Origin of the sequence: Psychroflexus maritimus, from assembly GCF_011089875.1 — a bacterium.
Taxonomy (GTDB): Bacteria; Bacteroidota; Bacteroidia; order Flavobacteriales; family Flavobacteriaceae; genus Psychroflexus; species Psychroflexus maritimus.
The window spans coordinates 1-57,671 of sequence record NZ_JAANAS010000002.1; the positions used below are offsets into that span (position 1 = coordinate 1).

The following is a 57,671-nucleotide window of genomic DNA, read 5'->3' on the forward strand; positions in this document are numbered from 1 at the left end:
CGCCTTCTTTTATACAAAACCCTAACTAGTTAATAGTTGGGGTTTTTTTATGTCCAAATTTTAACAAAATATACCCATTAAGGGGTATATTTTTATACCACAAGCCCCCTTAAATTTGTAGAAAGAAAGCAGCGCAATGAAAACCATTAAAATATACAACGACAGTGTGTCTATTTGAATTACACTTTCATCCTATTTTTGGCCAAAAGAAAACTCCGATAACAAATCGGAGTTTTTTTGATTTATAATGAACTTGAAATAGGACAAAATCAATCATTGTTATAAATTTAGACAAGTTTATTTAATTTTAGGTTGTTATAGAGTTGATTATAGAAAAATTTATTTTAGTTTTCAATCTATTCTTATTACAAGTTACTTCACTTGACGTCGTTAATGAAAATTATACAAGACTAGTGCAATCTTATTTGGTAAAATATTGACATCTTCAGATTAAAATTTAATTACATTTGCAAAACAAATTTTTTTGATGGGAGAGTTAGCTTATTTAAATAAGTTTTTTGTAAAATATAAATGGCATTTAATTTTAGGCTTTATTATTACTGTGGGTGCTCGGGTTTTTACTCTAGTTACACCTAAGTTTATAGGCGAATCAACCAATGTGATTGAAGCTTATATTAACGGAGAGGTGACTGACTACCAAGCGGTAAAGGATGAACTACTAATTAATATCTTTATTATTATTGGTGCGGCAACTTTGTCTGCAATCTTAACTTTTCTAATGCGCCAAACTTTTATTGTAGCTTCTAGAAAAATAGAATTCGATTTAAAAAATGAAATTTATCAACAATATCAACGGCTTTCTCTTAACTTTTATAAAAAAAATAGGACAGGTGATTTAATGAATAGAATTAGTGAAGATGTTTCTAAAGTTAGAATGTATGTGGGCCCCGCACTCATGTATGGAGTTATGACACTCACTCTTTTTGTAGTAGCCATATCGTATATGCTTTACATAGCTCCTGTATTAACACTTTATGTTATGCTTCCTTTTCCCATCTTATCTTTTGCTATTTATAAATTAAGCGTTGCTATCAATCAACGAAGTACAGTTGTACAACAAGTACTTTCAAAATTAAATAGTTTTACACAAGAGAGTTTCAGTGGTATTGCTGTTGTGAAGTCATACGGGACTGAGGCTTTAGTTAATGAGGACTTTGTTCATTTGTCTAATGAAAGCAAATCAAAAAATATTGATTTAGTGAGGGTTCAGGCTTTTTTCTTTCCTTTGATGATTTTATTGATAGGATGTAGTAATTTATTAGTTTTATACATAGGAGGAACTCGCTATTTTAATGGTGAAATTGAAAATTTAGGAACTATTGTTGAGTTTTTGCTGTATGTAAATATGCTCACTTGGCCTGTAGCTTCAGTGGGTTGGATTACTTCAATGGTGCAACAAGCTTCAGCTTCACAAAAAAGAATTAATGAGTTTTTAAGTGCGCAACCTGAAATTCAAAATCACTCCAACTTGGTGCAGGAAATTAATGGTGAAATTGAATTTAAAAATGTTAGTTTTACCTACGATGATACGGGTATCCAAGCCTTAAAAGGAGTTTCTTTTAAATTGAAACGAGGAGAAAATTTAGTAATTATAGGCAAAACAGGCTCAGGTAAATCAACTCTATTAGAATTAATATCTCGACTTTATGATGTACAATCTGGAGAAATTTTGATTGATGGTCAGAAAATAGATTCAATTAATTTAAATTTATTAAGAGAAAGTATAGGTTATGTTCCTCAAGACTCATTTCTCTTTTCTGAAAGTATAGCCGATAATATTAAATTTGGTGACGCTGATGCAACTCAAGAAAAGATTGAGGAAGCTGCTAAAAATGCAGCAGTACACGAAAATATTCTTAATTTTAAGGAAGCATATAACACGGTACTTGGCGAACGAGGAATCACTCTTTCTGGAGGACAAAAGCAACGTATTTCAATTGCACGAGCTATTATAAGAAAGCCAAAAATTGTTCTATTTGATGATTGTCTTTCCGCTGTTGACACAGAAACTGAAGAAGCTATTTTTCAAAAACTAGAGGAGATTTCTGCAAATCGTACAGCAGTTATTGTAAGTCATCGAGTGTCTTCTGCTAGAAATGCCGACCAAGTAATTGTGTTGGATGAAGGCATAATTATTCAACAAGGAAAACATGAAGTTCTAATTGAAGCGGATGGCTATTATAAAAAACTTTATCAAGAACAACTTACTGAAAAATAATTTGAACTTTTTTTTGTTATTGTTTATATTTTTTTGATTTTTGGAACTTGTATAAATCTTAATTTTAAATTAAATGAGTGATCAAGGAATGATGACGAAAGAAGATATTTATTCGAAGATAATTCGCGCAGGGAGAAGAACTTACTTTTTTGATGTTCGATCAACAAGAGCAGACGATTATTATTTAACGATTACCGAAAGCAAAAAGTTTACTAATGATGATGGTTCTTTCCACTTCAGAAAACATAAGATTTATTTGTATAAAGAAGATTTTAACAATTTCAAAGAAGCATTAGACGAAGCAACTGATTTTATTATACGCGAGAAAGGGGAGGAAGTGATTAATGATCAGCAAGAAAACAATATAGAACAAAAGGAAAAGTTTACTGATGTAAGCTTTGATGATATATAGGCAAGTTTTTAAATTCTATTAAAAGTTAAAAAAGTTATAAGCCTTTCATTTAAGTAAATTTGCTATAGGTTATAATGTTTTTTTAAGAGACTTTCGTAAGTTTTTTGAGGAAGAAAACGCTTTAAGTAGATAGAAAATTTTTCAAGAAATCCACCCACTAAGTAATGCACTTTAGGTTTTCTACTTTTTATTATTTTTTCTATTTCTAAGGCTACCTTTTGAGCAGACATACCCTCATCTACATGGTTATCCATTAAATTTAATGAAGCCTGATAATTTTTAAAGTAAGGCGACTTTTCTTTGGCTACCGAATGAAACCTTCTAGATGCTATATTGGTAGCAATGTCTCCAGGAGCTAGGCAGCTTACTTGAATACCAAACTGCTCAATCTCCATCCGGTAAGCTTCAGAAACTTGAATTAGTGCTGCTTTTGATGCTGAATAAAAGCCACGATAGGGCAAGCCCATATATCCAGCAATAGAAGTAATGTTTATGATTTTTCCAAATTTGTTTTTCCGCATGTGCGGTATTACTTCATTTATAACTTGGCAAGTTCCAAATAGGTTGGCTTGAAATACATTTTCAACTTCTTTCAATGGGGTTTCTTCTGCGGGGCCAGTAATTCCTAAACCAGCATTATTTATTAATACATCAATTTTTCCTGCCTGCCGAATTACTTCTTCAATTGCCTTAGTGATGCTATCTGGCTGATTTAAATCTAAGGCAATCATTATCCAATTGTTGGTTGAAGATTTTGGTTTTCTGCTTGTTCCAAAAACTTGAAAACCTTGCTTGGATAACAGTTGAGCAGTAGCTTCTCCTATACCCGAAGAAGCTCCTGTAATAAGAACTGTTTTATGGAGCTTATTCTTTTCCATCTACGAAATCTTGTAAGTAGCTATACCTTGGTGTTAATTTTCCGTTTTCTGTCATTTTAGCACGCGCTAAAATTCCTTCTTTATCTTGATTTGCAAATGCAGTTATAACGTGTTTGGCAAACATTTCTCCAAAACCTTCACTGGCATCTTTTGGCAGCTCACAGGGAAGATTATCTACAGCCATTACTGAAATACTATTTGGTGTATTTAAATCTACTTCTTTTTCAGTTTTTGGATGGTAAGCGTAAAAGGGGTTGGCTATTGTTGAGGGTCTTATGGTGGAGGCTACAGGTCCGTCAATGTCACAACTTATATCAGCAACTAAGCGAATTCTAAAATCGGGTTTCTTAGCATCTTCTCTAGTAAATAAATACGGCGCTCCGTCACCATAAAAATGTCCAGCTATAAAATAATCAGTTTCTCTTGCAAACTTCATGAATTTAGAAACATAGGGCGAAGGGTCTTTGAAAAATTCTTTTTTGTTGCCTGGCTGTCCATCTTTTCTTCTATTATAATCCATTACATCAATTTGCGTATAAACAGCTTCGGCAAAAAATTGTTGGGCGTAATTACCTGGAGTAACTTGTTTGATATTAAGAGAATCTAGAATTTCTTTAGCTCCTTGAGCAACTTTTCCAAGACCCGTAAGACAGATTTTCAAATCTTTAGGAAGTTTAACTTTAGTTAATTCTTTTTTCATTGCTTTAAGGTCGGGTAGGCTTTCAGCTTTAGATAGTTGAAACGAATTATTTTTTATACCTAGCAGTCGAAATCCGTTATAGGCTCCTACTAACCCTGCATACCTTCCAAAGCCTATAAGGCGGGCTCCGTTGTTTTTAGTGATAACTTCATGGTCGAACAACTCAATTTTTTTTTCTAAAATGCTTCTTAACAGATTTCTGTTATAAGGTTGTTTTTTGATGGTATGCGAAAAGAAAAAGTATTTTTTTTGGGGAATTAAGTTAGGAATAGGAACTTCTTTAACACCTAATAAAACATCGCAATCTTCCATATTTTTAGTAATTAGGATGTCTTTTTCCTGATAGGAAGCATCATTAAAAATTCGAATATTTGAAGGTTCTACAACAAAGTTGAATTGGGGGTATTTTTTTTGTAATTGGTGTAATTTTTCAGGAGAAAAAACTACCCTTCTATCAGGTGGATTTTTTCGTTCTTTAATGATTCCGAACTTCATAAAAATATATATTATTAATTTTTGTAAAAAACTTCTTCAAATATAAGTGAATTATCTACTTTTGCAAGTCGAATTTGGGTTTCGATTTTAAAATTGATTGAATATATTGATTTGGGATTGTTAGTTTGCGTTAGGGATTGATGCGGCATCCTTTTTGGGCTTTAGTAAGTGGCCCAAAAAGATATAGCGGAAAGCCCGTTAAAACGCCCAAAAGAGTTCATTGAAAATTACTGGGGTCGATTTGGTTTTGACAGCAAGACCAATTGAATAGTAAGCACGTCGAGCGCTGGGATATAGCTCGTAAATCTCATATTTCACACTTTTTTAAACGGCGATAATAACTACGCCATGGCTGCGTAACCCGAAGTTTAGTACGGTATGCTTAGCCGCTACAAGGTAGTGGGCCATGATGTCTCTAGAAAGCCTTGATTTGCGGCGTTCCATACAGAGGCACCGATAAAGTAAATCTAGGAAAAGTAGGGCTTTGATGCTTTTTTGAAATTGATTGAGGCTAAGTTTTGGGTAGGTTGTTTTTAGCCAGCTCAAAATCGAAAATTTAAGTAAAAACTAAACGTGTAGAAGGCTGTTGAATTGCTTGTTTGGACGGGAGTTCGAGTCTCCCCGACTCCACATAAACCCCTTGTAAACTCTTGTTTGCAAGGGATTTTTTATTTTTAGGAGTTAATTTTTAAATAAACCAAAACTATTTTTTATGGAACTTTCTTTAACTACGCCAGCTTTGTTATTTCCTGCTATATCTTTGCTTTTATTAGCTTATACGAATCGATTTTTGACACTAGCTGGATTGATAAGAGATTTATACAAAAATTACCAAGTAAATAAAGATCAAGCTGTAAAAGACCAAATTTCAAATTTACAAAAACGTGTTTATTTAATTAAAAATATGCAACTTTCGGGAATCATTTCATTATTGTTTTGTGTAGGGAGTATGTTTGCTTTGTATGAAAATTGGTACACTCTTGGTAGTGTTGTTTTTGGTCTAGCTTTAGTTTTACTTATGATTTCACTAATTCAGTCAATTATTGAAATTCAAATAAGTGTAAAAGCCTTAAATATCCAACTTAGTGATATGGAAAAACAGTAGTGTTCATACTTAGAAATGAGTTATTTTGTTCATCTAAATTAAACGGTTACTGCATTTTTTGTGTTAGGATTTGAATGACTAAATTCGGTAAGCACCTTAATGGCGTAATCAATTTCTTCTTTCGTATTATTTTTACTGAATGAAAATCGCAATCCGGGTTTTTTTAGTCGTTCTTCATCGTAAATTTCATTAAGAACAAATGAGCCTTGATTGCTTCCACTTTGGCATGCACTCCCCTTAGAGCAGGCTATTCCTTTTAAGTCCAATTGAAATAAGAGTAGTGCAGCTAAGCTTTCATTTACTGGAAGGCTAAAATTTACTAAAGTGTAAGTGCTTCTGTTAAGATTTCCACTTTCACCATTAAAGAGAATTTCAGGGACATTCTTTTTTAATTGTTCTATAAAGTAAGACTTTAGTTCTAAAATGTATTTGCTTTCGGTGGCCAAGTTTTTTAAACTTAGTTCCAAGGCTTTTTCCATACCAAGAATTCCATGAACATTTTCTGTCCCAGCGCGACTTCCTTTTTCTTGACCTCCTCCTAAAATCATTGATTTTAAACCAAGCCCTTTTTTGGCATAAGCAAAGCCAACACCTTTGGGTCCGTGAAATTTATGTGCACTTGCTGCTAAAAAATCAACTTCTAGATCTTTTACATCGATTGCATAATGGCCTATTGATTGAACTGAATCACTATGCACAAGCGCTTGGTGTTGATGAGCTAATTGACAGACTTTTTTCAAATCAAGTAGGTTGCCAATTTCATTATTAATGTGCATTAAGCTAATTAAGGTTTTTTCTGAAGATTGATTTAAAAGTAACTCAAGTTGATGAAGATCTGGATTACCATTTTTGTCAAGGTTTAAAGCAATAAATTCAACTTGTTTTTGCGCTTCTAAAGCTAAAACGGTATTTAATACAGCGTGATGCTCAATTTTTGTTGAAATAATTCTTTTTATTCCGTGTTTTTGTACCGCACTTTTTAAAATAATATTATCTGCTTCGGTACCTCCAGAAGTAAAAATTAGTTCAGAAGCTTCCGCGTTAATGAGTTGAGCGATTGATTTTCTTGATTGTTCTATGGCTGATTTTGCCTTTCTTCCAAAAGTGTGACTAGAAGAAGGATTACCAAAATTTTCTAGCATACTTTCTTGCATGCAAGCTACTACTTCTTTTCGCATTTTGGTTGTTGCTGCATTGTCAAAATAAACAGAGTTCATAGGCTTACTATTAATTTAACAAAAGTAAATATTTTTACTTAAACAAGAACTATGATTACTACCCCCTGTTCATTTATTTCTTTTAAATTTGCCTAAAAAATAAGCTTGAATGTGGGTACATTTTCTGCACTATTTTCTCCATTTTGTTGCTATATTAGGTATAGCATACTGGTATAGGCCTGAAAAATGGAGGGTCAATTACCTTTTGCTTTTGTTAACTATGTTCATTGATTTAGATCACCTTTGGGCAAATCCAATTTTTGACCCTAATCGATGTAGTATTGGTTATCACTTATTCCACGATACTTTTTTTATTACTATCTACATAACTACTCTGCTAGTTTCTAAAAATTATTTCTTGAGATTAATTAGTTTGGGCTTAGTTTTTCATATTTTTACAGACGGTTTAGATTGTTTTCTTAATGAAACTTGGTAAGTATTAAATAAGTTTGAAAGCACACCCATACACTCAAGTTTTTAGTTTATAAATTGCTTATGAAAAAATATATAACACTTTTGTTATTAGTTCTCCTTTCTTGTAATGAAGACAATAAAGTTGAGCAAACTGAACATAGAGTTTGGGAATTAGCTGATATTCCTACTTTGAATTTTGATGAATTTGAGCCGATGCTTATTGAAACATCGAATCGTATTCAAGTAATTAATTTTTGGGCAACTTGGTGTGCTCCTTGTATAGAAGAAATGCCTTACTTTGAAGATTTAGCTGAAAAATATAAGGATAAAATTGATTTGAAATTTGTTAGTCTTGATAGACCAGAAGAAAAAGAATCTAAAGTATTGGTCTTTGCAAATAAAAAGAATATACGAAATGACATTATCTTGTTAGATGACCCACGTTCTCATTATTGGATTCCAAAAGTTTATGAAAACTGGAGTGGTGCTACACCAGCAACATTAATTTTTAACGCTGATACTAGATTGTTTTATGAAAAACCTTTTTCTAAAGAAGAACTAGAGCGGGAGTTAAAAAAGTTTATGTGATTTTAGTAGAGTTATCAGTTTTGTAAAGTTTATAGAATTTTAAACCAATAATGTAATTCTATAAAAAAGACTCTCAATAGCTATATCGCTAAAAAATCACTTTATTTTTTAAAAGCTATCTAATTTTTTTTGAAAAGATAATTTTTACTTATAAAACTTAAAAAGCCCATCAAAAATTAAATGATGGGCTTTTATTTAATTAGACTTTAACTATCTGCTGTAGTTTGGTGCTTCTTTAGTAATTGAAACATTATGCGGGTGACTTTCCATAATTCCAGAAGGGGTGATTTCAACAAATTGAGTTTTAGTTTTCATGTCGTCAATATTTTTGGCACCACAATATCCCATTCCAGCTCTTAGTCCACCAATAAATTGAACCATACTTTCTAATAACTCGCCCTTGTACGGAACTCTTCCTACAATTCCTTCAGGGACTAATTTCTTAATATCGTCTTCAACATCCTGAAAATAACGGTCTTTTGAACCTTTTTTCATGGCTTCTACAGAACCCATTCCTCGGTAAGATTTAAACTTTCTACCTTCGTAGATAATTGTTTCGCCAGGCGACTCTTTAGTTCCTGCCAATAATGAACCTAGCATAACTGCATCTGCACCTGCTGCAATAGCTTTAGGAATATCTCCGGTGTACCTAATTCCTCCGTCGGCAATTACTGGAATGCCGCTTCCTTGAATAGCTTGAGCAACTTCCATTACTGCAGAAAGTTGAGGGTAACCAACCCCTGCAACAATACGCGTGGTACAAATTGAGCCTGGCCCAATACCTACCTTAACTGCATCAGCCCCTGCTTCAACTAAGTATTTTGCAGCGTCTGCAGTAGCAATATTACCAACAATTACATCTAAGTTTTTAAATTTAGCTTTTACGGCTTTTAACACATCAACAACTCCTTTGGTGTGTCCATGTGCTGTATCAATAATAACTGCGTCAACGCCTGCTTTTACTAGAGCTTCAGCTCTTTCAACAGCATCTGCTGTAACCCCTAAAGCTGCTGCAACTCTTAGTCTGCCGTAATTATCCTTGTTGGCATCGGGTTTTTGGGTAAGCTTAGTAATATCTCTAAAAGTTATTAAACCAATTAAAGTGTTGTTGTCTTTCACTACCGGTAATTTCTCTATTTTATTTTCTTGAAGAATAACTTCAGCTTGTTTTAAGGAGGTACCTTCAGCAACCGTAACTAAATTTTTTGAAGTCATTACTTCAGTAATAGGTCGGTTGTTATCTTTTTCAAACCGTAAATCGCGGTTAGTTACAATCCCTAATAATTTTTTGTGTTCATCAACAATTGGGATTCCACCAATGCTGTGTTCTTTCATATTTTTTTTAGCATCACCAATGTTAGCGGAAGCAGGAAGGGTAACAGGGTCTATAATCATGCCACTTTCAGCTCGCTTAACTTTTCTAACCTTTAAGGCTTGCTGTTCAATAGTCATATTTTTATGCAATACGCCAATACCACCTTCACGAGCAATAGCAATAGCCATTCTTGATTCAGTAACTGTATCCATTGCCGCTGAAATTACAGGAACATTTAGACTAATATTTCTTGAAAATTTTGTTTTAATACTAACTTTTCTAGGAAGTACTTCAGAGTAAGCAGGAACTAATAATACGTCATCGTAGGTAAGTCCTCTCTCTTTTATTTTATTTAGGTGAGCCATGGCAATTAGATTTAATTGCGTGCAAATATACATTTTTTGAATTTAATATCAGTTTTTTAACTTATTAAGTTTAACAGCTTAATTGCCTTTAAATAGGTTGATATTTAATTTAAAATTTTTGAAGCTTTAACGTCTAGATAAGTTAAACTTTTTTTCTCAGAGTTAATTTGAAAGTCTTTTTTTTGTTGAATTCAAGTATATTTAATCAACTACTAAAACCATCATAGCTTGAAGAGGTGGTGTTTTGGCTAAATAAAAAGCGCTGAATAAAATAAAAGTTGAACCTACTTTTCAAGGAAATTTTGCATATTTAAAAGAGTAAGTTATTTAAATTCTGTTTGGGAAAAATTAATTTTGAAGTAGATTATTTAATAAGTTCTAAAAAATAATTTTCTAAACTTTGATTAACTTTGTTCAAGCTAACTATTTTAAGCCCTATGTCATGAGCTAAATCAAACACCTTAGGCCGCATATCTATTTCAGTAGAAAAGTAAATTTCATAAACAAAACCTTTCGTATTAATCACATTATCTACATTAGGAAGGATTTCTAGTGCAACTTTTTCCACGCGGTAGTCAAATTCAACCTCAATAATTTGTTGCTTATAAGAATTAAAATTGTTCATCATTTTGTCTGCAATTAATTCTCCTTTATTAATAATCAAAACCCTTTCGCAGAGCGCTTCTACTTCTTGCATAATATGGGTTGAAATCAATACTGTTGTAGATTTACTAATTTCCTTAATTAAATTTCGTATTTCTACTAATTGTTTTGGGTCAAAGCCTGAAGTTGGCTCATCAAGAATCAAAACTTTAGGCTCATGAATGATTGCAGCGGCAAAACCAACTCGTTGTTTATAGCCTTTAGATAACTGTTCTATTTTTTTATGCGCTTCTTTTTCTAAACGTGTAATATCAATGACTTCATCAATTCTTTTGGATGGTAATTGGTGAATATTTCTATGAAACTCTAAATATTCACGAACATACATTTCATCGTACAGTGGATTTTGCTCAGGCAAGTACCCAATAGTTTTTTGCGCGTTAATCTTGTTGTTTGCTAGGGAGATTTGATTAATTTTAGCTTCTCCATTATTAGGTATTAAATACCCTGTAATAATTTTCATTAGAGTTGATTTACCCGCACCATTTGGGCCTAATAAACCAGTAATTTGACCCGCAGGAATTTCAAAATTAATGTTACTTAAAACCCTTTGTTTTCCATAAGACTTAGTAAGGTTAACTACTTTAATAGACATTCAATTTTTTTTTCAAATATAGTTAAATTCAAATGTACCACAAGAAAGCTTAGTTTGAGATTTTAAAGGAATTAGTAAAGAAAATAATTGCTTGTTAAAAATGTTAAAATTCTTGACATGCTTTTTCATTAACTTTCCTATTTATATATTAGCAATCTAAATTTAAAATTTAAGCTATAGGACATAATTACTTTTAATATAACATTTTGAAATAAAATCAATTGTTTAAACAGTTTTATTATGTCACTAGATAAATCGTTACCTGATGCTTACTACATCAAAAATTATTTAGCCGGAAAAGAGTACGCATTAGAAATACTTATCAACCGCCACGAGCAACGTGTTTACAATTTTATTTTTTCAAAAGTGTATGATCGAGATATTGCAAACGATATCTTTCAAGACACTTTTATGAAAGTAATACGGACATTAAAAAGAGGTAAGTACAATGAAGAAGGAAAGTTTTTACCTTGGTTAATGCGGATAGCTCATAATTTGATTATTGATCATTTTAGAAAGCAAAAGCGAATGCCTAAATATAAAAGCAAAGGTGATTTTAATATTTTTTCGGTAATTGATGATGGCGAATTAGACGTGGAAACAAAAATTATAAAGAGCCAAATTGAAGGTGATATAAAAGAACTCATTAAAGAATTACCTGACGATCAGTTGCAGGTTTTAGAAATGCGAATTTTTAAGGAGATGAGTTTTAAGGATATAGCTGATTTAACAGAAGTTAGCATCAATACCGCATTAGGACGGATGCGCTATGCACTTATTAACCTTAGGAAAATTATAGAAGAAAGGAAAATAATTATTCATCAATCATAAAATAAAATCATTTTATTTTCGTTATTTAATCAAATTTAAATAAATTATATGACGAAAGATTACTTAACAAAAAAGACAAAAGATTTGCAATTAAAGCCTAAGGCTAGTGTTAAAAGATTTCTTTTAGACTATTCCAAATCTTTACAAGTTACCCAATGTAGAGGTAAGGAGTTTGAAACTATCTTAAATTGAAAAATTGTTGTTAAAGCACCCTTTAGTTAATTTGCTATAGGGTGTTTTAATTAATAAAAGATGGTTTATTCAATGCTAGAAGTTTTTTCAAAAAAACATTTTATTTATTCACAAGGATTATTTCCTATTATAAAATATAATTTTATATTTGCCGGCTGATAGAAAGTCTATCAAATTACATAATAATCATTGAAATAATATTGGCATGTATTTGACAAAAGAAACAAAAAGTGAGTTATTTGCTAAACACGGCAAAAACGAAAAAGACACCGGTTCTGCAGAAGGACAAATTGCATTATTAACGGCAAGAATTCTTCATATTTCAGAACACATGAAACAAAACAAGAAAGATTTTAATTCAAAAAAATCTCTTGTTAAATTAGTAGGTAAGCGAAGAAATCTACTCAACTATTTAATGAAAAAGGATATTACTAGATATAGAAGTATCATTAAAGAATTAGGATTGAGAAAATAATTTATTTGAGGGGCTTTATTGCCCCTTTTTTTATACCTTTACTTAAAATAATTAAGCCAGCTTTTCTTCAGTTTGATATAAACCCACCACAACACAACAACTCGGGTCAACCGAAAAATCTGAATTTAATTATTTAATAAAACACTATGATTCCAGAAAGTTTTAAAGAGATCATCATCTTAGATGATGGCAGAGAAATTTCCTTAGAAACAGGAAAATTAGCCAAACAAGCCCACGGTTCTGTTGTGGTAAGAATGGGAGACACAATGTTACTGTGTACTGTTGTTTCTTCTCGTACTCCAAGTACCATGGATTTCTTTCCACTAACTGTAGATTACAGAGAAAAATTTGCAGCAGCAGGAAGATACCCTGGTGGCTTCATGAAAAGAGAAGCTAGACCAAGTAATGAAGAAATTTTAATCATGCGTTTAGTAGATCGCGTGCTTCGCCCTCTTTTTCCTAGCGATTACCGCTATGAAACACAGGTAATGATTCAATTAATGTCTCATGACGAAACTGTTGTGCCCGATGCTTTAGCTGGTTTAGCCGCTTCTGCTGCTATTCAGTTGTCTGATATTCCTTTTGAATGTCCTATTTCAGAAGTTCGTGTTGCACGAGTACATGGCGAATTTATTGTAAATCCTTCGCATGACCAACTAGCTGAAGCTGATATGGACGTCATTGTTGGTGCTTCTGAAGACAGCGTATCTATGGTTGAAGGACTTATGGACGAATGTTCTGAAGAAGAAATGGCTGAAGCCATAAAAGTAGGTCATGATGCTATTAAAACACAATGTCAAGCACAGGTTCGCTTAGCTGAAAAAGTGGGTAAAAAAGAAACTCGTGAGTATGAGCCACTTCCAAGCGATGAAGAATTAGAGAAAAAGATTTTTGATGCGGTATATGATAAAGCTTATGCGATTACCGAAAAAGCTTTAGGCAAGGCAGAACGCGGAGAAGCTTTTACTAATTTAAAAGAGTTAGTGAAAGAAATGTTTACCGAGGAAGAACTAGAAGAACATGGTAAAATGATTTCTGGATATTTTAAGGAGGCACAGAAAAAGGCAGTAAGAGATTATACGCTTAAAAATAAAATTCGTTTAGACGGAAGAAAACTAGATGAAATTAGGCCAATTTGGTGCGAGGTTGATTATTTACCCTCTACTCATGGTTCAGCTATTTTTACTCGTGGTGAAACACAAGCTCTAGCAACAGTAACCTTAGGTACTTCGAGAGAAGCGAATATGGTAGATAATCCTACGCTTCAAGATGAAGAAACTTTCTACCTACATTATAACTTCCCTCCATTTTGTACAGGTGAAGCTTACCCAATTAGAGGGACTTCAAGACGTGAAATTGGTCATGGTAATTTAGCGCAACGCGCACTTCAAGGAATGATTCCTGAAGATTGCCCATACACTGTTCGTGTTGTTTCTGAAGTTTTAGAATCTAATGGTTCTTCATCTATGGCAACCGTATGTGCAGGAACAATGTCGTTAATGGACGCCGGTATTCAGCTTAAAAAACCTGTTTCAGGTATTGCGATGGGATTGATTTCTGAAGGTGATGATTACGCTGTACTGTCTGATATACTTGGTGATGAAGATGCTTTAGGTGATATGGACTTTAAAGTTACGGGTACCGAAGACGGAATTACAGCATGTCAGATGGATATTAAAGTAAAAGGACTTTCCTACGAAATCTTAGTTAAAGCACTTAAACAGGCTAGAGAAGGTAGGTTGCATATATTAGGTAAATTAACTGAAACAATTGCACAACCAAATACTTCAGTGAAAGCACATGCTCCAAAAATTATCACCAGAACTATTCCAGGTGATTATATAGGAAGCTTTATTGGTCCTGGTGGCAAGCATATTCAAGAGCTTCAAAAAAACACTGAAACTACCATTGTAATTAACGAAGTTGATGAGCAGGGAGTAGTTGAAATTTTAGGAACAAACCAAGAAGGAATTGACCAAGTACTTCAGAAAATTGAATCCATGTTATTCAAACCTGAAGTAGGAAGTGTTTATGAAGTGAAAGTAATTAAACTGCTTGATTTTGGTGCGGTTGTAGAATACTTAGACGCTCCAGGTAATGAAGTTTTACTTCATATCTCTGAATTGGCTTGGGAACGAACTAACGATGTAAACGATGTGTTAAAACTTGGTGATGTAATTGATGTGAAATACTTTGGTATAGATCCAAGAACTAGAAAAGAAAAAGTTTCTAGAAAGGCATTATTAGCAAAGCCAGAAGGTTATAAAGAACGTCCTAAAGGAAATTCAGATAGAAATAACAGAAACAATAACGATAGAAGAAACAATAGAAACAGAGATTAATTATTGTTTTATTCTTTCAAACAAACTACTACCTCAAGCTCTTCAGCTTGAGGTTGTTTTTTTATAATCAGAAATTATAGCTAAAATTTAGTGAACTTGTTGTTATTCGCTTTTAATTTGTTTTATTTGTTTAATATTTAAAGACATAAAGTTAAACAAATTATAATATGAATTTACAAACAGCAACTTTAGCAAACGGTTGCTTTTGGTGTACAGAAGCGGTTTTTCAACGACTAAATGGTGTAATTAAGGTGCAATCAGGCTTCACCGGCGGAAAAATAAAAAACCCACCATACCGAGAAGTAGTTATGGGAAGAACTGGGCATGCTGAAGCTATTCAGGTTGAATTTGATGAGGAAGTTGTTAGCTATAAAACCATATTGAAGGTGTTTTTTAGCACCCATGACCCTACTACTTTAAATCGTCAAGGATACGATGTAGGAACACAGTATCGAAGTGCTATTTTTTATCATTCTCAAAAACAAAAGCAAACAGCAATGAAATTAATAACTAATCTGAACAAAGATGTTTTTACCAATCAACCTATTGTTACTGAAGTTACCGCAGCCTCAACCTTTTATCAAGCCGAAAAAGACCATCAAAATTTTTATAACAACAATTCAGAATTTAGATATTGCCAACTTATTATTGATCCGAAATTGAATCATATAAAGGAACATTTTGCACATTTACTGAAATAACTAGCCGCTTTTTCACTTCTCTGTTGTTTGTATTTTAATTATGCTGAATGGACCAATTTTTTGTATAAACTTTTCTTATCAGTAAAGTTTATTTTCATAAACTATAACTATAATTAAAATCTATTGTAATATAAAAAATCATAAGTAAAATTTAGCATATTAACTAAGTAAGTGTTTTAATTTTGCAACATAAACTTAAAAATTAGAATTATGTCAATTGTTGGAAAAAAATTCCCAAACTTGAATGTAGATGCCATGAATGATATGGGAGATACTTTTAAAATCAATGTTTTAGAAAAAGCGAAGAAAGAAAACAAAAAAGTATTGTTGTTCTGGTATCCAAAAGATTTCACCTATGTATGCCCCACCGAATTACATGCTTTTCAAGAAGCTTTAGCAGACCTTGAAAAAAGAAATGTAATGGTTATTGGAGCCTCATGTGATACTCCAGAAGTTCATTTTGCGTGGTTAAATACACCTAAAGACGATGGCGGTATAGAAGGAGTGACTTACCCAATTTTAGCCGATTCTAATAGAAATTTGAGTCGTCAATTAGGAATTTTAGATATTACTGGCGAACGCTATGATGAAGAAACCGGAGATTATATTGTTGAAGGAGACAATGTAACTTATCGTGCTACTTACTTAATAGACGAAGAAGGTACCGTTTTTCATGAAGGTGTTAATCACATGCCATTAGGAAGAAATGTTGCCGAATTTATTCGTATGATTGATGCTTATGCACACGTTCAGAAGCATGGTGAAGTTTGCCCAGCTAACTGGGAAGAAGGAAAAGATGCTATGAAAGCTGATCGTAAAAGTACAGCTTCATATTTAGCTTCTAAATAATAAAGTAAAGAAAAAGAAAAACAAAAAGCCCGTCCTTGGGTGGGCTTTTTTAAATTAAACAAATGTTATGTTACAAGAATTAGAGAACGATCAATTAAAAGAAATTGTTGATAACAATGAAAAAGTTGTTGTTCAATATATGGCTTCTTGGTGTGGAAACTGCCGATTAATGAAGCCGAAATTTAAGAAATTAGCAGGAGAAAATGAAACTATCCCTTTCGTTTTTGTGGATGCTGAAAAATATCCTGAATCAAGAAAATTAGCTAATGTTGACAATCTACCAACCTTTGCTACATTTGTAGGAGGTGAGTTTAAAAATCAAGTACAGACTAACAAATTTGAATCTTTAAAAGAACTAGTTGATGAAGTTACCAATAATTAAACACTTACAGAAAAACAATGATGCTGAAAAGCTTCAGCATAGCATGGATGTCTTAGAATCTTTTTGCGAGCATCGATCGGTGAAAGAAAATGAAATGGATGTGGCTGGCGAACTTATCACAAATATAGCAGGAGCTATTGAAATGCATAAGTTAGTTGAAGAAGGTATGAGCGAGAAAGATGCAGCTAATACATTTGCCCAAAGGGTTCTTGGTTCCATTGATCGAAACTAGCTCCTGTATTATAGGATTATAAAACTGCAGTATTACTGCGGTTTTTCTTGTATAAACATGCCTCAATAGTTTCCTCTGACTCCTTTAATCGGCTTAATTGACTTCATAATAATTGCGTCTAAACTAATCTGGTATTCCTAACTCAGGTTATTAGCTTTTATCATCCCTCTGACTTATCTTTTTTCCTTTTAAGTAGCTAAACAAATTGTGTTTTGGGCTTCCAATAATTTGTGAGGTATAAACACTTGTGTGTCCTGAAAAAAAGTAAGCGGTTACACAAGCTAAGGCAATATATAAACCCGCTTCTATTCCAAATAACTCAATTCCCATAATAATGCAAGCTAATGGTGTGTTTGTAGCTCCGGCAAAAACAGCAACAAAACCCATCCCCGCCAACAAACTCATGGGTAAGGGGAGGATTAAAAATAAAGCATTGCCTAAGGTGGCTCCCATAAAAAACAGCGGTGTAACTTCGCCTCCTTTAAATCCTGCACCTAAAGTAAAAGCGGTCAAAACAACTTTGATTAGAAAATCGTAGGAGGTGAGTTGTGTGTGAAAAGCTTCTTCAATAATAGGAATACCTAACCCTATATATTTAGTAGTTCCAGCAAAAAACACAAACCCTGCAATAAAGATTCCTCCAATAAATGGTCTTAGAGGAGCAAATTTAATTTTTGAAAATAAGCTTTTCCAAAAAACTTTTAAGCGAGAAAATAACATGGCGGTTAATCCAAAGCAAATTCCTGCAACAATAGTCCAGCCTAAGTTAGGTAAATTCATTTGAGCAACTTCAGAAATTACATAAACTGTATGTGGTACATTCCAAACTTCAACACAAAAATAATCAGCAATAATAGCAACTATAAGACTAGGAAAAATGGCTTCGTATCTAATTCGTCCTATAATAAGCACCTCTAACGCAAAAACTGAACCTGCTAATGGAGTTCCAAAAACTGCCGCAAACCCAGCACTCATCCCCATAATTAAAAGAATTTTTCGTTCATTATCATGTAATCTGAAAAGCTTAGTGAATTGATCTGCAATAGCTCCGCCTATTTGTACTGCAGTACCTTCTCTTCCTGCAGACCCACCAAAAAGGTGAGTTGCTACCGTACCAAAAAGTACAAGTGGAGCCATTTTAAAAGGAATTCTTTTTTTTGATTGATAGTATTCTTCTAAGAGTAAGTTGTTTCCTTTTTCTACTCCTTTTCCTAGCCAAAAGTAAGTAAAACCAATAATTAATCCTCCAATAGGTAAAAGAGAAATAATAAGCAAGTTAGCTTCTCTATAATTTGTAGCGGCTTTTAATGCTAAAAGAAAAATTGCTGTCGCGCTTCCTACTAAACCACCAACAATTAAACTAATCAGTGTCCATTTGAATAGGTAATGAAACAATTTGAATTGTTCAATAGTATAAATACTTTTTTTTAGGGTACTAAATTTCATCTACATAACATTTATGTTAAATAGACGTCATTAGTCGGTGAAGACGATTCGGGGCAGACATCATTGCCAATTTATATTCTACAAAATTAAATTAAAGAATCCAAACTACCAAATATCATTTAAATAGGCTTTCAATTCATTAGATTAAAACAGAAGGTTATAAATTCCAAAAGTTTTTTTTGTTAGCTATGAATAAAACAAGAATTAAAACATTGTCTTTGAATCCTACTCCCCGTACTAGAGTTTAACTAAAATTTAAAAATCCAAAACAATTGTCGGTTTATATTTGTTGAAAATAAATTTGAATGCAAGACGACTTACCTTATTGTGAAACAGGATTTTTTTCTGAATTAGTTTTGGATTATTTGGAAAAGAATGAAAAATTAGCTGATTTTTATTCAAAATTCCCAACTATTGAAAATTTCAAGCCTCAAATAGAAGCAAAAAAAGCTCATTTTTCAGTTCATCAAAGGAAGGAATTACAGGCTTATTTTAAGCAACAGTATAAGTTAGTAGAACCACATCCTAAGTCGCTTGAGCAAATAAATAAGTTGGTTGAGCCGAATTCTTTTACGGTAACCACAGGACATCAATTAAATTTATTTACTGGACCGCTTTATTTTATATATAAGATTATTTCAGCTATTAACCTTTGTCAGTCTCTTAAACAAGCCTATCCTGAGCACAATTTTGTTCCTATTTATTGGATGGCCACTGAAGACCATGATTTTGATGAAATTTCTTTCTTTCACCATCAAGGAGAAAAAAATATTTGGAAACAAGATGAAGATGGAGCAGTTGGAAGAATTAAAACAGCTAGTTTACATCAATTGGTAGATGATTTTTGTGAAGAATTAGGAGAAAGTAAAGCAGCTCTAAAGTTAAAGGAAGTTTTAATTAAAGCATACAAATATCACACAACATTAGCGGAAGCCACATTTTATTTAGTTCATCAATTGTTTGCTGATGAGGGATTATTAATCATTGATGCTGATCATGTAAAGTTAAAACAGCAAGCTATTCCTATTTTTGAAGCAGATTTAATAAAGCATAAGGCTTTTAATCACGTAACTGCCACTTCTCAGCAATTATACTCTAAAGGCTATAAACTTCAGGTGAATCCTAGAGAGATTAATTTGTTCTATTTAAAAGATGACTTGAGGGAACGAATTATAAGAGACGAAGATAAATTTTTAGTAGTAGATACAAGTATTTCTTTTTCGGAAGAAGAGCTCAAAGCAGAACTCCATAAGCACCCTGAACGGTTTTCACCAAATGTGATTTTGAGGCCACTTTTTCAGGAACTAATTTTGCCAAATTTATGTTATATAGGTGGAGGAGGAGAGCTTGCATATTGGTTTCAGTTGAAGTCGTTTTTTGAAGCTTCAGCGGTAGATTTCCCTATTTTACTTCTAAGGAATTCAGCTTTACTCTATACCAACAAACAACATAAAAAAATAAAGAAGTTGAACTTGACCTTAGCGGATTTGTTTTTGGATGCAGCTAGTTTTGAATCAAAAATAACCCATCAAATTTCAAAAGTAAAAATAGATTTTTCTAAACAACAATTATTTTTAGAAAAGCAATTTGAAGATTTATATCTTTTAGCTGAACAAACAGACGCCTCATTTATAGGAGCTGTTGCAGCACAAGAACAAAAGCAAAAAAATGGTTTAGCACACCTAGAAAAACGTTTGCTTAAAGCACAAAAAAGGAAACACAAAGACTACCTTAAACGTGCCAATCAATTGCGTTTAGAGTTATTTCCTGGTGATTTATTGCAAGAACGTCATGATAATTTTATTCACTATTATATAGAAAGTCAGGGAGAGTTAATTCAACTGCTAAAAAGTCAATTCAAGCCTTTACAGCTCAAATTTAATTTAGTTCAGTACGCTTAGTTAGTTTGAGATTTGTTTTTTATTATTGAGGTAGTACATATAAAATATGCCAAAGAATATTGATCCGTGGTTGGTATGTAAAACATTTTCAAATAAAAAGAAGCATCCAAAAATTAGCATCATAAACTTTGTTTCAATAGGGTATTTTGATTTAAAAATAGGGTATAGTAGGAGAGAAACAAAAAGCAGTAGTGCTACCCATCCACCAAGAAAAGTAAAATTTAAATATGCGTTATGCGTATGAAATTGAGCGCGTAAATAGTATTCTCTTTTTCCCTTTTTTTTAATTTTATTTGCGTAACAATTATTTAATTTGGATTGTAGCTCATTGTTTCCTGAATATCCAAAAAAAGGAATTCCTTCGCTTAAAAAATCTGATGCACAAGACAGGATAACATAGCGTGGCTCATGGTCTAAAGTTCTTTCCAGATCAAATTTATATCCCTCTTCAATTTTAAGTCTTTTCTGCATAATCGGGTTTAACATCACCAAGGCTACTAGTCCTATTGCTGCTAGTAGAAATAAAGTTAATTTTATTTTATGATTTTTATAAAGAGCAAGAAAGTGAATAAACACAGCAATTAATGCAAGCATTGTAGCAAGTCTAGCTGAAATAAGAATTACGAAGATTAATTGGGTAAGAACAAGCCAGTAATAGTTCTTATTCCAAAAACCACGACTTATGTTTTTTAGCTGAATAAAAATACTAGTAACTATGAAAATCCCTAGATAGGGTCTTTTTATATTCAATATTTCACTTACTTCACTTCCTTTGGTTAACACAATTTCCCCATAATTGAACCAGTACGAAGCCATATTGATTAGTGTAATAATGATACTCATACTAACACCATAAACAAAAGCTTTTTCACCTATACCACCACTATTTTTCCATTGATAGCTCAGTGCAAAACAAAGAAGACAAAAAATTACAAAAAGCTTACTATTAAGTTTAAAGTCTTCTACTAATGTTTGGTTATAAATACCTAATGTATAGAGGAATAGTGTAAATAGAATATAAATTTTTATCGGAAAATTAGTTGCAAAATTAATTTTCAGAATTTTTTTTTCTAGGATAAAAAATATAAAACTTAAAACAAGAAAGGGATACATGAATGCATTAGCAAACGGGAAGGTAAAAATCAAAAGACTAAAGAAAACATCAAAATTAAAATGTTTTTTAAAATCAATTTTTCTGAAGTTAGAAATGAAATTCATAAAAAAAGTCTCAAAAATGTATTACAAACATCAAAACTAAAATTTAATCTTGATTATTGCTGCTTTTTAAGACTTTTTTCTTTGGGTATTTTTAATATTAAACGGCTACGTCGTAGGTTCTAAGTGCATCGTTTAATGAAGTTTTTTTGTTTGTACTTTCTTTTCGTTGTCCAATAATTAATGCGCAAGGCACATTAAACTCTCCAGCAGGAAATTTTTTAGTGTAGCTACCTGGGATAACTACCGACCTTGCAGGAACAATTCCTTTCATTTCAACAGCTTGTTCTCCAGTTACATCAATAATTTTTGTAGATGCTGTTAATACAACATTGGCCCCAAGAACGGCTTCTTTTTCAATACGAACTCCTTCTACAACTATACTTCTTGAACCCAAAAAAGCATTATCTTCAATAATTACTGGAGAAGCTTGTAGGGGCTCTAAAACTCCTCCAATACCAACACCTCCAGAAAGGTGAACGTTTTTTCCTATTTGCGCACAGCTTCCAACAGTAGCCCATGTATCTACCATTGTTCCTTCATCTACATAAGCGCCAATATTTACATAACTAGGCATCATAATTACGCCCGCAGAGATGAAAGCACCGTGACGAGCTACGGCATTAGGTACAACCCGAATACCTCGTTCTTTATAACCAGTTTTTAAAGGCATTTTATCGTGATATTCAAAAATACCAGCTTCCATAGTTTCCATTTTCTGAATCGGAAAATATAAGACTACCGCTTTTTTCACCCATTCATTAACTTGCCATCCTTCTTCAGTAGGTTCTGCACATCTTAATTTGCCTTGGTCAATAAGATTAATTACTTTCCTAATGTTCTTAATGGTGTTTATGTCTTGTAGTAAATCTCTATTATCCCAAGCATTTAAAATGCTTTGCTTTAATTCTTGCATATTTTATTTTTTGGCAAATATAAATGAAACTTAATTTCTAAATCTTAATATTATAGTTGAATTCATTAGTTTTTAATTTTATTTCTTTAGGTTAAGGTTGGAGCTTCTTAAAAACCATTTTCAGGATAGATTTTTTCTTTAATCTCGATCGCTTTTCTGTTGTTTGCATTAGTAATACTTATGCTAGGCATGTAATTACCTTTAAATCGTTCAGTATTTATTTTAACAATTACCTTTTTGTTGGGGCCTTGTAATAAAATTGCATAAGGATAATCTTCATCAACAAATCTTTGCGGACTGTACCAGAGTTCGTGTTCATTAAGCAGCACATAATTTTTAGATAGTAAATATTCTCGGCTTGTTTTTAAGTGGTTTACTGTTTTGATGTAGTTAATGCCATTTTTGTTTCCAGCTGGTTTCATTACTACAAGTTTAAGTTGGTTTTCTTCAAATATGCAAAAGTCTTTATCAATCTCCCAAATTACCCCTTTTCCAAAATCAATTTCTCCGTATTTATTTTGGTTTTCGGCTAAGGCTTCATTGAACTCAGATTTACTCATTCCTTCATAAAGCGAACGATATAACTGAGTTTGTGAAGTGCTTAGCAAACATTGGAAAAATATTATTACAGCCAGTATTTTTTTCATTTTGTTATGTTGTTTCTGTAAGACAAATTTAAAATTATTTCAAATTTATAAGTATAAAAATAACCAATTTTAGGCAACAATATCAACTTTAGCCAAATACTTTTAAAACTAAGTAGTTTCTTTCCTTAATTTGTTTTTAAAACAAAATGAGCATCACTTTTATTAATAATTCAACTCAATATTATTTTTTTTTACTAAGCTAGAATTATGATTTATTAAAGACTGTTCTTAAGCATTATTTTATAACTTAGTATTCTAGTTTAATTTTTTTAGATTATGGCAGAATTAATAAAAATATACAACGAAAACCCTTCAGAAAAAGAAATTCAGAAAGTGGTTAAGGTGCTTAAAAAAGGGGGGCTTGTTATTTATCCTACGGATACAGTTTACGGACTAGGATGCGATATCAAAAACACTTCAGCTTTAGAAAAAGTGGCACGAATTAAAGGTGTTAAATTAGAAAAAGCTAATTTCTCTTTTATTTGTGAAGATTTGAGTAATTTGTCTGAGTATGTAGCTCAAATAGATTCTAATACCTTTAAGATTTTAAAACGAAATTTACCAGGTCCATATACATTTATCTTGCCTGGAAACAACAATTTGCCAGCCGTATTTAAGAAAAAGAAAACAGTAGGAATAAGGGTGCCTGATAATGCTATTTCACAAGCTATAGTAAATCATCTAGGAAATCCAATAATATCTACTTCAATTAAAGATGAAGACGAAGTTATAGAATATACAACAGACCCAGAATTAATCAAAGAGAAATGGGATAAGTTAGTAGATGTTGTTATTGATGGTGGATTTGGCGGAAACGTGGCTTCTACAATTATAGACTTAACCTTAGAAGAGCCAGTATTAGTTAGAGAAGGCAAGGGCAGTATTGATATTTAGTACCAATCAAAAAACAAATTAAATTAATGTTATCACTTAGTTTTTAGGTGAATTCAAGTAATCATTATTTTTCTTCTGTTTCAATCTTGATGTAGGGAAATAGAAAATAATTGCAAAACAACTAGAAAAAATAAAGAGGTCACTTAATTTAAGTAGCCTCTTTATTTGTATAAACTTAAGTTTATCTACCTAACATTACTGGCATTACAAGCATGGTAACGCTTTCGCCTTCCTCAAGTCCATCTATAGGAGTTAATATTCCGGCTCTATTTGGCAAGCTCATGGCTAGTTGAACTTCATCGGCATTTAAGTTGTTAAGCATTTCAAGTAGAAATTTTGAATTGAATCCAATCTCCATATCATCACCTTGATAATCACAGACTAAACGTTCTTCAGCTTTATTAGAATAATCAATATCTTCAGCAGAAACTTTGAGTTCTGTTCCTGCAATTTTCATTCTAATTTGGTGGGTAGTTTTGTTTGAGAAAATAGAAACCCTTCGAACGGAGTTTAGAAACTGCATTCTATCGATAACTAAAACATTTGGATTTTCTTTAGGGATTACAGCTTCGTAGTTAGGGTATTTACCATCAATTAAACGACAGATTAAATCAAAGTTTTCAAAGCTAAATCGCGCATTTGATTCGTTGTATTCAATTAAGACTTCGTCTTCCTCACCAGCTAAAATGTTTTTAAGTAAATTAAGTGGCTTTTTAGGCATAATAAACTGTGCATCTTCAGAAGCCGATAAATCATTTCTACCGTACTTTACTAGTTTGTGAGCATCCGTTCCTACAAATTTAATTTCGTTTGTAGAAAATTCAAAAAAGATTCCGTTCATTACGGGCCTCAAATCATCGTTACCCGTAGCAAAGATAGTTTTGTTGATGGCAGTAGCTAAAACATCAGCATTAATGACTGTGCTGCTAGGTTCTTCAACATCAACTGCTTTAGGGAAATCTTCAGCAGAAGAATAGGCTAAAGCATACTTCCCAAAATCAGAACTAATTTCAATAGTTTGGTTATCCATGACTAGAAAGGTAAGCGGTTGCTCTGGAAACTCTTTAAGAATGTTTAAAAGAAGTTTGGCTTGAACGGCAATTTCTCCAGTGTTATCAGATTCTACGGTTATTTTAGCAGACATGTTAGTTTCCAAATCGGATGCAGTAACTTGAAGTTCATTTTTATCTAAATGAAACAAAAAGTGATCTAAAATTGGCATTGTGTTATTGTTGTTAATAACCCCACCAAGAATCTGGAGTTTTTTTAACATTTCTGAGCTTGATACAATAAACTTCATATTTAAGGCTATTAATTTTCTAAATAATTTATCTCGCGAAAGTACATATTAATAATGTTTTTTTTTACTAAATTGCGAAAAAAATATACATATGCAATTTAAAACTAATTTTATACTTCTAGTAAGTTTTTTACTAACTATTTTAGCTTATGGACAAAACAAACCAATCCATAATATTACAACAAACTACAATCAAGATTTAATTAAGCAACAGTCTAAAACTTTCCACAGCTCGTATATTGCCAAAAAGGAAGAAGCTTTAAAATACGCAGCTCAAAATAACATTCCTATTGTTTTAGATAATGAAAATGGAACTAAATCATATCTAGAGGCTATAGAGGAAGATGGTAGCCTTTATTATATAACAGTGTACAATGCTGGAGCCGCATCTACTTCAAACGTTGATGAATTGTATGAAGGTGGAGCATTAGGTCTTAACTTAACGGGTTCAGGTATTGATATTGGCGTTTGGGATGACGGAAGAGCAAGAGCATCGCATGAGGCTTTAGCGGGTAGAGTTGAACATAAAGACAATGCACCTGCAACTCCTTTAGGTCATACTACGCATGTTACAGGTACGGTTATTGCTTCTGGCGAATTTAACCCATCTGCTCAAGGAATGGCATTTGAATCTACGGTAAGTGGGTATGATTTTTTTAATGACATTACTGAAATTCAAAACGAAGCTGGCGATGGAATGATTGTTTCTAATCATTCATACGGCTTGGCACCAACTCAATTAAGTGAATGGCAATTTGGGGCTTATATAAATTTGTCTAGAAGTATGGACTTGATTATGAATTCTGCTCCTTATTATTTACCAGTAATGGCGGCCGGAAATTCTAGAAATAATAACCCTGTTAATAATCCAGAAAAAAACGGATTTGATTTAATTACCGGACGTCAAGCTTCAAAAAACGCTTTAGTTGTAGCTAATGTTTTTGAAGTTGACGAGTATGTTAATAATGCTAGCGTTCAAATTAATAGTAGTAGTAGCTATGGACCAACAGACGATTTAAGAATAAAACCTGATATAGCTGCTAAAGGAACAAATGTTTTATCCACATTTCCAGGTTCAGATAGTGAATACACTTCATTAACAGGAACTTCTATGGCTTCTCCAGTTGTAGCTGGTACTGTTGCATTACTCCAAGAATTGTATTTTAGTTTAGAAAATGATTATATGAAATCTCATCAGGTTAGAGCACTCCTGTGTGGTACAACTCTTCCTGCAGGGCCTTTCGGTGCGCTTCCAGATGTACGCTTTGGTTTTGGACTAATGAATGCAGAAGCCGCTGCCACAGTAATTTTGAATGACGGATTTACAACAATTTTTGACGAGATTACTCTAAATGATAACGATACTTTTACAGAAGATTTTACCGCATTAGGAGGAGATATACCACTTGAAGTAACAATTGCATGGAATGATCCTGCAGCTGAAACTCAACCCAATGGTGTAGTTGATTTTGATGAGCCTAGATTGATTAACGATTTAGATTTAAGGATTTTTAAAGATGGTGAAGAGTTTTTTCCATCATTTATAAGGCCTTATATTTTTCAGCATACTACAGGGGTAGGTGATAACAATGTAGATAATATAGAAAAAATTAGAATTGATGCACCCGAAGGCGAATATACTATTCAAGTGAACCATAAAGGGAATCTTTTAGACGGAAGTCAAGATTTTGCAATTGTTATTACAGGTGTAGGTGAAGAGGAGTTTAATATTTTGGCAACAGAAACAACTCAAGAAGTGTGTCCTAATGATTCAGCAAATTTCTTATTTGAATTACAAGCGATCCCTTCTTTTAATGAAACGGTTGATTTTTCTACAACGGGTTTACCTGATTCAGTTGTAGATTCATTTTCTCCTACTCAAGTTTCAGAGAATGCTGAAATTGAACTTGATCTTACTAACTTACAAGGTCTAGAAACAGGTACTTATAACTTTGATGTAGTTGCAAGTACATCAGAAGAAAGTGTGTCTCAACAGTTTACTTTAACTGTTTTAGAGGATGAGTTATTTAATGATATAATTATTGATTTTCCTCAAAATGAACAAGAGGATATTTTGTTAAATCCTATATTTGGGTGGCAAAATGTTCCAACTGCTCAAGAATATCTTATTCAACTTTCAGAAAACATTTCATTTGATTCTGTACTTTTTTCTGAAACAACTTCAGAATTAACATTAACCTCTCCAGAATTGCTTCCTGGAACTACTTATTTCTGGAGTGTTACACCTATCAATAATTGTTTAGAAGGGGAACAACAAATACAATCCTTTACAACTGAAACTTTAGACTGTAAAGATGAATTATTAGCTACTGATTTACCAATAACAATTGATGACACAGCTACTGGATTGTACGAAACTTCCATAAATGTTGAACAAGATTTTGTAGAACAAATTTCTAAATTACGTGTTTCAGTAGATATAGACCATACTTATGTTGGTGATTTAATTCTAACCTTAGTAAGTCCGTCCGGAACTGAAGTTGTTTTGTTAAACCAAGTTTGTGACCAAGGCCAAAACATTGATGTAGTGTTTGATGATGCCGGAGAAGTATTTAGTTGTAATCCTGGCTCTCCCACTTTATCCGGAACAATTCAGCCTGAAAACTCACTTAGTAGCTTCATAAATGATGATTGGGAAGGAGATTGGACGCTTATTGTAGAAGATACTTTTAATGGTGATGGAGGTACAATTAATAATTTTTCTCTAGAAATTTGTGATGGTACAGGAACTCTATCTGCTGAAGTATTTGATGAAACAAGCTTTGCCATGTACCCTAACCCTGCTAGTCATCAAGTAACTATTGATTTTGACAAGCCTAACGGGGATTCAACGGTTACTATTTTTGATATCAACGGAAGAATAATTAAGCAAGTAAAAGCTTCTTCGTTTGATACCGATGTAAAAATTAATGTTAGTGACTTTTCAACAGGAATCTACATGGTAGAAATTAGTTCGGGTGGAAAGAAGTCAACACAGAAATTAATTGTAAAATAGAATTCGTAAAAATCATAGATTTTAAAACTACTTCATTAATTTGGAGTAGTTTTTTTTTGCTTTATTTCTTAACACCTAGTTATTAGTTCAAACTATTTTTTACTTTATCTGTTACATGAATTGAAAACAAAATCACTTAAGCCTTATTAGCCTGAGTTCGATTATTAGTTTACTAATTTGATACAATTTGCTTTTTACAATGCCTCAAAATCCTTAATTTAGCAACCAAATTATAAATTTAAATTTATGAAAGAAGTAGTTATAGTTAGTGCAGCAAGAACACCAATAGGAAGTTTTTTAGGAAGTTTGTCAACTGTTCCTGCTACTAAGCTTGGTAGCATTGCCATTAAGGGTGCTCTAGATAAAATTAATTTAGACCCAAAACTAGTTAATGAAGTGCTTATGGGCAACGTGGTTCAAGCAAACAATGGGCAAGCACCTGCTCGTCAAGCAGCACTTGGCGCTGGTATTGAAGAAAATGTTCCTTGTACTACTGTAAATAAAGTTTGTGCAAGTGGTATGAAAGCAGTAATGCAAGCCGCTCAAGCAATTGCTTTAGGCGATGCTGAAATTGTAGTTGCTGGAGGAATGGAAAACATGAGCATGATTCCTCATTATCTTCCTTTGAGGAAGGGGCAAAAATTTGGTCCTGCGCAAATGATTGACGGAATGCAAAAAGATGGTTTGGTTGATGCATACTCGCAGGAAGCTATGGGTACTTGTGCCGACTTGTGTGCGAGCGAGCATAAAATTTCTAGGGAAGAGCAAGATGCATTTGCGATAGAATCTTATAAGCGTTCAGCTCAAGCTTGGGAATCAGGTAAATTTGCTAATGAAGTAGTACCGGTAGAGGTTCCGCAACGAAGAGGTGAGCCCTTAGTGATTAAAGAAGATGAAGAATTTAAAAACATTAAATTAGATAAAATTCCTCAATTGAGAGCGGCATTCTCTAACGATGGAAGTGCAACAGCAGCTAACTCTTCAACAATTAACGACGGAGCAGGAGCAATGGTGTTAATGAGTAAAGAAAAAGCGAATGAGCTAGGATTAGAAGTTTTAGCAAGTATTACTGGTTATGCAGATGCTGCGCAAGAACCTAAATGGTTTACAACGGCTCCGGCAAAGGCTTTACCTTTAGCGCTAAAGAAAGCAGGTGTGACGCAAGATGAGGTTGATTATTTTGAATTTAATGAAGCTTTTTCAGTTGTAGGTTTAGCAAATATGAAACTTTTGGGCTTAACTTCAGATAAGGTAAATGTAAATGGTGGGGCTGTTTCTTTAGGTCACCCACTAGGATGTTCAGGTGTAAGAATTTTAATAACTTTACTTAATGTTCTTCATCAAAACGATGCAAAAATTGGTGCAGCCGCTATTTGTAATGGTGGAGGAGGTGCCTCTGCATTAGTTATGAAAAGATAATTTATTTAAATTTTACTCAAAAATAATGCAATACGGTATTTGCAAACTAGGTATTGTTCCTGTTAGAATTTTACCTAATGATGAATCTGAAATGGTTACACAATTAATATATGGTGATCATTTTGAAATAATTACTATCCATAAAAATTGGTTGCAAATTCGTATTGCTTTTGATCATTACGAAGGCTGGATAGATCAAAAACAAGTTCATGTTATTGATGCTTTAGCTTTCAATGAAGTTGATAATCAAGTTTTTGATTGTTCAGCTGATTTAATTGAGTACGTTCAATTAAAAGACCACAGCTTGATGGCAATTCCTTTGGGAAGTTGTTTGGCTGGTCAAAAAATCTTTCAGCACCAATTTGAAGGGCATAAAAATAAATCACTAATCGATCAAAAAAAAAATATTCCAGAAACAGCTGCGATGTATCTCAATTCTCCTTATATGTGGGGAGGGAAAACACCTTTTGGAATAGATTGTAGTGGCTTAACACAGATGGTTTATCGCTTACATGGATATGTCTTACCAAGAGATGCATCTCAGCAAGCTAAAGAAGGCGATGCATTAAGCTTTATAGAAGAAAGTGAACCAGGCGATTTAGCTTTTTTTGATAATGATGAGGGGAGAATTATTCATGTTGGAATTATGCTTAAAGATAATTATATTATTCACGCACATGGTTATGTTAGAATTGACAGAATTGATCACACGGGAATTTTTAATGTAGAAACAAAAACATACTCTCACCAATTGAGAGTGATTAAGAAAATTATTTAATCTTGCTTAGGTCATTTAAAGACCTAAATAAAATTTTTATTCAATATCCATATTTTATGAGTGAAAATTGAATAAAGATTATTTAAATTTTATATTTTAATTCATAGCTGTTACTTCATAACCCTCTTTTCTCAAAAGATTTATTAAGCCTTGTTCACCTACTAGATGTATAGCTCCAACACCAATAAAAATACTAAATTCTGTCATCTGTTTTTTGATTATAGGAATCCAATTTTTGTTTCGTTTAATTAAAATCTCATCTTCATACTCGATAAACAAACCTTTATCTTCATTAGCAATTTCACTCAATCTATTTAAGTCTCTTTCCTGGTAAGCATGAGCCATAGCTAGCATTTGTTTTTGATCACTTTTTCCATCATCCCTAGCAGAACCAACCAACATTTGCGCTTGTTTTTTTAGTGGAATAGATTCAAAAACCCTTAATTGGTCTTCAACTGTTTCTAGACCAGCCTGGTCAATACCAATTTGCTGAGCAAATTTTGCAAGTAACAGATCATAGGCAGTTACTTGATCACAATCAAAAAGGGAAGGAATCAACATAACACTCAAATAAATTGGTTTAATTTTTTTGATAAACTCCAAATCTAAACCTTGTTTAGCTAATCTTGGGTGAAGGAAGTTTAGGACTAAATCGTAGTCTTCTTTAGACATTAAATTACCTAAATTTCTACCTTTACCCATAAACATTTGACTAGCCATTTCTTGGTTTACACCAGGATCATTTAAATTAATTTCTAGCAGTAGTAATTCAGAATTCATCAGTGTTTCTTTAAGTTGATTTCCTAATTCAAGCTCACAACCTGCATGCATTGTTCCAAATAAATAAGAGGTCTTTTCTTGTTGTGGATCTTCAATTTTCCAGAGCAGTGAATTTTCTAAATTTTGTGCAAATAAAATACTGCCCAATAGGATAAACAAACTTGTAATTTTAAACTTTATATTCATAATTCTAGTTTTTTTAATTGTTCGTAATTTTTATAAAGTCGCCTAATTAAGGTGCCATAAATTATCCTATAAAATAACAAAAGTAAGCCAACAAATACAAGCATAATCACAAAAACAGCAAGTATATAACCCCAAATAAAGCCTTCCATATCTATTTCCATGTGTTGTAATGTAAAGTAATTGGAAACAATAAAACTAAAAATAAAAATAACAACATTAAACCAAACATAAGCCTTTACCGTATTTCTGGTTTTAATGATAGACTTCATTAATTTTTTGGAATTGTCTGCAACATTAATGTTTTTGTACCTGCTGAAAAATAAAGCAATAAAAGTAATGATGACTACATAATTAATAATTAGAGTGATGCGATAAAAATAAGTTAGATTTACTTGGTCAATAATCTCATTAAAGTCATAAAGATAGGTAAGGACTTCTATTCCAATCCAGAACAAAAATTCTAGGATACTAATAATAAAAATCCATTTAACTATTGAAGTAGATTTTTTTTGTAACATACTGTACAGTTCATTTTGACTGTATTTTGGAAGATTTTTATTTTGCTTCTTCCATTCTTGTTTTAATAAATCTAATCCTTCTGCCATACAAATTACATATTGATTAGCTCCTTCAGCTTTTTTTTAACTCGGTTCATTTTTACTCTTGCATTTACCTCAGAAATACCAAGTGTTTCGGAAATTTCTTTATAATTTCTATCTTCTAAATAAAGAAAAACTAAAGCTTTATCTATATCGTTTAGTTCTTTTATCGCTTGGTACATTAATTTTAAATTTGCTTCAGTTTCATCATCGTACTTTTCTTCAGATAATTTAAATTCAAATTCAGTAATGCTAGTGGTTCTGATGCTTCTTTTTTTCTTCCGATACAAACTTATAGCTGTGTTTAGAGCTACTCTGTACATCCAAGTGCTAAACTTGGCATCTCCTCTAAATTTTGGATAGGCTTTCCATAGTTGAATGCTAATTTCTTGAAACAAGTCTTTATGTGAAGCTTCATCATAGGCATATATTCTGCAAATTTTATGCACAATGTTTTGATTTTGCTCAAGTAAATCTATAAACTTTTTTTCTAATTTATTGTTCACATTAACTTGTTCTAAATTGTTAGTAGTAATTTTTTCTTAATGTTACAAAAACCAATCAGGTATTTTATAATTTTATAAAAACTAAGTTAATGAATTTACCCAAATCTGAACACCCAAGATTGGTTATTATTGGTGGAGGTTTTGCTGGTATAAGTTTAGCTAGAAACTTAATCAACCACCCCGTTCAAGTAGTCATGGTAGATAAACGTAACTACCACACATTTCAGCCTTTACTTTATCAAGTTTCAACCTCTGGATTAGAGCCTGATTCTATTGCTTACCCTATTCGTAAAATTTTTAATAAAAGCAAAAATATTTTTTTTAGACTGGCTGAAGTTCAATCGATTAATGATAAAGATAACTTTCTCTCTACTTCCATTGGAAAAATAGAGTTTGATTATTTAGTTATTGCCACTGGTTCAAAGACTAATTTTTTTGGAAATAAAAATGTTGAACAGAATGCGATGAGCATGAAATCCATACCTCAAGCCCTTAATTTAAGAAGTCTTATCTTAGAAAATTTAGAAGAGGCAAGTATTACTAAGGATTTACAACAAAGAAAACGTTTACTCAATTTTGTTATTGCTGGTGCCGGTCCAACAGGAGTTGAGTTAAGTGGAGCTTTAGCTGAACTAAAAAAACATGTGGTTAATAAAGATTTTCCTGATTTAAACATGGATGAAATTCAGGTTCACCTTATCGAGGGGGAAGACCGAGTTCTTCCACCAATGAGTAAAAAAGCATCTAAGAATGCTACAAAATTTTTAAAGAAACTTGGGGTTATTATTCATACGAACACTTATGTTGAAGATTATAAAGATTTTGTAGTTGAAACAAATTCTGGAAAAACTTTTGAAACAGAAACTTTTGTTTGGTCTGCTGGAGTTGGCGGAGCACCAGTTAATGGTTTAAAGGCTTCAAGTATTATTGACAAAATGAAGCGATATAGGGTAAATCATTACAATCAGGTTGATGGATATGAACATATTTTTGCTTTGGGCGATATTGCTTTAATGCAAACCAAAAACTGGCCAGAGGGGCATCCTATGGTTGCACAACCTGCTATTCAACAAGGTAAACATTTAGCAAATAATTTCAAACGGACATTAAAAAATCAAGCCTTTATTCCTTTTACTTATTTTGATAAAGGAACTATGGCTACCGTAGGAAGAAACAAAGCTGTTGTGGATTTACATAAACTCAAATTTGGTGGAGCTTTTGCCTGGTTTATTTGGATGTTTGTTCACCTTTGGTTCTTGGTTGGATTTAGAAATCGACTTGTGACGTTCATGAATTGGGTCTATAGCTATATCAATTATGACCGTGCAGCAAGAATTATTGTTAGGCCTTTTAAATCTAAGAAATTAGAAATGCACGACGCCGATTAGCGCACAAGTTTTTCATAATGTATTCCTGAATTAAGTAATCTATTATTAAGCTTAAACTCTTCAGAAAATAGACTTCTTCTTTTTCTCTTTTGTTTAAATTTTATTTTTGAAAAATCGGCATAGGTATCAAAAAAATAATTCAGCATAAAAGTCCTCTTTGTATCAATAGTTAAACCATAATTTTTAAAATAATCATCTGATGTCCAAAACAAAAAAGGTACTTCAAACATAGGTGGGCTTGGATTTTCTTCGTAATGGCCAGCAAAACTTCGGGTTTGATAGACCTCTTCGCCATGGTCAGAGAAATAAAGCATGTTTTTTTCTCCTTTTTGTGTTTGGAGAGATTTAAAAATTTCTTTAAGCATGAAGTCAGTATAAGTAATAGAATTATCATATGTATTTCTTTTTTGAACTGCTTCATCTGTATTTACTACTAAATTACTGGCTTTATCATGAAAAACATCAAATTCTTTAGGGTAACGGTCCTTATATTGAAGGTGACTTCCAAGTAAGTGAATAATAATAAATTTTTTCTTTGCAGGATTATTGAGTGCCTTTTCAAAATAAGGAAGAATGACTTCATCATGAGGAGTTACAGACCCTGCAATTGCTGTATTGGTGTAATGAACATGATGACTAGCTTTAGATATTTTGGTAACTAAACTTTCGTAAGGGCCAACAGGACGCTGGTTTGAAATCCAAAAAGTAGTAAAGCCAGCTTGATTCATTAATTGCACTAAGGTGGCCTCTTTATCTTTTTGAAAATGATTATAAGTGAGTACTTTTTTTAATGAGCCAATGGTGAATGCGCTGTTGCTAATTACGTCTGTGTAAATATTTATTTCAGGTTTAAGGCTTGTTAAAAAGGGAGTTGTAGCTCTGTCATAACCATAAATAGTAAGATGATTTCTACTGGCAGACTCCCCAATAACTAGAACATAGGTCGCTTCATCATCTCCTATATGCTCAACCTCACTTAAAAAGCTTTCTTGTTTATCTAAGGGTAAATCTTTAAGTTGAAAGTGTTCATATTGGTAAACAATTATACCTCGAGCAAGTAAATAAGGAAAATTTTGATCAATTAAATGTGAGAATTTAAAAACAGCAAGTAATGCAATAAATACACTTAGACAAATCCATTTTTTTTGCCTCAGAATTTTTACAGAAATAGAATTTCTATATTTGATGAAGAATCCTAGGATTAGTAATAGATGAACTGCAATTAGAAAAATACTTTTTGCATTGAAATAGAAACTTAAAAACTCACGAGCTTCAGCAAGATTAGTTTCAAATAATACAAAGATTGCTGAAGCAGAAAAATTTGTGCCAAACCAAAAATAATAAAGGGTTTCAGCTCCACAAGTTAGTCCAAAACCAAGGTAAAATAAGCCTGTCATGAACTTAGTTTTAAAAACCGAATGAAGGTTTATAAAAACAAATAAAATAACCAAAAAAACATGGTTTTCTAAAAAATTAATCCATCGGTCTGGTCTAAAATCACTGAAAATTAGCTCAAAAATAAAATTGATATAAATAGGAGCAATCCACCAAAAAAGAGATTTTTTAAATTCAATTTTCATTGGTTTGGTGTGTTTTGACAAAAGTTAAACATTGAATCATTTTGCTGTACATAGGCAAAACTTCTTTAGATGATATTTCTTTTTTCCTCCATAAAAAAAATAAATACTTAATCATCCAAAGGTAAATTAAGTTTTTTAATTTAGGGTGTCTTAGTGCAATTGCTGTTTTTAAAAAACCATCAGAAATAGGATTTTGACCACTGCTTTTTCCTTGATGCTGAGCAATAATAGCATTGATTCTTTGCATTTTTATTCCCTTTTTCTTAAGTATTCCCGCCAATATTTGTTCTTCTCCCATAGGAAAAACAGCATTAATTCCAAACTGAGTATTAAACTTCAAATCATATTCTTTTAGTAGCTTTAGGTTCAGGAGCATTTCAGCAGAAGAAATCTGTTCGATTTGTTTTTTAGTTCTAATTTCGTGGTTATAAGTTAAATACTTTTTAAAAGACTGATGTTTCTCATTAGTTAATTGAAAAACAATAAGCCCACAGTTTTCAAAAGCAGCAATAGCTTGATTAATTTTAATTTCAAAGTTTTCTTGGTAAATTAAATCATCATCTGCAATTAAACCAAATTTTGTTGTACAATGCTTAATCGCTAAATTTCTACTTTTACTAAGACCTATATCAAAAGAATTAATAACTTTAATAGTAGAAAAATTACTTGTGATTTTATTTTTAGGCGTAGTTTGGTTAACTATAATCAAATTAAATTTATGGTAATCGTGCCTAGGAAACATCTGGTCTAGAAAGCTTAAATTAGACCTGTTCATAGTTGAAATTAAAAGGCTGAATTTTTCCAATTTTTAAATTTTAGTAAAAATTACTTTTCTGAAAACGCTCAAAATTATAATCAAATAAACAAAATAAGCTAGAAAATGTGCAAAGGCCACTCCTTCAAGACCCATTTTAGGCAAAAATAAGAGGCTGAAAACATATAACGAAATAGCTAATATAAGATCGGTAACAATAAAATGAACTACCATTTTCTTGGCGTGAAATTGATAAGCCAAAACCAAAGCAACCACTCTAAAAAAATCACCCAATAGTTGCCAAAAAAACAAGTTTGAAGTCGGTAAGAATTCTTCTGAAAATATTATTTTAATTAGCACTTCTCTAAAAAAATAAACTCCTATTAGACCAATGGCAAATAGAGGAATTATTTTTTTGTAAAAATCAAAAGCTATACTTTTAAATTCTGAAGCTTTCTTTGCTGCAGCTAATTTTGGAAGAATGTACAGGTTGAGAAGCGACAAAATAAACAGCATATAATAATTCGTAATTCTGTTGATTGCATCCCAATACCCTGCCTGGTCTTCACTAAAATTTTCAATGATGAAGTTCCTTATTCCTAAATAAGCCACGGGGAAACATATACTTGAAATTAAGGTCATTAAAGCGTACTGACCAAGATTTTTTAGCAAGGGGGTAGAAAAATAGAACAGTTTTATATTGAATATTGTAGTTAAAAAAAATCTAGATTGATAAAGCGTATATATTAGAACTGCTAATGGAAGTATAATTAAATTTAACAATGCTCCTTCTAAGTCATAAAACAATAAAAGTAATACAAATAAACCAAGGTTGAGAAAATGACTAGCAACTTCTATTTGAATTACTTTTTTAAATGCTGCAAAGCCCTTTAACAAATTAATCAAGAACGAATTAAACACATGAAAAGGAAGAATAACAGCAAATAGTTGAATAATATACGTGTAGTCCCTTTGTTGAAATATGTAATCATTGATTTCTCTTGCAAAATAAAAGCAAAAACCCATAACAAAAAGCATTAACAATGCTGAACTAAAAAGTAGGGTACTATAAAGAGAGTTTAAATTTTTATTATCTTCTTTATATTCTGCTCCATATTTTATAATTGCCTTCTCAAGGCCACCTGAAGCAAAATGGGAAACTAGCTTTTGAACATCCCTTAGGTTTCCAATTAATGCGATTCCTTGTGGTCCTAAAAAATTTGCAGAAAGTTTAGTAACGATTAATCCCGTAATCATTTTTATAGAAATGGAAACAGAGTTCAAAGAGGAAACTTTGAGTAGGGGAGAGTGATTAATTATTTTTTTTAGTCGGTTCCGCATTTAACTTTTAAACTTGGCTAAGTTAAACTATTCAGTTGGCAAGACCAAAACTAATTAAAAACTGATTATTTTTAGCAACTAAATTTGAAAGTCAATAAATACTTTTTTCTTTATTGACTTTCAGAATTAATTAAGAAAGATAAGGTATATCTTATATGATTAATGCTTATTAGATAAAAAACTTAGATAGACATTGAAGAAGGCTTAATTTTTAAAGCTTCTAAGCAGCTTTTCATTTCTTCAAAAGTGTGATGAATGTTATAATCTAAGCCAATAGAAAATCTTACTAAACCTTTAGAAAGCCCCATTTCTTTTTGCTCATTTTCTGGAATTTCTGATGAGGTTGAACTTCCTGGCGCACTGAATAAAGTTTTGTAGAAGCCTAGACTTACGGCTAAGTAACCTAAGTTTTTATGTTGGAGCATTTCCATAAAGAGGTTGGCATTCTCTAGGCTTCCTAAATCTACGCAGAAAAGACCACCAAAACCAATACTTTCGTCCATTTGATTCTTCATAATTTCATGTGATTTTGCTGAATTCAATCCAGGATAAATCACGCGGAAACCTAAAGATTGAAAAGCTTTTGCTAAATATAAAGCATTGGTTGAATGTTGTTTCATTCGAATAGGTAATGTCCTTAGGTTTTTAAGTACAGAAGCTGCACGAAGACTATCTAAAGTTTGACCAAGTAACATAGCTGCACCATCATTTACATCTTTTAATTTATTGATAAATTCTTCAGATGCACAAACTGCTCCACCAAGAGTATCTGAACTTCCATTGATAAACTTCGTCAAACTGTGAATAATTACGTCTGCTCCTAATTCTTTTGGTCTTAAAGCTAAGGGAGTAAAGGTATTGTCAACTACTAATGTTAATTTATGTTTTTGGGCAATTTTTGCTAAAGCTTGAATATTTGCGACTTCCATAAGTGGATTACTAACAGTTTCGCAATACAGTACTTTTGTGTTTTTCTGAATAGCATTTTCAACGGCTTTTAAATTAACTATGTCAACAAAACTAGTTTCGATAGTTAATTTAGGAGCGAAATTTTTCATGAAAGCATAAGTTCCGCCGTAAACTGTTCTACTGGAAACTACATGATCACCAGATTTACATAATTGTAGAATTACGGAAGTAATTGCTCCCATTCCAGAAGCAAAAACATGAGCAGATTCTGTTGCTTCCATTTTAGCTAAGGCTTCACTCAAATATAATCCGCTAGGCGAACTATGACGCGAATATAAATAGCAGCCTTCAGTTTTACCTTCAAAGGTATCTGCCATAGATTGAGCCGATAAGAATGTATAAGTTGATGAATCTGAAATTGAAGGGTTTACTCCTCCAAATTCACCAAAAAATTGTAATTCTTGAATGCTTTGTGCTGCGGTGTTTTTTTTCATTTTACTAAAAATTAAATTTTTTCAAAATTAAGTAATTAAGAATATAAAACAATTTAAATTATCATATTTAGAAAAATAAACTAATAATAATATTATTATAGAATTAAATTCTATATTTTTGTGATTCAAACTATTTATTAACGATAATTTTTCATCATGAATTTGGATACTATAGACTTCAAAATATTAAATCAGTTGAGAAATGATGCTAAACTAACCACTAAGCATTTAGCTCTTCAGGTAAATTTATCACCAACTGCGGTTTTTGAACGCATTAAAAAATTGGAACGTAACCAGGTAATTGCTGGTTATCAAGCTAAAATTAATCCGTTTAAAGTTAATCTTTCGTTTTTAGCTTTTTGCATGGTTCAACTTGAAAAACATACACAAGAATACTTGAATGTCTTTGAAAGTGAAGTAAATCAACTTGAAGCAGTTGTTGAATGTAATCACGTAAGCGGAAGTTATGATTATTTACTTAAAGTAAGAGTAAAAGACATGGACGCTTACCGAGAATTTATTGTTACGAAGCTCACAAAAATTCCGTACATAGCAAACACACAAAGTGCATTTAGTATGAAAGTAGTGAAATAGAGGCTTAATTTAAGCGATAAGATTAAGTAAGCCGCTTCAAAACTTGAAGCGGTTTATTATTTATTTTTGAACATAAAAACCAACTTTTTCTGGTTTTTTATAATCACGTTGAAATAGCTTTTCATCCTTAATTTTCTGTGCTGTTTTTTCTGGTAAAAGTCTTTCCCAACCTTCCTTGTTGTTAGCAATCATATGCAAGACTTGTCTAGAAAATATCTCCATCACTTCGGGGTTATAATTTTCAACATCAACCACCCTTCCGTTATGTTTGAAAAACTTGTAAAGTTCTTTCATGCGAGGGTGAACTTTTAGGTTATCGCTAGTAGTTACTTCACCCGTGTCAGGATTTTTGTAAGGATATAGATAGACTTTCAGGTCTTTGTAAAATAATTTACCAAAAGCTTCTAAAATTCCACCACTTAAATGGCGGTAGTATTTCTCATCAAAAACATCAATAAGGTTATTAACTCCCATAGATAAAGCCATTCTTTCTTTGGTGTAATTAGATAAGTATTCAACCAGTTTATAGTATTCTTGAAAGTTAGAAATCATAACTGTATGACCAAGTTCGCATAAAAGTTTAGCCCTGTCCATGAAATCTTCTTCATCAATTTCACCTTCAGAACGCAAGTTTGAGAGTGTGATTTCAAAAATCACTTCAATATTCTCTCGATTAACTTTTTTCTCTTTGGCAAATAGTTCTAAAGATTTTTCATAAATATCTTCATTTACTTTAGTCACTGGTCTAAAACTTCCTCTTAAAGCTAGAATGTTTTTCTTATAAAGAACTTTAGCAGGAAGTACATTATTAGCACTTGGATCAAACATTACTGCGTCAGTCATTCCGTTTTTGACCAATTGTAAACTCATTAATCTATTATCTACCTCCTTAAAAACAGGACCTGAGAAGTTGATGGTGTCAATTTCAATTTGATCTTTATCAATATGGTCATACAAATCCTTTAAAACTTGTTTGGCATCACTGTGAGCATAAAATGCCGCATAAATTAAATTAGTCCCTAATATTCCTAAGGTGTTCTGTTGCAGTCTAGCATCGTTTTCTTTAAACCTGATGTGCAAAACAATTTTATTGTATTCACCTTTAGGTTCTAATTGGTATTTAATTCCTACCCAGCCATGGCCTTTATAACGTTTGGCAAAATCTATTGTGGCAACCGTATTAGCATAGGTAAAAAACAATTTGTTTGGATGCTTAGATCTAACTATACGTTCTTCAATTAATCGGGTTTCATGATCCAACATTTTTTGCAGCCTGCTTTCTGTCACATATCTTCTGTCGTCTTCAACTCCATAAACCGCATCCGAAAAATCTTTATCGTATGCACTCATGGTTTTGGCGATAGTTCCAGATGAACCGCCGGCCCTAAAAAAGTTCCTTACGGTTTCCTGTCCTGCACCAATCTCTGCAAACGTACCATAAATGTTTTCATTTAGGTTGATTCTTAGGGATTTATCTTTAACAGATTTGGCGCTTTGAAAATCTTTATCACCCATTATCTTAATCGACATACAGCTTGATTTTTTATTAAAGTTTTTTTCAGTATTGCTAGCTACAAATATAAGGAAAAGCTTAGTTAAATGAAATATTTATACCTACATTTGTGTTAAAAAAAACATTGAAAGTTACATTTTTAGGAACAGGAACTTCTCAAGGAATACCCATAATTGGAAGTAATCATCCCGTCTGTTTAAGTACCAATCCTAAAGACAAAAGATTAAGGGTCTCAGTACTTTTAGAATGGAACAATTTTAACTATGTAATAGATTGTGGACCAGATTTTAGACAGCAAATGATTGCTAATCGTGTAGAACGTATCAACGGTATTCTTTTTACTCACGAACACAACGATCATGTAATAGGACTTGATGATGTAAGGCCTTTTTATTTTAGACAAGGAAATATTTCAATATTTTGTCATCAGCGGGTTTTGAAAGAATTGAAAAAAAGATTTGAATATGTTTTTCAAATAGAAAATAAATATCCAGGGGCTCCTACACTAAACGAACATATCATTGACGATTCGCCATTTAATTTAGGCGATAAAAAAGTCATTCCAATAAATGTTTATCATCCTGATTTACAGGTCTATGGATTCAGGTTTGATGATTTTGCTTACGTTACAGATGCTAAAGTTTTTCCTGAGGAAGAAAAAGAAAAATTAAAAGGAGTTAAGGTTTTAGTTCTTAATGCATTGAGGAAAGAAGAACATAGATCACATTTAAACTTAGCTCAAGCCTTAAAAATTATACAAGAAATTAAACCTGAACGCGCTTATTTAACGCACATAAGTCATCACATGGGTTTTCATGATGAGGTTCAGAAGGAATTACCCGAAGGAGTTTTTTTAGCCTATGATAACCTTAAAATATCCATTTAATGAAATCTAAATTTTACATGTACGGATTTGTTTTTGCAAGCTTAATAGCTCTATTGATGTACTTTAATTCTAAAAAAACCTACGAAGCTCAAGCCAGAGAGATTGATTTATTAAAGACGCAAATTGAACAATTAAAGAAAGACTGTAATTAACTCTCAATTTTTTTAAGTCTATTCCTTAAACGCAAAGCCCTATTTGGAAAGTCTGTGATTACACCGTCCACATTCATTAAAAGTAGATTTCTTAAATCTTCAAACTCATTTACCGTCCAGGGTATGATTTGAATTTTTTTTCTGCGGCATTTTTTAATTAAAGACTTGGTAAGTAGTCTATAATTTGGGCTATAAATTTCAGGAATAAACCCTAAAGAATTAATTTCTTTGTCTATTTTTCCATCAGCAGAAATCAGACATGTAGAATAGGCGGGGTACTTGTCTTTAATTACCTTCAAAATACGAACATCAAAACTTCTAAGGTTAATTCTTTTTGAAGGGAATTCAGCAATACTTTCCATTACTAAGTCAACAAAAGTTGAGGGTGAAGGATGGAATAAACCATCGGTGATCGAAGCAGACTTTAATTCTATTGTATAAGCGATTTCTTGTTGGTGGTTTTTTGAAATAAACTCCATCATAAATAAAGCATCCCTTAACAAAGGTTTGCTACTTTCTTCAGTTTCTTGTTCGTCGAACAAAGGGTGTCTAAGCGACCCACAATCATATTGTTTAATTTCATCGTAATCCATTTGATAAAGATTCAATAACCTTGCTTGATCTTCAGAGATTCTCTTTCCTTCTTTTGATAGGCAGGTTAATGGATTCATCCAGGCTTCGTGAGAAACAACAACTTGATGATCTTTAGAAATGACAACGTCTAACTCTATTGAATCAACTTCTAGCTCTATGGCTTTCTCAAACGAAGCAATTGTGTTTTCTGATGCTAAACCTCTTGCGCCTCGATGGCCAACGACTAAAAAATTAGAAGCGTAGGGCTTCTTGAATTTAAAAAACCGATTTGTGTTCAATTTTTGTTTAGATTTGCTGTTACTTAATGAAGTTAAATTCATAACAAACGTTTAAACAAAAGTACTTAAATCAGCATTTATTTGCTTAATTCAACGGTTAACTTATTGATAAGCCTATGTGAATTTAAAAACAACTTCTTCGCTTTTTTTCTAATTTTCAGATCAAAAATAATTCCTAAATTTATACTACTTTCTGTTTTTTGATTTTTTAAACTATATTTGTAACACTAAATCTATTCCTATGAAAAAAATAATATTTAATACAATTTTTTTTAGTTGTCTTTTTACAAGTTTTGCTCAACCAAAACTTGTAAATACTAGTTTAAGAGCAAAACAGATTACTCCATCTAGCTTAAATATTGAGATTCAAACAGAAAATGCTGCTGGCTATGAGGTTAAATTTATACCACTTAAAAACACCTTTGATACTCTTTTTTTTGAAAATTCAAAATTCAAAACAAACCATCATATCATTCAACTAAAAAACCTTGCACCTTCTGCTTTTTATAAAGGTGAATTTAAAATTTTTGATGAATCAGAAGATACTTTATACGTTCAAAAAAACTATGCTTCAAGTTCCATTTTACCTGGCGAAATTATAGCCTATTTTAATCATGAAATCAATGAGGAGGTAGCTTCTTCTCCTTCTAATGTAGCTCATTTTGTTGATAACGCTATGCGAGATACCTTAATTAATTATATTGGTAGAGCAGAAGAGAGTATTGATATTGCTATCTATAATTCTTTTGGTAACAACCCAAGTGTAGGAATTGCTGGAGCAATTAACCAAGCTCATCTAGATGGTGTTCAGGTTAGAGTAATTCATGACGGAAGCACGAGTAGCTCTATGATTAATGTTTTAAATGCAAATATACCTGTGATAGCAAGGTTAGAAAACCCTAATTTTCCAGGTATAATGCATCATAAATTTCTGGTTATGGATGCAGAACATGAAGATGCTTCTAAATCGGTAGTTTGGACAGGATCGACCAATTGGACTACCGGGCAAATTAATAGTCCTGACAAAAATAATGTTATTATTATTCAAGACCAAACTCTTGCGCAAACCTATAAAATGGAATTTGATGAAATGTGGGGGAGTACGGGTGCTCAACCAGATTATCAAAACATAAGATTTGGGAATTCTAAAGAAGATAATTCCCCCAAGGAATTTAATGTAGGAGGAATTGAAGTTGAATGTTATTTTAGCCCAACCGATGGAACCGAGCAAGAAATTATAAACCTCATGCAGGATGCTCAAGAAAGCATTGTTGTTGCTTCGATGTTAATTACAAGAGAAAATTTGGCACAAGCTTTAGTTAATCAATATACTAACGGAATAAGTGAATTAGCGTTTATTGTTGATACAGAAGATTATGCCGGTTCTCAAAAGGACTTTTTAGCCAATAACTTGGGAGCAACTAATTATTTTGAATACTCGGCTCCGGGAATTATGCATCATAAAATGATGGTTGTTGACCATGGGACTCCACAAGCTGCAACTCTCACTGGATCACATAATTGGAGTTTTTCAGCTGAAAATAGAAATGATGAAAACACGCTAATCATTTATGATGAGGCTATTGCTAATCAATATTATCAAGCCTTATCTCAGCTAGTTACCGATGTAGGAGGAAACTTAACAAATAAAGAATTTAAGGAGCTTAACTATACCTATTTCCCAAATCCAGTTAAGGATAAACTCTATATTTCTTCTGAAAATGAAATTCTACAAGTTGATATTTACGATACTTCAGGAAAAAAAGTTTTATGTATTAACAAACATACAGGCATGCCACAAAATTTTATCAATTTAGAAGCTTTTCAGCGTGGTTTTTATTTTGTAAAGCTAACCACATCTATAGGCAATTCTAATTTCAAAATACTAAAAAGGTAAAAACTGATTTTAGTACATTAAGGAATTATGGGATATTGAATTTTTGCTTGCGTTCAGATTTTATTTTCTCATTTTCCTTTTGTTTCTCATAATCTTGTTTTTTTTCTTTAGATTCAAATATATAATCTTCATTTAAGAATTGGTCAAAACGATAAGAAACACCAATGCCAACCTGCCATCGTTCAGGAGTACTTTTAAAATTTACTAACGCATTTACATCTACTTGTAAGTTTCTGCTTATTAAATAAGCAGCACCACCTCTTAAAAGTTCATCACTATAAAAATCGCCTATAATTGTTTGAAATTCTCCAAAGACAGACCAATTGTAATTAATCGTGTGAGTAAGCGTAAAAATACCCGTAAAACTTGTGAAATCAGTTAAAATTCGGTCCATTATAAAGTTTGAAACCAAGACCCATCGTTTATAATTATGTTGTGAAATTAATGCTAACCTCGAAGAGATAAATGAATCTTCTTCAGGCATAAATGGGCTCCCACCAAAATTAGTGTTTATGCCAACATAACCTGAAACTGCAGGGATTAAATGCCACCATTGCAAAGTATTGTTTTTTTTCCAACTTCTTAAGTTAGGACCTTCCATTTCTCTGCTAATCCAAGGGTCATAAAATAAGTATTTCCCGCCTAATGTATTTCTTTGAAAATTAGCAGTTTCAAATTCTCTAAAGCTTCCTCCAGCCAATATACTTTCATTTTGAGCTAGAAATGTACCATCTATAATAAACTCAAATCTTGAACTTTGAAAGCCATACCTTAGTGCATAATCAGTTCCAAAAATTGAAGCATCTGAACTTCTTAAACTATGTTGACTGTTTTCAAAGCTTATTCCTGTTTCTAATTGAATTACGTTTTCACCAACAGCAAAAGCACCTTGTGAAGCACCAGGGCGATTTGAGTTAATAGTTTCTGTGTATTGCGCATTAGCCTGATATAGAGTAATTAAAACAAGTAAACTTAGTGTATATAATCTTTGGGTATGCTTCATTTTTTATATTTTAATCCGCTTCAAATATAAAGGTTTATTTATTTCATTTAAACTCATTAGGTAAATTTATATGCAAAGTTTAAAGCTTAGCTATAGCAGAAAGAGTTTAAAAACTAGCCGTTTAAAATACCCCTTTAAAAATGCACCAGGTAATTTTAAATCGGTTACACAAATAAAGCCGCTTGAATTTCAATTCAAAGCGGCTTTTTCAGGCTATTTTTCATATAATTAATCAAGCTTAGGGTACTCATCTGGCTTGAATTCATGCATTATAGCATAAGCTTTCTCAAATACATCTTCTGAAGAAGGTTTAGAGAAATAATCGCCATCGGTTCCGTAGGCTGGTCGGTGTTCTTTTGCTGTAAGCGTTTGAGGTTGACTATCTAAATATTGATAGGCATTTTGTTCTTCCAAAACCTTTTGTAAAATATAAGCTGATGCTCCCCCTGGAACATCTTCATCAATTACTAGAAGGCGATTAGTTTTCTTAACACTTTCAACAATGGCATGATTTAAGTCGAATGGTAATAAGGATTGCACATCTATAATTTCCACAGATATTCCTACTTCTGTTAGCTCTTTAGCAGCTTGTTCAATTATCCTTAGAGTTGATCCATAAGAAACAATGCTGATGTCATTACCTTCTCTTATGGTTTCAATTTTTCCTAATGGAGTTTTAAATTCTCCTAAATTTTCAGGCATTTTTTCTTTCAAGCGGTAGCCATTAAGGCACTCAACAATTAATGCAGGTTCATCACTGGCTAAAAGTGTGTTATAAAAACCCGCTGCTTTAGTCATGTTTCTAGGCACAAGTACGTGAATACCTCTAATTAAGTTAAGAATTCCGCCCATAGGTGAACCAGAGTGCCAAATCCCTTCTAATCGATGCCCTCTTGTTCTAATAATTAAAGGTGCTTTTTGTTTGCCTGCAGAACGATAAGCTGTAGTAGCTAAATCATCACTCATTATTTGCAAAGCATACAACAAATAATCAAGATATTGTATCTCGGCAATTGGACGGAGGCCTCTTAAAGCCATTCCTATTCCTTGGCCTAAAATTGTAGCCTCTCTAATTCCTGCATCAGCTACTCTAATTTCTCCATATTTTTTCTGCATTCCTTCAAGTCCTTGGTTTACATCACCAATTTCTCCAGAGTCTTCACCAAAAATTAAAGTTTCTGGTTTTGTTTTAAAAATTTGGTCAAAGTTGTCTCTTAATATTAAACGTGCATCAACTTCCTTACTATCTTCATTATACTTAGGAGCTACTTCATCAATAGCTGTGGCTTGGAGTTCAGTTTGGTTAAATAAATAACTGCTGTATTGAGGTTGTGTTTTTTTCTTGAAACCATCAATCCAATTAATTAGTTCAGTTTTTGCTTCAGATTGCTCAAATCTTACTTGCCTTAATGCTTTTCTAGCTGTAGCTAACAACACCGATTTTAGCGGCTCATTATTTTGTTTAATTTCGTTTACATAAGGCTGGATAAAAGCTTTGTTTTCGCTTGAATTGGCTAAGTCTTCTAGTAATTTAACTAAGACTATACTTTCTTTTTTAGCGATTTCTCCAAAAGCTTTCCAGGCTTTTTGTTTACCTGTTCTAACTTCCTTTTTTATATCTTTTTCAATTGCACTTAATTCTTCATCAGTGGCAATTTGATTTTCAATCATCCACTTTCTAAGTTGTATATTACAATCATATTCCTTCTCCCATTCTAGGCGTTCTTTAGATTTGTAGCGTTCGTGAGAACCAGAGGTAGAGTGGCCTTGCGGTTGGGTTAATTCGATAACATGTATCAATACAGGAACGTGTTCTTCTCGAGCAATTTTTTCGGCTTTTTGATAAGCTTCAATTAAAGCAGAATAGTCCCATCCTTTAACACGAATAATCTCGTAGCCATTAGTGCCTTCTTCACGCTGAAAACCTTTCAGGATTTCAGATATATTCTCTTTGGTTGTTTGGTGTCTTGCATGAACAGAAATTCCATAATCATCATCCCACACATTGATTACCATGGGGACTTTTAATACTCCAGCGGCATTAAATGTTTCCCAGAACAAACCTTCTGAAGTACTAGCATTACCAATTGTTCCCCAAGCAATTTCATTACCATTGTTAGAAAAATTTGAGCTGTCTATGTTTTTTTCGGCACGATAAACCTTAGAGGCTTGCGCTAAACCTAAAAGTCGAGGCATTTGTCCCGCAGTTGGAGAAATATCTGCACTTGAATTCTTTTGTTGAGTCAGGTTTTTCCAAGACCCATCTTCGTTTAAACTATGTGTCATGAAGTGACCACCCATTTGTCTTCCTGCCGACATAGGTTCTTGGTTGATGTCAGTATTGGCGTATAAACCAGCAAAAAACTCTTGTATGGAGAGCTGGCCAATAGCCATCATAAAAGTTTGATCGCGATAGTACCCTGACCTAAAATCACCATTTTTAAAAGATTTAGCCCAAGCCAGTTGAGGTACTTCTTTTCCATCTCCAAAAATTCCGAATTTAGCTTTGCCAGTTAACACCTCTCTTCTACCTAATAAACTACATTCTCTACTATTAACTGCGATTTTATAGTCGTTAATCACTTCAGCTTTAAAGTCATTAAACGAAATATCTTTTTTTTCTTCTACTGCATCTTGCATTTCAACAAATTTTTCGATTGTTGCGAAGATACTAATTTTCCTTAAGATAACAGACTTAGAAGTATGTTAAATAAATGAGATATTTTTAATACAAAAGCTTAAAATTGTTTTTTTTGTGCTATATTTTCAATAAAAATAGCTTCTTTTAATCAAAACTATAAAACTTGAGCTCGTTTATAAAGCAATTCCAACCGGTAGAAGGTCAGCGTATTTTAATTTGTTTCCTCGCATAAAACTCTTCACTTCTTTACAAGTAGGTACGACTTTAATTTCATCCTCTTTTAATTGGTCTAAGACCAGTGCAATGAATTTATCTTTGTAGCCCTTTTCAATTAAATGATCACTTATAATCATCTTAGTTAAAAAGGTTTTTCGTTCTTGTTCTACAAACTCTATGGCAATTAACTCGTTATCAACTAATGCCTCAAATTGTCTTAAAAACTTGTTTTTTTTCAACGTTAACTCTTCCATACACCATCATATTATAGTTATATAACCTTTTAAATTATAATTTATTGTAAAGCAAATTTGTGTAGTATATTTGCAACTAATCTTAGACTCTAAATATACAAAAAAGTTTATTTTTTTTATGCAAATTGAATCTAATACTGGTCTTATTCCTGTTTATATGATGCCTGGCATGGCAGCTAAAGCTTCCATTTTTGAGTATATTTCTTTAGACCCTAATAGATTTGAGGTAATTTATTTAACATGGAAACTTCCAACAAAAAATGAGCGTTTAGAGGATTACGCTCAACGAATGTGTGAAGATGTTATTCACCAAAATCCAGTTTTAATTGGAGTTTCATTTGGAGGAATTCTTGTTCAGGAAATGGCTAAATTGATAGATGTGAGGCAAGTAATCATCATTTCAAGCCTTAAAAGTTATCACGAATTACCTACTAGGATGAAATTTGCAAGAAAAACAAATGCTTTTAAGGTTTTGCCTACCAGCCTAATAAATTACATGGAACAATTAGACTACCTTCCCCTAGGGAAAAGCTTTAAAAAACGTTTGCAATTATATAAGAAATACATGTTTGTAAGTGATAAATATTACTTAGATTGGTCAATTGAAAACATTGTATCTTGGAAGCAAAAACAAGCTCCTAAAGGTATTGTCCATATTCATGGGGATGCCGATTTGGTATTTCCTTTAGAACATATAGAGAATTGCCATGTTGTTCCTGGAGGAACACATATTATGATTATTAATAAATACAGGTGGTTTAATAAACACCTTCCTAATTTTATAACCTATGGAAATCAAAAATAAAAAGAGTAAGTTTCAATTAATCAGCTCGATAAGCATTGCAATTGTAGGAATCACAATTGTTTTAATTGCTTTAGGCTTTACTAAAACTGATGTCTTAAGTACGGAGAAAGAAAAAGCAAATCCAACTAATGCAAGTGTTCAATCTTTGGGTTTACCAGAAAATATCACATTTGCTAATGAAAGCGTTCCTTTAAACGATCCTGATGTAGCTGAACGCTTAGATCGAGAGCTTCTTGTGAACACTTATTGGCAATCTAATGCAATTATGTTGATTAAAAGAGGGCACAAGTACTTCCCAATAATAGAACCAATCCTAAAAGATTATGGAGTGCCAGATGATTTCAAATTTTTAGCTTTGGCGGAAAGCGGGTTGATGCAAGTAGTTTCTCCTGCTGGCGCAACTGGCTTTTGGCAACTAATGAAAGCAACTGCCAAAGAATATGGATTAGAGGTTAATACCAATGTAGATGAACGCTACAATATAGAACTTGCTACTCACGCTGCTTGTCAATATTTATTAAAGTCTAAAGAAAAGTTTGGCTCCTGGACGCTAGCAGCTGCTGCTTATAATGCAGGTAACACAGGAATCTTAAGACAACAGGAGAGACAGGAAGTAGAAAACTATTACGACTTACTTTTAATAGAAGAAACTTCAAGGTATGTTTTTAGGATTTTAGCGCTTAAAGAAATATTTAATAATTATGAAGATTATGGTTTTTCTATTGATCCTTCTCATTTTTATAGCACGAGTAAATCTAAGCCTCTAATGGTAGATTATGCAATAGATAATTTAGCAGAATTCGCAAAAACACAAGGAATCTCCTATAAGACTCTTAAACGATTTAATCCTTGGCTAAGAGACAACTTTTTAGTCAATAATTCGGGGAAGGAATATGTGTTTCAAATTCCAGACACTTTAAATTACCCTATTCATAGCCTTCATAAAAATTAGGAATATTTTTTTTGTTCTATATTGACAATTTTGATAGCTACACTAGTTGAAGAAGATGGATTAGATAAAATTATGACAATAAATAGAGTTTTTTAAGCATTGATTAATTTGATTTAAAGCAATTATAAATTTCAATAAGTTGTCTTGTTCTCATACTCACGGATAGTTGTTATATGCTTTTCAAAAGATTTTTTACAATTTTCAATAGCTTCTTTCTTATTGAGATTGTAAGGATTTTGGATATTGGTTTGCATATCTAAAAGGCGTTTATCCCCTGCAATAACAAATGTTGTTGGGATTCCAAAACTATGCTTAAGCATTTTGATTGTTGAGGCGTATCGATTGGTGAGTTCATCTACATACAAAATTTCTACTTTTGAGTTGAATTTTCTAGAATTCTTCCTTGCATCTTTTCGGTTGTCCCAGTATAGTATTGCAAAATCAATCTCTTTACAATATGCTTTAGCAACTCTATTTAGAGCTTCTATTTCACCATTAGTGGGTACACTCCAAGAGGCGTAACTTAAAAGCAACATGGGTTTTACATAATCATCTAGATAACACTTGCCAGACTTAATACACTTTAAACTAAAGTTATCCATGTAGCTACCTATGATGTATTCCTGAATAAATTGATTAGCAAGATCTTCGGCTTCTTTGTATTTCTGTAACAATTCAAGTTTCTCAATTTTTTTTATATGAGACTTATAATGACCTCGTATTTGTTCAGAAAAAAAAACCTTGGCCTCATCATTTAACTCAATCTGTTGTTGAGCGTATAATGAAGAATAAAACATAAAGATGATGAAAAGTAGTTTTTTTACCAAAAGTTTTGTTTTTTATAAAATTATGTAAAAAAAACAAATAAGCCGATTTCTTTTAAGAAATCGGCTTATTAATACATAGATAACGAGTAGGTTTTGTTAAATCTTCTTCATTTGTTGCTTTATCATCCGTATTTGGTCCTTAAGCATTCCGTGCTTATCAAGTTTATTAGCTTCTTTTAGCAGGATTTGCGCTTCTCGTTTACGTCGCTTAGACATTGCAATTCCAGCTAAATTCAATTTCGCCATAGCTAAATCTTGGTCCATAGATAAGCCTAACTTTATAGCTTTTTTAAAATATTTTTCAGCTTTGGTCATGTTTTCTTGAGAATACATTAACCCATGTAAATAATGATAATAACCTTGTTGTTTTTGAGTTAGGGCCGATTCTGGGTTCTTAATTTTATCTAGCCATTGCTTGGCTCCTGCAAAATCTTGCTTTCTTAATTTCCAAAATGCTAAAAGAATAAATTCATTTTTGAAATAAAACAAAATGAATATTCCAGCAAATAAAATTAAGGAAATCCCATTTCCTATATTGACTAAAGTAAATTGGTAAATAGCAAAGGCTATGATTAATCCAGCTAAAATTAATTTAAAAATCTTATTGTACATCTGTATGATTATTTTGAAACCGCAAACTTACGAAAAATACAATAAAAATCTTTGCTTTTTAGTTGCTTCAATAAAAACTTATTGTATATTTGCAACCGATTTAAACAGAACAAAACACACTAAAGATATTTGAAATGAAAAGAACCTTTCAACCATCAAAGACTAAGAGAAGAAACAAGCACGGATTTAGAGAAAGAATGGCTAGTGCAAACGGCAGAAAAGTTTTGTCTAGAAGAAGAGCTAAAGGAAGAAAGAAACTAAGTGTTTCTACAGAAGCTAGTTTACGTAGAAAATAATATGATTCTCAATTAAACATATTTATTAAAAGGTGTTACTTTAACAGTAACACCTTTTTTTTATACCATCACTAAATACCCTTTATCATGCCTAAAAACAATAACTTAAAATCAATATTACTCATTGGCTCAGGGCCTATTGTTATTGGTCAAGCTTGTGAGTTTGATTATTCAGGTTCTCAATCTTTAAGATCGCTAAGAGAAGATGGAATAGAAACGATTTTAATCAATTCTAATCCAGCAACTATCATGACCGACCCAAGTATGGCCGACCATGTTTATCTCAAACCGTTAACTACTAAATCAATTATCGAAATCTTAAAAAAACACCCGAATATTGATGCTGTACTCCCAACAATGGGCGGTCAAACTGCTTTAAACTTATGTATTGAAGCCGATGATAAAGGAATATGGGAAGACTTTGGGGTAAAAATTATTGGTGTTGATATTGACGCCATAAACATCACCGAAGATCGAGAAAAATTCCGCCTTTTAATGGAAAAAATAGGAATTCCTGTGGCTCCTTCTAAAACCGTAACTTCCTTTTTACAAGGTAAAGAAGTAGCCCAAGAATTTGGTTTTCCTTTAGTTATACGCGCTTCATTTACTCTAGGAGGAACAGGCGCCTCTTTTGTACATTCTGAAGATCAATTTGACGAACTCTTAACTCGTGGGCTAGAAGCTTCCCCAATCCATGAAGTGCTTATTGATAAAGCTTTGCTTGGTTGGAAAGAATACGAGTTAGAATTACTTCGTGATGCTAACGATAATGTAGCTATTATTTGTAGCATCGAAAACATGGACCCAATGGGAATCCATACTGGAGACTCTATTACTGTGGCACCAGCTATGACTTTAAGTGATCGTACCTACCAAAAAATGCGTGACCTTGCTATTAAAATGATGCGAAGTATAGGCGATTTTGCCGGTGGATGTAATGTACAATTTGCCGTAAGTCCAGACGAAAATGAAGACATTATAGCTATAGAAATTAACCCGCGTGTTTCTCGTTCTTCTGCTTTAGCTTCAAAAGCTACAGGCTATCCAATTGCAAAAATAGCTACCAAACTGGCAATGGGCTATCATTTAGACGAATTAGATAACCAAATCACTAAAACTACTTCTGCCTTTTTTGAACCTACCTTAGATTATGTCATTGTTAAAATACCACGTTGGAATTTTGATAAATTTGAAGGTTCAGACAGAACTTTAGGCCTGCAAATGAAATCGGTAGGAGAGGTGATGGGCATCGGACGCTCATTTCAAGAAGCATTGCATAAAGCTACTCAGTCCCTTGAAATTAAAAGAAATGGACTAGGAGCTGATGGAAAAAGTTACACCGATTACAAGCAAATTATTAGTAAATTAACTTACGCTAGTTGGGACCGAGTTTTTGTCATTTACGATGCCATTCAACTTGGAATTCCACTAAGTAGAATCCATGAAATTACTAAAATTGATATGTGGTTCTTGAAACAATATGAAGAATTGTTTCTGCTTGAAAAAGAAATAAGCAAATATAGCATAGACAACATCAACAAAGATTTACTTCTAGAAGCCAAACAAAAAGGCTTTGCAGATCGTCAAATAGCACACATGCTTAAGTGTCTTGAAAGTCAGGTATATACTAAAAGAGAAGAATTACAAATCAACAGAATTTACAAATTAGTAGATACTTGTGCAGCCGAGTTTGAAGCGAAAACTCCTTACTATTACTCCACCTTTGAAGCCGCCTATCAAACCAAAGAAGGAGTGCTTACACAACGTAACGAAAGCGAAGTAAGCAACAAGAAAAAAGTAATTGTTTTAGGATCTGGCCCTAACCGAATTGGCCAAGGAATTGAATTTGATTATTGCTGTGTTCACGGAGTTTTAGCTGCTAAAGAATGTGGCTATGAAACCATCATGATTAATTGTAACCCTGAAACAGTTTCAACCGATTTTGATACAGCCGATAAACTTTATTTTGAACCAGTTTTTTGGGAACATATCTATGACATTATTCGCCATGAAAATCCTGTAGGAGTAATTGTACAGTTAGGCGGGCAAACCGCTTTAAAATTGGCTGAAAAATTAGAACGCTACGGAATAAAAATTCTTGGAACAAGTTACCAAGCCTTAGATTTAGCCGAAGACCGTGGAAGTTTTTCAAAATTACTGCAAGAAAACAAGATTCCTTATCCAGAATTTGGCGTTGCCGAAAATGCAGATGAAGCTCTACAATTAGCAGATGAGCTAGATTTTCCTATTCTTGTAAGGCCTTCTTATGTGTTAGGAGGACAAGGCATGAAAATTGTCATTAACAAAAAAGAATTAGAAGCCCATGTGGTAGATTTACTTCGAAAAATACCCAACAACAAACTGCTTTTAGACCATTATTTAGACGGCGCAATTGAAGCTGAAGCAGATGCCATTTGCGATGGCGAAAACGTTTATATTATTGGTATTATGGAGCACATAGAACCTTGTGGAGTTCATTCAGGCGATTCTAACGCTACACTTCCTCCTTTCAATTTAGGCGATTTAGTTGTTCAGCAAATCAAAGACCACACCAAGAAAATTGCTTTAGCCCTGAATACAGTAGGATTAATCAACATTCAATTTGCAATAAAAGACGATCAGGTATATATTATCGAAGCCAATCCAAGAGCTTCTAGAACGGTACCTTTTATTGCAAAAGCTTATGGAGAGCCTTACGTAAATTACGCTACTAAAGTCATGCTAGGAGAGAAAAAAATAAAAGATTTCAATTTCCAGCCAAAATTAGAAGGTTATGCTATCAAACAACCCGTATTTTCCTTTGATAAATTCCATAATGTCAACAAACAATTGGGGCCAGAAATGAAAAGTACAGGCGAAAGCATATTATTCATTGATAGCCTAAAGGACGATGATTTTTATAACCTTTACACACGTAGAAAAATGTATTTGAGTAAATAAGCAAACCAAAAATAGAAGCCGAGAACCTGCTTTTCGTTTCAAATCCTCAACGAATAAAGTGGTTTTTCTAAGCCTTGAACAAGAGCTTCCTGTCGGTCGCTTTATCAATGCAAGAAAAATCACCTTTTTCGTTTCCGGGTTTTCCACTTCAATCAGGGCTATTTTTAAGAAGTGATAGATTCAACTTTTTATAAAAAAAACTTTTTGAAACCTAAAAAAAAGAGACTAAGCTTAGATTTCTTAAATTTTCATTCGTCAGCTATTTTAAATTTATTCAATAAACTAATACCCATTTCAGCAAATAAAAAGAAAACATAAAATTTTTGGATTTTAATCTTTAACCAACTTTTATTTTTTTTTCAAATAATAACCAAATAAAATATTATTTTTACACTTCTAAAAATCACAAATCTTAGATGAATTTAAAAGGAAAGCTGTTTATTTAGTTTTTTAGTAGATTTACTAAGTTTTATGTAAAAGATTACTTGAAGAAGAAAAGTAAACAAAAATTAATTTATTGTAGCCTTGATTTTAAATCGATAACTGAATTCAAGATATATAATTTAAATAAACCATTAATTTATAAAGAATGCTTTCAAAAAAAACAAAATATGCAATTAATGCTTTGGTATATTTAGCTAAACAAGAAACCAATCAACCCGTCCAGATTGCAAGTATCTCAGAAGCTCAAAATATTCCTCAAAAATTTTTAGAAAGTATCTTACTCGATTTAAAAAAAGCAGCGGTGCTTTCAAGTAAACGTGGAAAAAATGGAGGTTACTATTTACTTAAATCCCCTGAAGAAATTAATTTAGCTGAGGTCATGCGATTGTTTGACGGAGCTATTGCTTTTTTACCTTGTGTAACCCATAAGTATTACGAACGCTGTGAAGAATGTAAAGATGAAGAAATTTGTGGAATTAGAGATATCTTTTTTGAGGTTAGAAATACCACAGTAGAATTATTAAAGAAAGCTACTTTAAAAGAGATTATTACAAGAGAAAACCTTCTCAATCCTAATTATTATCCAGAGTAAATTGACAACTGTCACTAAGAATATACAGGTAGAAATTCAAATTTTATAGAATAATAGTCTGTTGCTTGTTTTCCTTTTTTTTCTTTAACTTAATCAAAACAAACAAAGTAACTGTTAAATTTTCCTTCTTTTGTTTTTTCCCATAACATAGGTCTTATTCCACTTTCAATTAACACATTCACTTGCATTTCAACTGATTCAAAATCTTCAAACGTATAACCAGATTCACTAGGTATGATCATCCAATCTTGACGTTTTGGTATAAAATAGTGGTGAAACTTATTCAGAAGCTTTAATTCACTAAATTTCAACCAAAACCCACTTACCGTTTTTGGGTTGATGTAGGAAGGAAGATTGACCGCTTTGTTCAAAGGCAAAAAAACTTTAGCCATAAAACTTAGTTTTTGCTCAAAATGGCTAGTTGGTAAAGCCAATTCTTTCAGTTGTTTTTGGGTAAATGCATTAAACAACATTGGAAATTGATGATTTCTTAGTTTTTCAATTTTTTTGTAAAGAAAATCTTTTCGCTTAGGCCCCATAAAGCAATGCAGTGAATTTCTATGATAGGTAGGGTCATAGATGTAAAATTTGTAAACCAATTCAATATGTAAAAAATTAGGTTGATTTTCAATAATGAAATCAAGTTCTCCTAACGTCTTTTTTTTATCGTTTACAACTTGAAGACTGTGGGTAACTAAATTTAAGTTTTTAGAATGTTCAATATATGCCTTAAAAAAGATTTCCATTCTTTTACCAACGTATAATTGCCCAGACAACTCTTTTTTATGACTAGAATTTAACTTAAAATCATCCGAAGAATTTAATACAAAATTTGAATAAGGTAAAACACCGCTGTCACTAAACAAGGCGTTTGTTCTCAAAAACCCCTTAAATTGTTGCTGTAATTGTTTAGTTGTAAATTTCATTATTGGTTTAAACCTAAAGCAATTTCAATCATTTGGCTAAAGGTGGTTTCTCGTTCTTCAGCGCTTGTAACTTCGCCAGTTATCAAAGAATCTGAAATGGTTAAAATACTTAATGCATTGGCGCCAAGTTTAGCACAAGTTGAATACAAACCTGCAGCTTCCATTTCAACACACAAAACATTGAACTTCG

General features: G+C 32.4%; 53 protein-coding genes, 1 other RNA gene and 1 riboswitch (1 of these 55 running past the window's edge). Of the genes, 28 read left to right on the forward strand and 26 right to left on the reverse strand.

Features of this window, described 5'->3' with window-relative positions:
• Positions 1-487 precede the first annotated feature (487 nt).
• Positions 488-2,239: an ABC transporter ATP-binding protein gene (locus G7034_RS01185; RefSeq protein WP_166399134.1), complete on the forward strand. Its 1,752-nt coding sequence runs from the start codon at positions 488-490 to the stop codon at positions 2,237-2,239.
• Between the two features lie 73 nt (positions 2,240-2,312).
• Complete coding sequence (locus G7034_RS01190) at positions 2,313-2,651, forward strand: PUR family DNA/RNA-binding protein (RefSeq protein ID WP_166399135.1); 339 nt, start codon at positions 2,313-2,315, stop codon at positions 2,649-2,651.
• Positions 2,652-2,713: 62 nt separating this feature from the next.
• On the opposite strand, the gene G7034_RS01195 is transcribed toward G7034_RS01190, so the two are convergent.
• Together G7034_RS01195 and G7034_RS01200 are read right to left on the reverse strand one after the other, a co-directional pair.
• The gene (locus G7034_RS01195; RefSeq protein WP_166399136.1) at positions 2,714-3,529 is read right to left on the reverse strand and encodes an SDR family oxidoreductase; all 816 of its coding nucleotides are present in this window, start codon (positions 3,527-3,529) and stop codon (positions 2,714-2,716) included.
• On the reverse strand, positions 3,516-4,724 hold the full coding sequence (locus G7034_RS01200; protein ID WP_166399137.1) for an NAD(P)-dependent oxidoreductase: 1,209 nt from the start codon (positions 4,722-4,724) through the stop codon (positions 3,516-3,518). Before G7034_RS01200 ends, G7034_RS01195 begins: the two co-directional genes overlap by 14 nt.
• A 232-nt stretch (positions 4,725-4,956) precedes the next feature.
• Here G7034_RS01200 and ssrA point away from each other — a divergent pair.
• Both ssrA and G7034_RS01210 read left to right on the forward strand, forming a co-directional pair.
• Positions 4,957-5,357: a transfer-messenger RNA gene (gene ssrA / locus G7034_RS01205) on the forward strand.
• Positions 5,358-5,436: 79 nt separating this feature from the next.
• A complete protein-coding gene (locus G7034_RS01210) occupies positions 5,437-5,829 on the forward strand; it encodes a DUF2721 domain-containing protein (protein WP_166399138.1) in 393 nt (130 codons plus the stop codon).
• A gap of 38 nt (positions 5,830-5,867) precedes the next feature.
• Here the strand turns inward: G7034_RS01210 and G7034_RS01215 are convergent, their stop codons facing one another.
• Complete coding sequence (locus G7034_RS01215) at positions 5,868-7,046, reverse strand: cysteine desulfurase family protein (RefSeq protein WP_166399139.1); 1,179 nt, start codon at positions 7,044-7,046, stop codon at positions 5,868-5,870.
• 109 nt (positions 7,047-7,155) lie between these two features.
• Here G7034_RS01215 and G7034_RS01220 point away from each other — a divergent pair, with 109 nt between their 5' ends.
• Together G7034_RS01220 and G7034_RS01225 are read left to right on the forward strand one after the other, a co-directional pair.
• On the forward strand, positions 7,156-7,482 hold the full coding sequence (locus G7034_RS01220) for a DUF6122 family protein (protein WP_166399140.1): 327 nt from the start codon (positions 7,156-7,158) through the stop codon (positions 7,480-7,482).
• Positions 7,483-7,541: 59 nt separating this feature from the next.
• A complete protein-coding gene (locus G7034_RS01225; RefSeq protein ID WP_166399141.1) occupies positions 7,542-8,048 on the forward strand; it encodes a TlpA family protein disulfide reductase in 507 nt (168 codons plus the stop codon).
• A 210-nt stretch (positions 8,049-8,258) separates the two neighbouring features.
• On the opposite strand, the gene guaB is transcribed toward G7034_RS01225, so the two are convergent.
• Both guaB and G7034_RS01235 read right to left on the reverse strand, forming a co-directional pair.
• The gene (gene guaB, locus G7034_RS01230; RefSeq protein WP_394351930.1) at positions 8,259-9,761 is read right to left on the reverse strand and encodes an IMP dehydrogenase; all 1,503 of its coding nucleotides are present in this window, start codon (positions 9,759-9,761) and stop codon (positions 8,259-8,261) included.
• Between the two features lie 331 nt (positions 9,762-10,092).
• Entirely contained in the window at positions 10,093-10,986 is an 894-nt protein-coding gene (locus G7034_RS01235) for an ATP-binding cassette domain-containing protein (RefSeq protein ID WP_166399142.1), read from the reverse strand.
• A gap of 240 nt (positions 10,987-11,226) precedes the next feature.
• Here G7034_RS01235 and G7034_RS01240 point away from each other — a divergent pair, with 240 nt between their 5' ends.
• The 7 genes from G7034_RS01240 (at position 11,227) to G7034_RS01270 (ending at position 16,990) form a co-directional block, all read left to right on the forward strand.
• Positions 11,227-11,817 carry a sigma-70 family RNA polymerase sigma factor gene (locus tag G7034_RS01240; protein WP_166399143.1) on the forward strand — a complete coding sequence of 197 codons (591 nt, stop codon included), beginning with the start codon at positions 11,227-11,229 and terminating at the stop codon, positions 11,815-11,817.
• Between the two features lie 397 nt (positions 11,818-12,214).
• Entirely contained in the window at positions 12,215-12,484 is a 270-nt protein-coding gene (gene rpsO, locus G7034_RS01245; protein WP_166399144.1) for a 30S ribosomal protein S15, read from the forward strand.
• A gap of 146 nt (positions 12,485-12,630) precedes the next feature.
• Entirely contained in the window at positions 12,631-14,826 is a 2,196-nt protein-coding gene (locus tag G7034_RS01250) for a polyribonucleotide nucleotidyltransferase (RefSeq protein ID WP_166399145.1), read from the forward strand.
• Between the two features lie 167 nt (positions 14,827-14,993).
• Positions 14,994-15,527, forward strand: a complete 534-nt coding sequence (msrA, locus tag G7034_RS01255; RefSeq protein WP_166399146.1) for a peptide-methionine (S)-S-oxide reductase MsrA — start codon at positions 14,994-14,996, stop codon at positions 15,525-15,527.
• A 210-nt stretch (positions 15,528-15,737) separates the two neighbouring features.
• The gene (locus G7034_RS01260) at positions 15,738-16,376 is read left to right on the forward strand and encodes a peroxiredoxin (RefSeq protein ID WP_166399147.1); all 639 of its coding nucleotides are present in this window, start codon (positions 15,738-15,740) and stop codon (positions 16,374-16,376) included.
• A gap of 67 nt (positions 16,377-16,443) precedes the next feature.
• A complete protein-coding gene (locus G7034_RS01265; RefSeq protein WP_166399148.1) occupies positions 16,444-16,758 on the forward strand; it encodes a thioredoxin family protein in 315 nt (104 codons plus the stop codon).
• Complete coding sequence (locus tag G7034_RS01270) at positions 16,739-16,990, forward strand: DUF6952 family protein (protein WP_166399149.1); 252 nt, start codon at positions 16,739-16,741, stop codon at positions 16,988-16,990. The genes G7034_RS01265 and G7034_RS01270 overlap by 20 nt, the downstream gene beginning before the upstream one ends.
• Positions 16,991-17,140: 150 nt before the next feature.
• Here G7034_RS01270 and G7034_RS01275 read toward each other — a convergent pair whose 3' ends face one another.
• Positions 17,141-18,436: a voltage-gated chloride channel family protein gene (locus G7034_RS01275; protein WP_166399150.1), complete on the reverse strand. Its 1,296-nt coding sequence runs from the start codon at positions 18,434-18,436 to the stop codon at positions 17,141-17,143.
• A 14-nt stretch (positions 18,437-18,450) separates the two neighbouring features.
• Positions 18,451-18,513, reverse strand: a riboswitch (Fluoride riboswitch).
• A gap of 228 nt (positions 18,514-18,741) precedes the next feature.
• Between G7034_RS01275 and bshC the strand changes: the two genes are divergently transcribed.
• Positions 18,742-20,337, forward strand: a complete 1,596-nt coding sequence (bshC, locus tag G7034_RS01280) for a bacillithiol biosynthesis cysteine-adding enzyme BshC (RefSeq protein ID WP_166399151.1) — start codon at positions 18,742-18,744, stop codon at positions 20,335-20,337.
• Here the strand turns inward: bshC and G7034_RS01285 are convergent, their stop codons facing one another.
• From G7034_RS01285 to G7034_RS01295, 3 genes are all read right to left on the reverse strand, one after another.
• Entirely contained in the window at positions 20,338-21,450 is a 1,113-nt protein-coding gene (locus G7034_RS01285; RefSeq protein ID WP_166399152.1) for an O-antigen ligase family protein, read from the reverse strand.
• 202 nt (positions 21,451-21,652) lie between these two features.
• Positions 21,653-22,468 carry a 2,3,4,5-tetrahydropyridine-2,6-dicarboxylate N-succinyltransferase gene (locus G7034_RS01290; protein ID WP_166399153.1) on the reverse strand — a complete coding sequence of 272 codons (816 nt, stop codon included), beginning with the start codon at positions 22,466-22,468 and terminating at the stop codon, positions 21,653-21,655.
• A gap of 107 nt (positions 22,469-22,575) precedes the next feature.
• Positions 22,576-23,115: a hypothetical protein gene (locus G7034_RS01295; RefSeq protein WP_166399154.1), complete on the reverse strand. Its 540-nt coding sequence runs from the start codon at positions 23,113-23,115 to the stop codon at positions 22,576-22,578.
• Positions 23,116-23,391: 276 nt separating this feature from the next.
• Between G7034_RS01295 and G7034_RS01300 the strand changes: the two genes are divergently transcribed.
• Positions 23,392-24,009 carry an L-threonylcarbamoyladenylate synthase gene (locus G7034_RS01300; RefSeq protein ID WP_166399155.1) on the forward strand — a complete coding sequence of 206 codons (618 nt, stop codon included), beginning with the start codon at positions 23,392-23,394 and terminating at the stop codon, positions 24,007-24,009.
• Positions 24,010-24,190: 181 nt separating this feature from the next.
• On the opposite strand, the gene dnaN is transcribed toward G7034_RS01300, so the two are convergent.
• A complete protein-coding gene (gene dnaN / locus G7034_RS01305) occupies positions 24,191-25,309 on the reverse strand; it encodes a DNA polymerase III subunit beta (RefSeq protein WP_166399156.1) in 1,119 nt (372 codons plus the stop codon).
• A gap of 91 nt (positions 25,310-25,400) precedes the next feature.
• Between dnaN and G7034_RS01310 the strand changes: the two genes are divergently transcribed.
• From G7034_RS01310 to G7034_RS01320, 3 genes are all read left to right on the forward strand, one after another.
• Positions 25,401-28,325: a S8 family serine peptidase gene (locus G7034_RS01310; RefSeq protein ID WP_166399157.1), complete on the forward strand. Its 2,925-nt coding sequence runs from the start codon at positions 25,401-25,403 to the stop codon at positions 28,323-28,325.
• 246 nt (positions 28,326-28,571) lie between these two features.
• Positions 28,572-29,744 (forward strand): acetyl-CoA C-acyltransferase, encoded by a 1,173-nt coding sequence (locus tag G7034_RS01315; RefSeq protein WP_166399158.1) that lies wholly within the window; start codon positions 28,572-28,574, stop codon positions 29,742-29,744.
• 25 nt (positions 29,745-29,769) lie between these two features.
• Positions 29,770-30,522 (forward strand): C40 family peptidase, encoded by a 753-nt coding sequence (locus G7034_RS01320; protein WP_166399159.1) that lies wholly within the window; start codon positions 29,770-29,772, stop codon positions 30,520-30,522.
• 96 nt (positions 30,523-30,618) lie between these two features.
• Here the strand turns inward: G7034_RS01320 and G7034_RS01325 are convergent, their stop codons facing one another.
• Genes G7034_RS01325 through G7034_RS01335 form a run of 3 tightly spaced genes read right to left on the reverse strand, consistent with a single transcriptional unit; the run spans position 30,619 to position 32,593 of the window.
• Entirely contained in the window at positions 30,619-31,488 is an 870-nt protein-coding gene (locus G7034_RS01325) for a TraB/GumN family protein (protein ID WP_166399160.1), read from the reverse strand.
• Positions 31,485-32,093: a hypothetical protein gene (locus G7034_RS01330; protein WP_166399161.1), complete on the reverse strand. Its 609-nt coding sequence runs from the start codon at positions 32,091-32,093 to the stop codon at positions 31,485-31,487. The genes G7034_RS01325 and G7034_RS01330 overlap by 4 nt, the downstream gene beginning before the upstream one ends.
• A 5-nt stretch (positions 32,094-32,098) precedes the next feature.
• Positions 32,099-32,593: an RNA polymerase sigma factor gene (locus G7034_RS01335; protein WP_166399162.1), complete on the reverse strand. Its 495-nt coding sequence runs from the start codon at positions 32,591-32,593 to the stop codon at positions 32,099-32,101.
• A gap of 89 nt (positions 32,594-32,682) precedes the next feature.
• Here G7034_RS01335 and G7034_RS01340 point away from each other — a divergent pair, with 89 nt between their 5' ends.
• Positions 32,683-33,981, forward strand: a complete 1,299-nt coding sequence (locus G7034_RS01340; protein WP_166399163.1) for an NAD(P)/FAD-dependent oxidoreductase — start codon at positions 32,683-32,685, stop codon at positions 33,979-33,981.
• On the opposite strand, the gene G7034_RS01345 is transcribed toward G7034_RS01340, so the two are convergent.
• The 4 genes from G7034_RS01345 to G7034_RS01360 all read right to left on the reverse strand — a co-directional run bounded on the left by G7034_RS01345 (position 33,978) and on the right by G7034_RS01360 (position 39,059).
• A complete protein-coding gene (locus tag G7034_RS01345; RefSeq protein ID WP_166399164.1) occupies positions 33,978-35,561 on the reverse strand; it encodes a sulfatase-like hydrolase/transferase in 1,584 nt (527 codons plus the stop codon). The genes G7034_RS01340 and G7034_RS01345 overlap by 4 nt on opposite strands.
• Positions 35,551-36,336: a glycosyltransferase family A protein gene (locus G7034_RS01350; protein WP_166399165.1), complete on the reverse strand. Its 786-nt coding sequence runs from the start codon at positions 36,334-36,336 to the stop codon at positions 35,551-35,553. Before G7034_RS01350 ends, G7034_RS01345 begins: the two co-directional genes overlap by 11 nt.
• 33 nt (positions 36,337-36,369) lie before the next feature.
• Complete coding sequence (locus G7034_RS01355; RefSeq protein WP_166399166.1) at positions 36,370-37,656, reverse strand: O-antigen translocase; 1,287 nt, start codon at positions 37,654-37,656, stop codon at positions 36,370-36,372.
• A 182-nt stretch (positions 37,657-37,838) separates the two neighbouring features.
• The gene (locus tag G7034_RS01360) at positions 37,839-39,059 is read right to left on the reverse strand and encodes an aminotransferase class I/II-fold pyridoxal phosphate-dependent enzyme (protein ID WP_166399167.1); all 1,221 of its coding nucleotides are present in this window, start codon (positions 39,057-39,059) and stop codon (positions 37,839-37,841) included.
• Between the two features lie 156 nt (positions 39,060-39,215).
• Here G7034_RS01360 and G7034_RS01365 point away from each other — a divergent pair, with 156 nt between their 5' ends.
• On the forward strand, positions 39,216-39,653 hold the full coding sequence (locus tag G7034_RS01365; protein WP_166399168.1) for an Lrp/AsnC family transcriptional regulator: 438 nt from the start codon (positions 39,216-39,218) through the stop codon (positions 39,651-39,653).
• Positions 39,654-39,713: 60 nt separating this feature from the next.
• On the opposite strand, the gene G7034_RS01370 is transcribed toward G7034_RS01365, so the two are convergent.
• The gene (locus tag G7034_RS01370) at positions 39,714-41,183 is read right to left on the reverse strand and encodes a TonB-dependent receptor (RefSeq protein ID WP_166399169.1); all 1,470 of its coding nucleotides are present in this window, start codon (positions 41,181-41,183) and stop codon (positions 39,714-39,716) included.
• Positions 41,184-41,290: 107 nt separating this feature from the next.
• Between G7034_RS01370 and G7034_RS01375 the strand changes: the two genes are divergently transcribed.
• Positions 41,291-42,052, forward strand: a complete 762-nt coding sequence (locus G7034_RS01375; protein ID WP_166399170.1) for an MBL fold metallo-hydrolase — start codon at positions 41,291-41,293, stop codon at positions 42,050-42,052.
• Positions 42,052-42,204, forward strand: a complete 153-nt coding sequence (locus G7034_RS01380; protein WP_166399171.1) for a hypothetical protein — start codon at positions 42,052-42,054, stop codon at positions 42,202-42,204. Before G7034_RS01375 ends, G7034_RS01380 begins: the two co-directional genes overlap by 1 nt.
• Here G7034_RS01380 and G7034_RS01385 read toward each other — a convergent pair.
• On the reverse strand, positions 42,201-43,118 hold the full coding sequence (locus tag G7034_RS01385; protein ID WP_166399172.1) for a glycerophosphodiester phosphodiesterase family protein: 918 nt from the start codon (positions 43,116-43,118) through the stop codon (positions 42,201-42,203). The two genes, G7034_RS01380 and G7034_RS01385, sit on opposite strands and share 4 nt — an antisense overlap.
• Positions 43,119-43,317: 199 nt before the next feature.
• On the opposite strand from G7034_RS01385, the gene G7034_RS01390 reads away from it, so the two are divergent.
• Positions 43,318-44,973: a phospholipase D-like domain-containing protein gene (locus tag G7034_RS01390; protein ID WP_166399173.1), complete on the forward strand. Its 1,656-nt coding sequence runs from the start codon at positions 43,318-43,320 to the stop codon at positions 44,971-44,973.
• A gap of 25 nt (positions 44,974-44,998) precedes the next feature.
• On the opposite strand, the gene G7034_RS01395 is transcribed toward G7034_RS01390, so the two are convergent.
• From G7034_RS01395 to G7034_RS01405, 3 genes are all read right to left on the reverse strand, one after another.
• Complete coding sequence (locus G7034_RS01395; RefSeq protein ID WP_166399174.1) at positions 44,999-45,976, reverse strand: transporter; 978 nt, start codon at positions 45,974-45,976, stop codon at positions 44,999-45,001.
• A 228-nt stretch (positions 45,977-46,204) separates the two neighbouring features.
• On the reverse strand, positions 46,205-48,616 hold the full coding sequence (locus G7034_RS01400; protein ID WP_166399175.1) for an alpha-ketoacid dehydrogenase subunit alpha/beta: 2,412 nt from the start codon (positions 48,614-48,616) through the stop codon (positions 46,205-46,207).
• 174 nt (positions 48,617-48,790) lie between these two features.
• Positions 48,791-49,087, reverse strand: a complete 297-nt coding sequence (locus G7034_RS01405; protein ID WP_166399176.1) for a GNAT family N-acetyltransferase — start codon at positions 49,085-49,087, stop codon at positions 48,791-48,793.
• A gap of 118 nt (positions 49,088-49,205) precedes the next feature.
• Between G7034_RS01405 and G7034_RS01410 the strand changes: the two genes are divergently transcribed.
• Positions 49,206-49,892: an alpha/beta hydrolase gene (locus tag G7034_RS01410; RefSeq protein ID WP_246166707.1), complete on the forward strand. Its 687-nt coding sequence runs from the start codon at positions 49,206-49,208 to the stop codon at positions 49,890-49,892.
• Positions 49,876-50,844: a lytic transglycosylase domain-containing protein gene (locus G7034_RS01415; RefSeq protein WP_166399177.1), complete on the forward strand. Its 969-nt coding sequence runs from the start codon at positions 49,876-49,878 to the stop codon at positions 50,842-50,844. The genes G7034_RS01410 and G7034_RS01415 overlap by 17 nt, the downstream gene beginning before the upstream one ends.
• Positions 50,845-50,975: 131 nt before the next feature.
• On the opposite strand, the gene G7034_RS01420 is transcribed toward G7034_RS01415, so the two are convergent.
• Positions 50,976-51,671, reverse strand: coding sequence for a TlpA family protein disulfide reductase (locus G7034_RS01420; protein ID WP_166399178.1), 696 nt, complete (start codon positions 51,669-51,671; stop codon positions 50,976-50,978).
• 96 nt (positions 51,672-51,767) lie between these two features.
• Entirely contained in the window at positions 51,768-52,283 is a 516-nt protein-coding gene (locus tag G7034_RS01425) for a DUF2892 domain-containing protein (RefSeq protein WP_166399179.1), read from the reverse strand.
• Positions 52,284-52,417: 134 nt separating this feature from the next.
• Here G7034_RS01425 and rpmH point away from each other — a divergent pair, with 134 nt between their 5' ends.
• From rpmH to G7034_RS01440, 3 genes are all read left to right on the forward strand, one after another.
• Positions 52,418-52,579, forward strand: coding sequence for a 50S ribosomal protein L34 (rpmH, locus tag G7034_RS01430; RefSeq protein ID WP_166399180.1), 162 nt, complete (start codon positions 52,418-52,420; stop codon positions 52,577-52,579).
• 87 nt (positions 52,580-52,666) lie between these two features.
• Positions 52,667-55,519: a carbamoyl-phosphate synthase large subunit gene (gene carB / locus G7034_RS01435; protein WP_166399181.1), complete on the forward strand. Its 2,853-nt coding sequence runs from the start codon at positions 52,667-52,669 to the stop codon at positions 55,517-55,519.
• Between the two features lie 589 nt (positions 55,520-56,108).
• Complete coding sequence (locus tag G7034_RS01440) at positions 56,109-56,555, forward strand: RrF2 family transcriptional regulator (RefSeq protein ID WP_166399182.1); 447 nt, start codon at positions 56,109-56,111, stop codon at positions 56,553-56,555.
• Positions 56,556-56,644: 89 nt separating this feature from the next.
• On the opposite strand, the gene G7034_RS01445 is transcribed toward G7034_RS01440, so the two are convergent.
• Both G7034_RS01445 and deoD read right to left on the reverse strand, forming a co-directional pair.
• Positions 56,645-57,481 carry a DUF1853 family protein gene (locus G7034_RS01445; protein ID WP_166399183.1) on the reverse strand — a complete coding sequence of 279 codons (837 nt, stop codon included), beginning with the start codon at positions 57,479-57,481 and terminating at the stop codon, positions 56,645-56,647.
• Positions 57,481-57,671, reverse strand: the 3' portion of a protein-coding gene (gene deoD / locus G7034_RS01450) for a purine-nucleoside phosphorylase (RefSeq protein WP_166399184.1). It continues 511 nt past the right edge of the window; 191 of the gene's 702 nt are visible here — the last part of the coding sequence; its start codon lies beyond the right edge, outside the window; it ends in the stop codon at positions 57,481-57,483. Before deoD ends, G7034_RS01445 begins: the two co-directional genes overlap by 1 nt.

Coding starts and splice junctions, on each gene's coding strand:
- G7034_RS01185 (WP_166399134.1), top strand. CDS start 488: ATGGGAGAGTTAGCTTATTTAAATAAGTTTTTTGTAAAATATAAATGG.
- G7034_RS01190 (WP_166399135.1), top strand. CDS start 2,313: ATGAGTGATCAAGGAATGATGACGAAAGAAGATATTTATTCGAAGATA.
- G7034_RS01195 (WP_166399136.1), bottom strand. CDS start 3,529: ATGGAAAAGAATAAGCTCCATAAAACAGTTCTTATTACAGGAGCTTCT.
- G7034_RS01200 (WP_166399137.1), bottom strand. CDS start 4,724: ATGAAGTTCGGAATCATTAAAGAACGAAAAAATCCACCTGATAGAAGG.
- G7034_RS01210 (WP_166399138.1), top strand. CDS start 5,437: ATGGAACTTTCTTTAACTACGCCAGCTTTGTTATTTCCTGCTATATCT.
- G7034_RS01215 (WP_166399139.1), bottom strand. CDS start 7,046: ATGAACTCTGTTTATTTTGACAATGCAGCAACAACCAAAATGCGAAAA.
- G7034_RS01220 (WP_166399140.1), top strand. CDS start 7,156: ATGTGGGTACATTTTCTGCACTATTTTCTCCATTTTGTTGCTATATTA.
- G7034_RS01225 (WP_166399141.1), top strand. CDS start 7,542: ATGAAAAAATATATAACACTTTTGTTATTAGTTCTCCTTTCTTGTAAT.
- guaB (WP_394351930.1), bottom strand. CDS start 9,761: ATGTATATTTGCACGCAATTAAATCTAATTGCCATGGCTCACCTAAAT.
- G7034_RS01235 (WP_166399142.1), bottom strand. CDS start 10,986: ATGTCTATTAAAGTAGTTAACCTTACTAAGTCTTATGGAAAACAAAGG.
- G7034_RS01240 (WP_166399143.1), top strand. CDS start 11,227: ATGTCACTAGATAAATCGTTACCTGATGCTTACTACATCAAAAATTAT.
- rpsO (WP_166399144.1), top strand. CDS start 12,215: ATGTATTTGACAAAAGAAACAAAAAGTGAGTTATTTGCTAAACACGGC.
- G7034_RS01250 (WP_166399145.1), top strand. CDS start 12,631: ATGATTCCAGAAAGTTTTAAAGAGATCATCATCTTAGATGATGGCAGA.
- msrA (WP_166399146.1), top strand. CDS start 14,994: ATGAATTTACAAACAGCAACTTTAGCAAACGGTTGCTTTTGGTGTACA.
- G7034_RS01260 (WP_166399147.1), top strand. CDS start 15,738: ATGTCAATTGTTGGAAAAAAATTCCCAAACTTGAATGTAGATGCCATG.
- G7034_RS01265 (WP_166399148.1), top strand. CDS start 16,444: ATGTTACAAGAATTAGAGAACGATCAATTAAAAGAAATTGTTGATAAC.
- G7034_RS01270 (WP_166399149.1), top strand. CDS start 16,739: ATGAAGTTACCAATAATTAAACACTTACAGAAAAACAATGATGCTGAA.
- G7034_RS01275 (WP_166399150.1), bottom strand. CDS start 18,436: ATGAAATTTAGTACCCTAAAAAAAAGTATTTATACTATTGAACAATTC.
- bshC (WP_166399151.1), top strand. CDS start 18,742: ATGCAAGACGACTTACCTTATTGTGAAACAGGATTTTTTTCTGAATTA.
- G7034_RS01285 (WP_166399152.1), bottom strand. CDS start 21,450: ATGTATCCCTTTCTTGTTTTAAGTTTTATATTTTTTATCCTAGAAAAA.
- G7034_RS01290 (WP_166399153.1), bottom strand. CDS start 22,468: ATGCAAGAATTAAAGCAAAGCATTTTAAATGCTTGGGATAATAGAGAT.
- G7034_RS01295 (WP_166399154.1), bottom strand. CDS start 23,115: ATGAAAAAAATACTGGCTGTAATAATATTTTTCCAATGTTTGCTAAGC.
- G7034_RS01300 (WP_166399155.1), top strand. CDS start 23,392: ATGGCAGAATTAATAAAAATATACAACGAAAACCCTTCAGAAAAAGAA.
- dnaN (WP_166399156.1), bottom strand. CDS start 25,309: ATGAAGTTTATTGTATCAAGCTCAGAAATGTTAAAAAAACTCCAGATT.
- G7034_RS01310 (WP_166399157.1), top strand. CDS start 25,401: ATGCAATTTAAAACTAATTTTATACTTCTAGTAAGTTTTTTACTAACT.
- G7034_RS01315 (WP_166399158.1), top strand. CDS start 28,572: ATGAAAGAAGTAGTTATAGTTAGTGCAGCAAGAACACCAATAGGAAGT.
- G7034_RS01320 (WP_166399159.1), top strand. CDS start 29,770: ATGCAATACGGTATTTGCAAACTAGGTATTGTTCCTGTTAGAATTTTA.
- G7034_RS01325 (WP_166399160.1), bottom strand. CDS start 31,488: ATGAATATAAAGTTTAAAATTACAAGTTTGTTTATCCTATTGGGCAGT.
- G7034_RS01330 (WP_166399161.1), bottom strand. CDS start 32,093: ATGGCAGAAGGATTAGATTTATTAAAACAAGAATGGAAGAAGCAAAAT.
- G7034_RS01340 (WP_166399163.1), top strand. CDS start 32,683: ATGAATTTACCCAAATCTGAACACCCAAGATTGGTTATTATTGGTGGA.
- G7034_RS01345 (WP_166399164.1), bottom strand. CDS start 35,561: ATGAAAATTGAATTTAAAAAATCTCTTTTTTGGTGGATTGCTCCTATT.
- G7034_RS01350 (WP_166399165.1), bottom strand. CDS start 36,336: ATGAACAGGTCTAATTTAAGCTTTCTAGACCAGATGTTTCCTAGGCAC.
- G7034_RS01355 (WP_166399166.1), bottom strand. CDS start 37,656: ATGCGGAACCGACTAAAAAAAATAATTAATCACTCTCCCCTACTCAAA.
- G7034_RS01360 (WP_166399167.1), bottom strand. CDS start 39,059: ATGAAAAAAAACACCGCAGCACAAAGCATTCAAGAATTACAATTTTTT.
- G7034_RS01365 (WP_166399168.1), top strand. CDS start 39,216: ATGAATTTGGATACTATAGACTTCAAAATATTAAATCAGTTGAGAAAT.
- G7034_RS01370 (WP_166399169.1), bottom strand. CDS start 41,183: ATGTCGATTAAGATAATGGGTGATAAAGATTTTCAAAGCGCCAAATCT.
- G7034_RS01380 (WP_166399171.1), top strand. CDS start 42,052: ATGAAATCTAAATTTTACATGTACGGATTTGTTTTTGCAAGCTTAATA.
- G7034_RS01385 (WP_166399172.1), bottom strand. CDS start 43,118: ATGAATTTAACTTCATTAAGTAACAGCAAATCTAAACAAAAATTGAAC.
- G7034_RS01390 (WP_166399173.1), top strand. CDS start 43,318: ATGAAAAAAATAATATTTAATACAATTTTTTTTAGTTGTCTTTTTACA.
- G7034_RS01395 (WP_166399174.1), bottom strand. CDS start 45,976: ATGAAGCATACCCAAAGATTATATACACTAAGTTTACTTGTTTTAATT.
- G7034_RS01400 (WP_166399175.1), bottom strand. CDS start 48,616: ATGCAAGATGCAGTAGAAGAAAAAAAAGATATTTCGTTTAATGACTTT.
- G7034_RS01405 (WP_166399176.1), bottom strand. CDS start 49,087: ATGGAAGAGTTAACGTTGAAAAAAAACAAGTTTTTAAGACAATTTGAG.
- G7034_RS01410 (WP_246166707.1), top strand. CDS start 49,206: ATGCAAATTGAATCTAATACTGGTCTTATTCCTGTTTATATGATGCCT.
- G7034_RS01415 (WP_166399177.1), top strand. CDS start 49,876: ATGGAAATCAAAAATAAAAAGAGTAAGTTTCAATTAATCAGCTCGATA.
- G7034_RS01425 (WP_166399179.1), bottom strand. CDS start 52,283: ATGTACAATAAGATTTTTAAATTAATTTTAGCTGGATTAATCATAGCC.
- rpmH (WP_166399180.1), top strand. CDS start 52,418: ATGAAAAGAACCTTTCAACCATCAAAGACTAAGAGAAGAAACAAGCAC.
- carB (WP_166399181.1), top strand. CDS start 52,667: ATGCCTAAAAACAATAACTTAAAATCAATATTACTCATTGGCTCAGGG.
- G7034_RS01440 (WP_166399182.1), top strand. CDS start 56,109: ATGCTTTCAAAAAAAACAAAATATGCAATTAATGCTTTGGTATATTTA.
- G7034_RS01445 (WP_166399183.1), bottom strand. CDS start 57,481: ATGAAATTTACAACTAAACAATTACAGCAACAATTTAAGGGGTTTTTG.